Annotated in this window: 48 protein-coding genes (2 of these 48 only partly in view); 33 read left to right on the forward strand and 15 right to left on the reverse strand. The window is 73.2% G+C overall.

Annotated features, from left to right (window positions below; all coding sequences use genetic code 11):
- From ACZ5DC_RS05010 to ACZ5DC_RS05020, 3 genes are all read right to left on the reverse strand, one after another.
- On the reverse strand, positions 1-263 hold the 5' end (the start) of the coding sequence (locus ACZ5DC_RS05010; protein WP_468649443.1) for a type 1 glutamine amidotransferase domain-containing protein. The gene continues 304 nt to the left of window position 1, outside the view; the window shows 263 of its 567 coding nt (coding positions 1-263); it begins with the start codon at positions 261-263; its stop codon lies beyond the left edge, outside the window.
- 117 nt (positions 264-380) lie between these two features.
- Positions 381-830 carry a DUF1931 family protein gene (locus tag ACZ5DC_RS05015; protein ID WP_468649445.1) on the reverse strand — a complete coding sequence of 150 codons (450 nt, stop codon included), beginning with the start codon at positions 828-830 and terminating at the stop codon, positions 381-383.
- Between the two features lie 574 nt (positions 831-1404).
- The gene (locus tag ACZ5DC_RS05020) at positions 1405-2724 is read right to left on the reverse strand and encodes an MFS transporter (RefSeq protein ID WP_468649447.1); all 1320 of its coding nucleotides are present in this window, start codon (positions 2722-2724) and stop codon (positions 1405-1407) included.
- Positions 2725-2859: 135 nt separating this feature from the next.
- On the opposite strand from ACZ5DC_RS05020, the gene ACZ5DC_RS05025 reads away from it, so the two are divergent.
- On the forward strand, positions 2860-3750 hold the full coding sequence (locus ACZ5DC_RS05025; protein WP_468649449.1) for a LysR family transcriptional regulator: 891 nt from the start codon (positions 2860-2862) through the stop codon (positions 3748-3750).
- A 32-nt stretch (positions 3751-3782) separates the two neighbouring features.
- Here the strand turns inward: ACZ5DC_RS05025 and ACZ5DC_RS05030 are convergent, their stop codons facing one another.
- Positions 3783-5564, reverse strand: a complete 1782-nt coding sequence (locus tag ACZ5DC_RS05030) for a PucR family transcriptional regulator (RefSeq protein WP_468649451.1) — start codon at positions 5562-5564, stop codon at positions 3783-3785.
- 278 nt (positions 5565-5842) lie between these two features.
- Here ACZ5DC_RS05030 and dnaK point away from each other — a divergent pair, with 278 nt between their 5' ends.
- The 10 genes from dnaK to ACZ5DC_RS05080 all read left to right on the forward strand — a co-directional run bounded on the left by dnaK (position 5843) and on the right by ACZ5DC_RS05080 (position 15818).
- Positions 5843-7741, forward strand: a complete 1899-nt coding sequence (gene dnaK, locus ACZ5DC_RS05035) for a molecular chaperone DnaK (RefSeq protein ID WP_468649453.1) — start codon at positions 5843-5845, stop codon at positions 7739-7741.
- 8 nt (positions 7742-7749) lie between these two features.
- Positions 7750-8358, forward strand: coding sequence for a nucleotide exchange factor GrpE (locus tag ACZ5DC_RS05040; protein ID WP_468649455.1), 609 nt, complete (start codon positions 7750-7752; stop codon positions 8356-8358).
- Between the two features lie 6 nt (positions 8359-8364).
- On the forward strand, positions 8365-9318 hold the full coding sequence (locus ACZ5DC_RS05045) for a DnaJ C-terminal domain-containing protein (RefSeq protein ID WP_468649457.1): 954 nt from the start codon (positions 8365-8367) through the stop codon (positions 9316-9318).
- Positions 9315-9722 (forward strand): chaperone modulator CbpM, encoded by a 408-nt coding sequence (locus tag ACZ5DC_RS05050; protein WP_468649459.1) that lies wholly within the window; start codon positions 9315-9317, stop codon positions 9720-9722. The genes ACZ5DC_RS05045 and ACZ5DC_RS05050 overlap by 4 nt, the downstream gene beginning before the upstream one ends.
- On the forward strand, positions 9713-12352 hold the full coding sequence (gene clpB / locus ACZ5DC_RS05055; protein WP_468649461.1) for an ATP-dependent chaperone ClpB: 2640 nt from the start codon (positions 9713-9715) through the stop codon (positions 12350-12352). The genes ACZ5DC_RS05050 and clpB overlap by 10 nt, the downstream gene beginning before the upstream one ends.
- Entirely contained in the window at positions 12349-12795 is a 447-nt protein-coding gene (gene trxA / locus ACZ5DC_RS05060) for a thioredoxin (RefSeq protein ID WP_468649463.1), read from the forward strand. The genes clpB and trxA overlap by 4 nt, the downstream gene beginning before the upstream one ends.
- A 5-nt stretch (positions 12796-12800) precedes the next feature.
- Positions 12801-13064, forward strand: coding sequence for a UBP-type zinc finger domain-containing protein (locus ACZ5DC_RS05065; RefSeq protein ID WP_468649465.1), 264 nt, complete (start codon positions 12801-12803; stop codon positions 13062-13064).
- Positions 13064-14863 (forward strand): FAD-dependent oxidoreductase, encoded by a 1800-nt coding sequence (locus ACZ5DC_RS05070; protein WP_468649467.1) that lies wholly within the window; start codon positions 13064-13066, stop codon positions 14861-14863. Before ACZ5DC_RS05065 ends, ACZ5DC_RS05070 begins: the two co-directional genes overlap by 1 nt.
- Positions 14864-15023: 160 nt before the next feature.
- Positions 15024-15443, forward strand: coding sequence for an aspartate 1-decarboxylase (gene panD, locus ACZ5DC_RS05075; protein ID WP_468649469.1), 420 nt, complete (start codon positions 15024-15026; stop codon positions 15441-15443).
- A 30-nt stretch (positions 15444-15473) separates the two neighbouring features.
- A complete protein-coding gene (locus tag ACZ5DC_RS05080) occupies positions 15474-15818 on the forward strand; it encodes a GNAT family N-acetyltransferase (protein WP_468649471.1) in 345 nt (114 codons plus the stop codon).
- A 629-nt stretch (positions 15819-16447) separates the two neighbouring features.
- Here the strand turns inward: ACZ5DC_RS05080 and gndA are convergent.
- Positions 16448-17887 carry an NADP-dependent phosphogluconate dehydrogenase gene (gndA, locus tag ACZ5DC_RS05085; protein WP_468649473.1) on the reverse strand — a complete coding sequence of 480 codons (1440 nt, stop codon included), beginning with the start codon at positions 17885-17887 and terminating at the stop codon, positions 16448-16450.
- A 271-nt stretch (positions 17888-18158) separates the two neighbouring features.
- Between gndA and ACZ5DC_RS05090 the strand changes: the two genes are divergently transcribed.
- On the forward strand, positions 18159-19328 hold the full coding sequence (locus ACZ5DC_RS05090) for a transglycosylase family protein (RefSeq protein ID WP_468649475.1): 1170 nt from the start codon (positions 18159-18161) through the stop codon (positions 19326-19328).
- On the opposite strand, the gene ACZ5DC_RS05095 is transcribed toward ACZ5DC_RS05090, so the two are convergent.
- On the reverse strand, positions 19318-20835 hold the full coding sequence (locus ACZ5DC_RS05095; RefSeq protein WP_468649477.1) for a DMT family transporter: 1518 nt from the start codon (positions 20833-20835) through the stop codon (positions 19318-19320). The two genes, ACZ5DC_RS05090 and ACZ5DC_RS05095, sit on opposite strands and share 11 nt — an antisense overlap.
- A 228-nt stretch (positions 20836-21063) precedes the next feature.
- Here ACZ5DC_RS05095 and ACZ5DC_RS05100 point away from each other — a divergent pair, with 228 nt between their 5' ends.
- From ACZ5DC_RS05100 to ACZ5DC_RS05125, 6 genes are all read left to right on the forward strand, one after another.
- Positions 21064-21831 carry a (2Fe-2S)-binding protein gene (locus tag ACZ5DC_RS05100; RefSeq protein ID WP_468649938.1) on the forward strand — a complete coding sequence of 256 codons (768 nt, stop codon included), beginning with the start codon at positions 21064-21066 and terminating at the stop codon, positions 21829-21831.
- 40 nt (positions 21832-21871) lie between these two features.
- Positions 21872-23023, forward strand: a complete 1152-nt coding sequence (gene glgA / locus ACZ5DC_RS05105) for a glycogen synthase (RefSeq protein ID WP_468649479.1) — start codon at positions 21872-21874, stop codon at positions 23021-23023.
- Between the two features lie 50 nt (positions 23024-23073).
- Positions 23074-24294 (forward strand): glucose-1-phosphate adenylyltransferase, encoded by a 1221-nt coding sequence (gene glgC, locus ACZ5DC_RS05110; protein WP_468649481.1) that lies wholly within the window; start codon positions 23074-23076, stop codon positions 24292-24294.
- A 126-nt stretch (positions 24295-24420) separates the two neighbouring features.
- Complete coding sequence (locus ACZ5DC_RS05115; protein ID WP_468649483.1) at positions 24421-26742, forward strand: GH92 family glycosyl hydrolase; 2322 nt, start codon at positions 24421-24423, stop codon at positions 26740-26742.
- A gap of 146 nt (positions 26743-26888) precedes the next feature.
- Positions 26889-28220, forward strand: a complete 1332-nt coding sequence (locus ACZ5DC_RS05120; protein WP_468649485.1) for a wax ester/triacylglycerol synthase family O-acyltransferase — start codon at positions 26889-26891, stop codon at positions 28218-28220.
- Positions 28221-28443: 223 nt separating this feature from the next.
- The gene (locus ACZ5DC_RS05125) at positions 28444-29961 is read left to right on the forward strand and encodes an SDR family NAD(P)-dependent oxidoreductase (RefSeq protein ID WP_468649487.1); all 1518 of its coding nucleotides are present in this window, start codon (positions 28444-28446) and stop codon (positions 29959-29961) included.
- Between the two features lie 82 nt (positions 29962-30043).
- Here ACZ5DC_RS05125 and ACZ5DC_RS05130 read toward each other — a convergent pair whose 3' ends face one another.
- Positions 30044-30439, reverse strand: a complete 396-nt coding sequence (locus ACZ5DC_RS05130) for a hypothetical protein (RefSeq protein ID WP_468649489.1) — start codon at positions 30437-30439, stop codon at positions 30044-30046.
- A gap of 453 nt (positions 30440-30892) precedes the next feature.
- Here ACZ5DC_RS05130 and ACZ5DC_RS05135 point away from each other — a divergent pair, with 453 nt between their 5' ends.
- Positions 30893-31066 carry a hypothetical protein gene (locus tag ACZ5DC_RS05135; RefSeq protein WP_319148262.1) on the forward strand — a complete coding sequence of 58 codons (174 nt, stop codon included), beginning with the start codon at positions 30893-30895 and terminating at the stop codon, positions 31064-31066.
- Positions 31067-31299: 233 nt separating this feature from the next.
- On the opposite strand, the gene ACZ5DC_RS05140 is transcribed toward ACZ5DC_RS05135, so the two are convergent.
- Positions 31300-32673 carry an amidase gene (locus tag ACZ5DC_RS05140; protein ID WP_468649491.1) on the reverse strand — a complete coding sequence of 458 codons (1374 nt, stop codon included), beginning with the start codon at positions 32671-32673 and terminating at the stop codon, positions 31300-31302.
- 177 nt (positions 32674-32850) lie between these two features.
- Between ACZ5DC_RS05140 and ACZ5DC_RS05145 the strand changes: the two genes are divergently transcribed.
- Positions 32851-34887, forward strand: a complete 2037-nt coding sequence (locus ACZ5DC_RS05145; protein WP_468649493.1) for an endo-beta-N-acetylglucosaminidase — start codon at positions 32851-32853, stop codon at positions 34885-34887.
- Between the two features lie 94 nt (positions 34888-34981).
- Here the strand turns inward: ACZ5DC_RS05145 and ACZ5DC_RS05150 are convergent, their stop codons facing one another.
- On the reverse strand, positions 34982-35683 hold the full coding sequence (locus ACZ5DC_RS05150; protein ID WP_468649495.1) for a FadR/GntR family transcriptional regulator: 702 nt from the start codon (positions 35681-35683) through the stop codon (positions 34982-34984).
- 163 nt (positions 35684-35846) lie between these two features.
- Here ACZ5DC_RS05150 and ACZ5DC_RS05155 point away from each other — a divergent pair, with 163 nt between their 5' ends.
- Genes ACZ5DC_RS05155 through ACZ5DC_RS05190 form a run of 8 tightly spaced genes read left to right on the forward strand, consistent with a single transcriptional unit; the run spans position 35847 to position 43722 of the window.
- Positions 35847-36911: a sugar ABC transporter substrate-binding protein gene (locus ACZ5DC_RS05155; RefSeq protein WP_468649497.1), complete on the forward strand. Its 1065-nt coding sequence runs from the start codon at positions 35847-35849 to the stop codon at positions 36909-36911.
- Positions 36908-38446, forward strand: coding sequence for a sugar ABC transporter ATP-binding protein (locus ACZ5DC_RS05160; protein ID WP_468649499.1), 1539 nt, complete (start codon positions 36908-36910; stop codon positions 38444-38446). Before ACZ5DC_RS05155 ends, ACZ5DC_RS05160 begins: the two co-directional genes overlap by 4 nt.
- A complete protein-coding gene (locus ACZ5DC_RS05165; RefSeq protein ID WP_468649501.1) occupies positions 38439-39464 on the forward strand; it encodes an ABC transporter permease in 1026 nt (341 codons plus the stop codon). The genes ACZ5DC_RS05160 and ACZ5DC_RS05165 overlap by 8 nt, the downstream gene beginning before the upstream one ends.
- Positions 39464-40840 (forward strand): L-fuconate dehydratase, encoded by a 1377-nt coding sequence (locus ACZ5DC_RS05170; protein ID WP_468649503.1) that lies wholly within the window; start codon positions 39464-39466, stop codon positions 40838-40840. The genes ACZ5DC_RS05165 and ACZ5DC_RS05170 overlap by 1 nt, the downstream gene beginning before the upstream one ends.
- The gene (locus ACZ5DC_RS05175; RefSeq protein WP_468649505.1) at positions 40837-41610 is read left to right on the forward strand and encodes an SDR family NAD(P)-dependent oxidoreductase; all 774 of its coding nucleotides are present in this window, start codon (positions 40837-40839) and stop codon (positions 41608-41610) included. Before ACZ5DC_RS05170 ends, ACZ5DC_RS05175 begins: the two co-directional genes overlap by 4 nt.
- A complete protein-coding gene (locus ACZ5DC_RS05180) occupies positions 41607-42575 on the forward strand; it encodes an aldo/keto reductase (protein ID WP_468649507.1) in 969 nt (322 codons plus the stop codon). Before ACZ5DC_RS05175 ends, ACZ5DC_RS05180 begins: the two co-directional genes overlap by 4 nt.
- Positions 42572-42886, forward strand: coding sequence for an L-rhamnose mutarotase (locus ACZ5DC_RS05185; RefSeq protein ID WP_468649509.1), 315 nt, complete (start codon positions 42572-42574; stop codon positions 42884-42886). Before ACZ5DC_RS05180 ends, ACZ5DC_RS05185 begins: the two co-directional genes overlap by 4 nt.
- Positions 42883-43722 carry an amidohydrolase family protein gene (locus tag ACZ5DC_RS05190; RefSeq protein WP_468649511.1) on the forward strand — a complete coding sequence of 280 codons (840 nt, stop codon included), beginning with the start codon at positions 42883-42885 and terminating at the stop codon, positions 43720-43722. The genes ACZ5DC_RS05185 and ACZ5DC_RS05190 overlap by 4 nt, the downstream gene beginning before the upstream one ends.
- On the opposite strand, the gene ACZ5DC_RS05195 is transcribed toward ACZ5DC_RS05190, so the two are convergent.
- Positions 43710-45131 (reverse strand): lipase maturation factor family protein, encoded by a 1422-nt coding sequence (locus ACZ5DC_RS05195; RefSeq protein ID WP_468649940.1) that lies wholly within the window; start codon positions 45129-45131, stop codon positions 43710-43712. The two genes, ACZ5DC_RS05190 and ACZ5DC_RS05195, sit on opposite strands and share 13 nt — an antisense overlap.
- A gap of 127 nt (positions 45132-45258) precedes the next feature.
- On the opposite strand from ACZ5DC_RS05195, the gene ACZ5DC_RS05200 reads away from it, so the two are divergent.
- The 3 genes from ACZ5DC_RS05200 (at position 45259) to ACZ5DC_RS05210 (ending at position 50251) form a co-directional block, all read left to right on the forward strand.
- On the forward strand, positions 45259-46560 hold the full coding sequence (locus tag ACZ5DC_RS05200; RefSeq protein ID WP_468649513.1) for a DUF6777 domain-containing protein: 1302 nt from the start codon (positions 45259-45261) through the stop codon (positions 46558-46560).
- A 702-nt stretch (positions 46561-47262) separates the two neighbouring features.
- The gene (locus tag ACZ5DC_RS05205; RefSeq protein WP_468649515.1) at positions 47263-49329 is read left to right on the forward strand and encodes a SpoIIE family protein phosphatase; all 2067 of its coding nucleotides are present in this window, start codon (positions 47263-47265) and stop codon (positions 49327-49329) included.
- A gap of 58 nt (positions 49330-49387) precedes the next feature.
- Positions 49388-50251, forward strand: coding sequence for an Fpg/Nei family DNA glycosylase (locus tag ACZ5DC_RS05210; protein ID WP_468649517.1), 864 nt, complete (start codon positions 49388-49390; stop codon positions 50249-50251).
- A gap of 76 nt (positions 50252-50327) precedes the next feature.
- Here the strand turns inward: ACZ5DC_RS05210 and ACZ5DC_RS05215 are convergent, their stop codons facing one another.
- The 3 genes from ACZ5DC_RS05215 to ACZ5DC_RS05225 all read right to left on the reverse strand — a co-directional run bounded on the left by ACZ5DC_RS05215 (position 50328) and on the right by ACZ5DC_RS05225 (position 52346).
- A complete protein-coding gene (locus ACZ5DC_RS05215; RefSeq protein WP_468649519.1) occupies positions 50328-50981 on the reverse strand; it encodes a zf-HC2 domain-containing protein in 654 nt (217 codons plus the stop codon).
- 150 nt (positions 50982-51131) lie between these two features.
- On the reverse strand, positions 51132-51647 hold the full coding sequence (locus ACZ5DC_RS05220; protein WP_468649521.1) for a hypothetical protein: 516 nt from the start codon (positions 51645-51647) through the stop codon (positions 51132-51134).
- A gap of 150 nt (positions 51648-51797) precedes the next feature.
- Positions 51798-52346 carry a sigma-70 family RNA polymerase sigma factor gene (locus tag ACZ5DC_RS05225; RefSeq protein ID WP_468649523.1) on the reverse strand — a complete coding sequence of 183 codons (549 nt, stop codon included), beginning with the start codon at positions 52344-52346 and terminating at the stop codon, positions 51798-51800.
- A gap of 239 nt (positions 52347-52585) precedes the next feature.
- Between ACZ5DC_RS05225 and ACZ5DC_RS05230 the strand changes: the two genes are divergently transcribed.
- Positions 52586-53734, forward strand: coding sequence for a CapA family protein (locus tag ACZ5DC_RS05230; RefSeq protein WP_468649525.1), 1149 nt, complete (start codon positions 52586-52588; stop codon positions 53732-53734).
- Here the strand turns inward: ACZ5DC_RS05230 and ACZ5DC_RS05235 are convergent, their stop codons facing one another.
- Together ACZ5DC_RS05235 and ACZ5DC_RS05240 are read right to left on the reverse strand one after the other, a co-directional pair.
- Entirely contained in the window at positions 53735-55156 is a 1422-nt protein-coding gene (locus ACZ5DC_RS05235; protein WP_468649527.1) for an amino acid permease, read from the reverse strand.
- A gap of 201 nt (positions 55157-55357) precedes the next feature.
- Positions 55358-55837 (reverse strand): universal stress protein, encoded by a 480-nt coding sequence (locus ACZ5DC_RS05240; RefSeq protein ID WP_366748996.1) that lies wholly within the window; start codon positions 55835-55837, stop codon positions 55358-55360.
- A gap of 98 nt (positions 55838-55935) precedes the next feature.
- Between ACZ5DC_RS05240 and lysX the strand changes: the two genes are divergently transcribed.
- Positions 55936-57671, forward strand: the 5' portion of a protein-coding gene (gene lysX, locus ACZ5DC_RS05245) for a bifunctional lysylphosphatidylglycerol synthetase/lysine--tRNA ligase LysX (protein WP_468649529.1). 1543 nt of this gene lie beyond the right edge of the window; the window shows 1736 of its 3279 coding nt (coding positions 1-1736); its start codon is at positions 55936-55938; its stop codon lies off the right edge, out of view.

A 57671-nucleotide genomic window follows, 5' to 3' on the forward strand; every position in this document is an offset into this window, starting at 1 on the left:
TGGTCCGGGTTCATGGTGCCACCGGGCAGGAGCAGGGCGTGGTAGTCGTCGACGGAGGCGTCGGCGACCAGGCGGTCGACGGGGAAGGTTCCGGCCGCGTCGAGGTCGAACTGGCGGGCCTGGATCTCGCCGTGGTGGAGCGAGACGATCTCGGTCTTCGCCCCTGCGCCCTGCAGCGCTCCGCGCGGCTGGTCGAGTTCCACGCGCTCGACGCCGTCGGTGGCCAGAATCCCCACCCGCATCCCCCGGAGTTCCCGTGTCATGGTACGGCTCCCTTCACGAGTCGCTGTTTCCAGGGACGCGAGCGGTCGGAACACCCGGCGATGCCGTCCGAGTGAGGACGACCTTCGTCGCGGGCGCCGTGCACCGGGGAGCGACTGCTACAGCAGCCGGTCGAACACCGCTGTCACGCCTTCCCAGTGACTGGTCTGCGGGTTCTTGACATCCGGATACATGATTTTGAACGTCTCGGCGAGAGCGACGCTGAGACCGCCGATGATCTCGGGGTAGCGCTCTTCGGCCTCCTGGGTGGGTGTCCTGTCGAGGGGAGGGTGTGCGGCAAGCTGTTCCAGGATCGGCTGCAGCTCGACCTCCTCGTCGAGCCGCCGGAACCGGTGGATGCTCTCCTGGAGGCCCTTGGTGATCGGTAGATCCCACGGTTCGACGGTGTCCCTGCCGTTGGCCTTGGCCGACGCCTCGCCGACGACCAGGAGGTCGTAGAGCTTGGCGTCGACGAAATCGCCGTACCGCTTCAGGTCGTTCCTGTCCACGTCGAGGCTCGCGGCGGCGCGGAAGAACCTCTCGAACTTCGACACACCCATCACGGTCATGCCTCTCGCCTCCTCACCGGGAACGGACGGCGCCGTTCGCTCCCGCCCCGCGCCGCTGTCGGCTGTTACCCGGTCGAGATTCGCAGAGCCCCCCTGCTGAGCGCCTCCGCACTCCAGGCCGAAAAAGGGCGCCCCCTCTTCCCCTGGCAGAGCAGCACGAAGCGCGCAGGCATCCCTCGGCCGGGCACCCAGCCGGACACCCGGGACCCGGGGCGCACAGGGCGCCAGGCGCTCATGTCCGCGGAGGCCGTGGCCCTCGCTGTTGGGGAGGGTGGTCAGTCCGGCCATGTCGGTGACGTCCAGATTGCTCACGCCCCAGTGACGGATCTTCTCCGCCTCCGTCAGGTCGGTGAATCCCGCTTCCCTACGGAGCCGCCGCAGGCTGCCCTCGCAGGCGGCGACGGTGCCTTTCCGGTCGGCGTGGCCGGGCAGCACCTTGCTGACGAGGAAGAGCTGGCCAGTGGCGCGCCGGGGTCGAGACCCCGGAACCGCGGATCCGCGTCACGCGCGCCCGCACCGGGTGCCCAGGTCCGCGCCTCCCGGACGACAGGTGTCGATGCGCCGGAGTGCGAGGTCAGGAGAGGCGCGCGGACTTCGCCGAGAGCTTGCCGGGACCGGGTGCGCGGTCGCGCAACGCGACGACCACTGACACGACGGCGCCGCAGGAGAGGACCGCCGCGAAGCCGATCATCGCGGTCTGCACGGCGACGTGCCGCAGGGCGATGCCGAACAGGACGGAGGGCAGGCCCATTCCCAGGTACGCGATGACGAAGAACACCGCGAGGACCCCTGCGCGTGAGGCGGGCTCGGCCACTGAGACGGCACGTTCGACGCCTCCCTTGAACAGCAGCCCGGAGCCGGCTCCCGACACGGACACGGCGACCAGGTAGAGCCAGAGTGCCGGACGGTGGAGGGCGACGGCGCACAGGACCAACCCGACCGGAAAGACCACTGCCCCCACGGTCAGGACCCGGGGCAGTGGGAGGCGGCCCAGCACCAGCTGGGCGGCCGCTGCGGAACCGAACATGAGGAAGGCCGCGAGGCCGACCATGACGTGCGAGTCGGTGTGCAGCTTGCCGTGGAGCACGCTCGCCCCCAGGGAGGAGATCAGGCCGAGGATCGCGAAGGCGAAGGCGCCCAGCGCGCCGGCCGCCCCGAACGCCCGCCGGCCGCCGGGGCGCAGGACGAACCTGCTGGGCGGTTGGGCCGCGGGCAACTCCAGGTCCACGGTCTCCGGGGTGCACAGCACCAGCGCCAGGCACATGGCCAGGGCGAGCGTGAAGATCGCCTGGGTGGTGATCAGGGGTGCGGGAAGCCACTCGGCGGCGGCTCCGGCGACCAGGGGCCCTGAGGCCAGGCCGCCGAGGTTGGCGGCGGTGGCCACGATGCCGGGCAGCACGGAACCGGTCCGTTCCGGACGCGCCTCGTGGTGGAGGTCGTGCAGGTACGTCGTCGCGGTCGAGGCCATCAGCCCCAGTCCGACACCGTTCAGGATCCTGCCCGCTATCAGCCCCGGCAGATCCCGCCACGCCATCAGTACGACCGACGCGACGATGCCGACCAGCAGCGCCGGGACGATGATGCGCCGCCGGCCGAGCCGGTCCGACAGGTGTCCCAGCCCGAGGAAGGCGGCTGCCGCGCCCACGACCATCGAGGCGTACGCCACCGTGACCGTGGTCGCACCGAAGTGGTCCCGGGCCTCGTACAGCGGCCACAGCGGAGTCGGCACGGTACCGAAGGCCATCAGCACCGTGTAGGCCACCGCCACGATCCAGAAGCCGGTCGCGTGCGAGGCGCGGCGCCGGGCGGGGGCGCGGGGCGGCAGGTCGCCGGGAGGGGGCGCGGGGATTCGGTGGGTCGCGTGGTCGGGAGCGTCGGCCGTGGCACGGCTCAACGGCGTCGGTACGGCAGGCAGGAGTACCCCTCCTCGGGCGGAAGCGGATGGCGTTTCTCCATCCTCCTCACCAGCGAGAATCAGCGCCAACGACTGTCTTTGCTCGGCTCCAGCAAGGCGAGTGATACTTCTGGTGTGGAGCTACGTCAGCTGGAGCACTTCATCGCGGTCGCCGAGGAGCTGAGCTTCACGCGTGCCGCCCGTCGGCTGCACGTGGTGCAGTCCGGGGTGTCCGCCGCGATCCGCTCCCTGGAGCGGGAACTCGGCTGCGCGCTGTTCGAGCGCACTTCGCAGCAGGTCCGGCTCACCGGGGCGGGCGCCGCGTTGCTGCCGGAGGCCCGGGCCACCTTGAACGCCGCCCAGGCCGCTCAGGACGCGGTGCGCGCCGCACAGGACACGCTGCGCGGCACGGTGAACGTGGGCGCCATGGCCTCGGTGGAGGTGGTGGACCTGCCCGCGCTCCTCGGGCAGCTGCACGCGCGGCATCCGGCGATCGACGTCCGGCTGCGGCTGGCCACGGCCGGCTCGGCGGGACTGGCACACGCGCTGCTCAGCGGGGACCTGGACGCGGCCTTCCTGTCGCTGCCCGAACGCAAGCCCGCCGGGATCGACGCACGGGAGCTGGCCACCGTGCCGCTCGTCCTGGCGGTGAACGCCGCCCATCCGCTCGCGCAGCGGGGAAAAGTGGCACTTGCGGACCTCGCGGGGGAGCCCTTCGTGGACTTTCCGCCGGGCTACGGCAACCGCGAGGTGGTGGACCGGGCGTTCGCGGCGGAGGGCGTCGTACGCCGGGTGGCACTGGAAGTGCCCGACATCGACATGGGGGCGGCACTGGTCCGGCACGGACTGGGCATCGCCTTCCTGCCCGCGTTCGCCGTTGCCCGCACCCCCGGCCTGCACGTCCTGGACGTCCACGACGCCACGCTCCGCTGGAGCATGCATCTCGGCACGTCGTCGACCCGGCGGCCCAGCTCGGCTCTGCGAGCGCTGCTCGAGCTGGTCGACCTCCACGTCATCGCCCTGTGACCCCCGGGCCGCGGCCCGGATCCAGTGAGGCATCAGCCGGGTCCGCCCAGCACGATCTTCCACACTCGGGTCGCCACCTGGAGGTTCAGCCGGTCCTCGACGTTCGCGAGGTCGTGGCCGCTGATGTCGCGGATGCGCTGGAGCCGATAGCGCAGCGTGCTGCGGTGGATCGCGAGGGAGTCGGCGGTCTCGTCGTAGTTGCCGCCGCAGTCGAAGTACCGGGAGAGGGTCTCCACCATGGTCGCGTGGTGCCGGGAGTCGTAGTCGATGAGCTGTCCGAGCCACTCCTGGACGAACGTCTCCAGTTCCCGGTGACCGCTGCCGGGTCCCAGGATGCGATAGAGACCGAGCTCGTCGAAGAACGACGTGCCGTAGCGCTCGCGGGAGTGGCGGCGCACGTCCAGGGCGCGCTGCGCCTCCTGGTAGTGGTGGGGGATGTCGTCCACGTAGTCGCACGGAGCGCTCACCCCGATCGTCCCGGACCGTGTCCCGTTCTCTCGGGCGAGCGCCTCGTACAACGCGCGAGCGTGCGGCCTGTCGCCAGTGATGAGGACGACGTGGTCGGAGCGGCGGGTCAGCAGCGAGCGCATGCCCACCGCAGCGGCCGCCCGGCCCACGGTCCGCGCGAAGGAATCGTCCGCAGCCCGGTTCGACCACTGCACCACGACGATGTAGTGGCTGCCGTGCAGGTCGTGCCCGACCGCCTCGGACCGGGCGTAGGCGCTCGGCTCGTCCGTCCCCGCCAGGAGGTCGTCGGCCAGCTCGCGGTGCAGCCTCAGCTCCACTTCGGCCAGATTGCGCAGGTGCGTCAGCTCCAGGGCGAGCGACGCGGCGGCGTGTCCAAGCGCGAGGACGGTGTGCTCGTCGGCCTCGTCCCGGGTGTCGACCAGGGCCAGCACACCCAGGATCTCGCCGTGCGGGCGGATCAGGGTGATCAACCGGTCCCTTATCCGCACCGGTCCGGCCTGACGGGCGACGGCGTGCAGCATGTCGTCCTGGCGCACGGGGTCCGGTTCGGGATAGGGGACGGGGCGGCCGGGGCCGGTCCAGCACCGCAGCCGGCCGAAGCGGTCCTCGACCAGCGCGGGAAGTCCTGTGAGCCCGTGCAGTGCGCGGGTGACAGCTTCCTCGCCGCCACCCGAGGCAACGACGTCGGCCATGAGAGCGTGAACGGCTCGCTCGTAGCCCAGCTCAGCCATCACGGAGATCAGCTTCCGCTGGAGGGCCGTGCGTTCCTCCCTCAGCCGGTGCAGCTCCAGCGCGTCCTCGCGTTGGCGGCGGTGTGCGCAGGCGACCGACAGCGCAGCGGCGGTGTGCCGGACGAGCATGGAGAGCAGGGACCGCTCGGCCTTGGTGGGCAGGGAGCGGGACGTGACCACGAGGTAGCCGTGGAGTACCCGAGGGCCGCGCAGCCCCAGAGCCCGGCCCCAGGGCCTGCCGGCTACGGTCACCTTGCCGTCCTGCCCGGCCAGCTCCCGCACCCTGCGGCCCACGGCCGAGGCATGCGTTCGCCCGTTCCACGGGCTGGCGACCAGATCGCCGCCCACCTTGAGGTATCCGGCCTCGGCGCTGAAGGGCCCCGCGGCGACCATGTGATCCCTGGCAAGGCGCAGGATCTCGCCTTCGTCCGGGGCGTCGAACTGGGCGCGGGAGAGCGCGACCAGTTCGAGGAGGGCATGGGCGGCTGGGGTGCGAGCGGGCGGGCGGGGCCGCCTGGGCGTCGCCGTGGGGCGCCGCCCGGCGCTGCCCCGCGCAAGGCTGCCCTTCCGGTCGGGGTAGCGGTGGTACGGGCTGTACGCCCGACTGCCGACCATGGGAGATCGCTCCGTCCTTCGGAGGTGAGCGGCTTTCGCGTACCCGGTCCCGGGCCGGCTACCCGAGGCGTACGGGTTCTTTCTCTCGTACTCGTGGGGCGACCGGACCCGTGCATTCCTGACTCGTCAGGCGCAGGCGTGGAGCCACCCGGTTCGTCACCCTGGGGGTGCTCGAGACCCTCCGTGCGCACCGGCGGGAAACCGGCGGAGTCCCACCTCTGTCTGAACGAACGTGATCCGGAGAGTCGACGCAGGCGCTGCACCGGGAGGAGTTCCTCATGGCCAAGGCAGTGGGCATCGACCTGGGCACCACCAACTCGGTGATCGCCGTGTGGGAGGGCGGCGAGCCGTCCGTCGTGCCCAACAGCGAGGGCAACCGCACGACACCGTCCGTGGTGGCCTTCACCGACACCGGGGAACGTCTGGTGGGCCAGCTGGCCCGGCGCCAGGCGATCCTCAACCCCAAGGGCACCATCTACTCGGCCAAGCGGTTCATCGGCCGGCACTTCGACGAGATCTCCGACGAGGCCAGGGCGGTGGCGTACGACGTCGTCGAGGGCGACGGCGGGGCGGCCCGCTTCAAGGTGCGCGACAAGCTGTACGCGCCTGAGGAGATCAGTGCACAGGTGCTGCGCAAACTCGCCGACGACGCGTCCAGGCAGCTGGGGGAGCGGGTCACGGAGGCGGTCATCACGGTGCCCGCCTACTTCAACGACGCCCAGCGTACCGCCACCAAAGACGCCGGACGGATCGCCGGTCTTGAGGTGCTGCGGATCATCAACGAACCGACGGCGGCCGCCCTCGCGTACGGCATGGACAAGAAGGAGCACGAGACCGTTCTCGTCTTCGACCTGGGCGGCGGCACCTTCGACGTGAGCATCCTCGACGTCGGCGACGGCGTGGTGGAGGTGCGCTCCACCGCCGGTGACAGCCACCTGGGCGGCGACGACTTCGACCGGCGTCTGGTGGACTACCTCGCGGACGACTTCCAGAAGGAGAACGGCATCGACCTGCGCAAGGACCCGCAGGCGCTGCAACGACTTTTCGAGGCGGCGGAGAAGGCCAAGACCGAGCTCAGCTCGGTGACGCAGACGCAGGTCAGCCTGCCGTTCATCACCGCCGACGCCTCGGGCCCCAAGCACCTCACCGACTCGATCATGCGGTCCACCTTCGAGCAGATCACCGGCGACCTGGTGGAGCGTTGTCTGGGACCGGTGCAGCAGGCGATGGCCGACGCGAAGGTCGGCGAGAGCGACATCGACGAGGTCATCCTCGTCGGCGGTTCCACCCGCATTCCCGCCGTCCAGACCCTGGTCCGCCGGCTGACCGGCGGCAAGGAACCCAACATGAGCGTCAACCCCGACGAGGTCGTGGCCCTGGGCGCCGCGATCCAGGCCGGGGTGCTCAAGGGCGAGGTCAAGGACGTCCTCCTGCTCGACGTCACACCCCTGTCGCTGGGCGTGGAGACACGCGGCGGAGTGATGACGAAGATCATCGAGCGGAACACCACCATCCCGGTGCGCCGCAGCGAGACCTTCTCCACCGCCGAGGACAACCAGCCGGCCGTCGATGTGGTGGTCCTCCAGGGCGAACGCGAGCGGGCCGCCGACAACCGGGTGCTGGGCCGGTTCCAGCTCACCGACATCCGGCCGGCGCCGCGGGGCGAACCACAGATCGAGGTCACCTTCGACATCGACGCCAACGGCATCCTCAACGTCAAGGCCCGCGACCGGGACACCGGCAAGGAACAGGGCATCACCATCAGCGAGAGCTCCAACCTGGACCGCGGTGAGGTCGAACGCATGGTCCAGGAGGCCGAGCGCAACCGAGGCCAGGACCAGACACTCCGCGAGGCCGTTGACGCCCGCAACGAACTCGACGCCGTCGCGTACCAGGTCGAGAAGCGCCTCGCCGAACTGGGCGACGCGGCGCCCGCGCACGAGAAGGCACGCGCCGAGATGCTCGTCTCCGACGCCCGGGCGGCGGTCAAGGAAGAGGCAGGCGTGGAGCGCGTGCGGCCTCTGACCTCCGAACTCCAGCAGGTGCTCGCCGGACTGGCGGCACATCAGGGCACCGCCACAGGCGGCGGTCCCGGCCAGGACGCCGCCACCGGCGGTCCCACGAGTGACGGTGGCGGTGACGATGATGTCATCGACGCCGATTTCGACAAGGGCTGAGGCGCGCCATGCCCATCCACCCCCAGGAACCCGACCGGGCCGCGTCGGATCCGGGCGCACCGGTCCCGGAAGGCGCCGGACCTGGCCCTCGCGGGGATCTGCCCCAACCGGGCCCGCCCCGGCCCGAAGCGGCGAACAGCGAACCGGGACCCGATGCCGCCGGCCCCGCGCCTGCCGAGGACGAGTACACGACCGCGATCAGGGAACTGGAGGACCGCTGGCGGCGCGCGCTCGCCGACCTCGACAACCTTCGCAAGCGTCACGCCAGGGAACTGGAGCGCGAACGGGCGGCGGAGCGGTCCCGCACGGCGGCCGCCTTCCTGCCTGTCCTCGACAACCTCGAACTCGCCCTGACCCATGCCGGCGCCGATCCGGGTGCGATCGTGGAGGGCGTCCGGGCCGTACGCGACCAGGCGGTGAACGTCCTCGAACTGCTCGGCTACCCGCGGCACGCGGAGAGCGGCGTCCCCTTCGACCCGGCCCGGCACGAGGTGGTCGGTGTCGTCCAGGACCCCGACACCCCGCCGGGCACCGTCGCCGAGGTGCTGCGCCCCGGCTACGGGGACGGCGAACGGCAGCTCAGGCCCGCCGCCGTGACGGTCGCGAAGCGGGAGTGACCGGTCATGGCACGGGACTTCTACGAGGTGCTGGGCGTGTCGCGGACCGCGGGCCAGGACGAGATCCAGCAGGCATACCGCAAACTCGCCCGCACGTATCACCCCGACGTCAACAAGGACCCCGGGGCGGAGGAGCGCTTCAAAGACCTCAACGAGGCATACAGCGTCCTGTCCGATCCCAGGACCCGGGCCCGCTACGACCGCTTCGGCGAGGACTTCCGCAAGATCCCCGAGGACTTCGACGAACGGGTCGCCGCCGGAGCGGGCGGCGGCTTCCGCGCTCGGAGGACCGCGGGCGCGGGCGGCCCTCGTGTCCGGTACTCCACCGGCTTCGGCGACGACTTCGGAGCGGAGGGCATCGACATCGAGGATCTGCTCGGCTCCATGTTCGGAGCCGGCGCCGCCCGAGGCGGCGTCCCCGGGGCGGACCAGGAGGCGGAACTGCCGTTCACCGTCGAGGAGGCGTACCGAGGCGGCCGTCGCACCGTCACACTCGCCGGCCCCAGCGGGCAGCCGAGGCGGTACGAGGTCGACGTGCCGCCGGGCGTCACCGACGGGCAGCGCATCCGGCTGGCGGGCGAGGGTGGCCGGGGCAGTGGTGACGCCGGCGCGGGCGACCTGTACCTGCGGGTGCGCGTCCAGCCCCACCCCCGGTTCCGGCTGGACGGCCGTGACGTGCACGTCCAGCTCCCGGTCGCCCCGTGGGAGGCGGCCCTGGGTGCGACCGTGCCGGTGCCCACGCCCGGCGGCGGCACGGCGAAGGTCACGGTGCCCGCGGGCTCGTCCAGCGGCCGTCGGCTGCGGCTGCGCGGCGAGGGCATGCCGAACCCGCGGGGCGCGAACGGCGACCTGTACGCCGAACTTCGCGTCATGGTGCCTCCCGCCCTCGGCGACCGGGAGCGCGAACTGTTCGAGGAACTCGCCGCCACTTCCTCGTTCGACCCCAGGAGGACGCGATGAACGACCGACCCGCGGGAGCGGGAGGCATCGGCCGGGCCGGCGTGGGCGCCCGTCCGGTACGAACGGGCGCCGACATCACCGCCTCGACGGCTGTCCGGTACGCGCTCGTACCCGTCCCCAGGCTCTCCCTGGCCGCCGTGGCCCTTCGTTCGGGCCTCCACCCCGATCTGATCCGCCGGTTCGTCGCCCTCGGTCTGGTCGACGCGGAACGCGACTCTGCGGGGCGACTGGTGTTCAGTCCCACGGCCCCGGCGGTTCTCGCCCGTATCCAGCGGCTGCGCACCGGACTCTGCCTCAACTACGCATCCATCGGGCTGGTGCTCGACCTGCTCGACCGCATCAGCCTGCTCGAAGCCGCCCTGCGCGGCCGCGGCACGAGGAGTGAAACACCCCCATGGACATGAACCGTCTCACCCAGAAGTCCCAGGAAGCCCTTCACGAGGCCCAGAGCGCGGCCGTCGGCATGGGGCAGACCGAGGTCGACGGGGAACACCTGCTGCTCGCGCTTCTCGATCAGGAGGACGGTCTGATCCCGCGGTTGCTGCAACAGGCCGGCACCGAGCCGAAGGAGCTGCGCGCGGCCGTGCGCGAGGAGCTCTCCCGCCGCCCGAAGGTCACCGGTCCCGGCGCGGCACCCGGCCAGGTCTTCGTCACTCAGCGCCTCTCTCGCCTGCTCGATGCCGCCGAGCGGGAGGCCGGGCGCCTCAAGGACGAGTACGTGTCCGTGGAGCACCTCCTGCTCGCCCTGGCCGAGGAGGGCTCGGCGACCGCCGCCGGACGCCTGCTCAAGGAGCACGGCGTGACCCGGGAATCGTTCCTGAGCGCGCTCACCCAGGTCCGCGGCAACCAGCGCGTCACCTCCGCCAACCCCGAAGTGGCCTACGAGGCTCTGGAGAAATACGGCCGCGACCTGGTCCTCGAGGCTCGGTCCGGGCGGCTGGACCCGGTCATCGGCCGTGATGCGGAGATCCGTCGCGTCACCCAGATCCTCAGCCGCAAGACCAAGAACAACCCCGTCCTCATCGGCGATCCCGGTGTCGGCAAGACCGCCATCGTCGAGGGCCTGGCCCAGCGCATCGTTCGCGGCGACGTCCCCGAGGGCCTGCGCGACAAGACGGTGTTCGCTCTCGACATGGGCTCCCTGGTCGCCGGCGCCAAGTACCGCGGCGAGTTCGAGGAACGCCTCAAGGCCGTACTGGCCGAGGTGAAGGCCGCCCAGGGACGCATCCTGCTCTTCGTCGACGAACTCCACACCGTCGTCGGCGCGGGCGCCGCCGAAGGCGCCATGGACGCGGGCAACATGCTCAAGCCGATGCTCGCCCGCGGCGAACTCCACATGATCGGCGCCACCACCCTCGACGAGTACCGCAAGCACATCGAGAAGGACGCCGCCCTCGAACGCCGCTTCCAGCAGGTCCTGGTCGACGAGCCGAGCGTGGAGGACACCATCTCCATCCTGCGCGGACTGCGCGAACGCCTCGAGGTCTTCCACGGCGTGAAGATCCAGGACACCGCACTGGTCTCCGCGGCCACCCTCAGCCACCGCTACATCACCGACCGGTTCCTGCCCGACAAGGCCATCGACCTCGTCGACGAGGCGTGCGCCCGGCTGCGTACCGAGATCGACTCGATGCCCGCCGAACTCGACGAGATCACCCGCCGCGTCACCCGCCTGGAGATCGAGGAGGCGGCCCTGTCCAAGGAGACCGACGCCGCCAGCAGAACTCGTCTGGAGGAACTGCGCAAGGAACTGGCCGACCTGCGCGGCGAGGCAGACGCCAAACACGCCCAGTGGGAGGCAGAACGGCAGGCCATCCGCCGCGTGCAGGAACTACGCCAGGAACTGGAGCAGGTCCGCCACGAGGCGGAGGAGGCCGAACGCGCCTACGACCTCAACCGCGCCGCCGAACTCCGCTACGGCCGCCTCCGGGACCTGGAGCGCCGGCTGAAGGCCGAGGAGGAGCAACTCGCCGCCAAACAAGGGCAGAACCGGCTGCTGCGCGAGGTCGTCACCGAGGAGGAGATCGCCGAGATCGTCGCCGCCTGGACCGGCATCCCCGTCGCCCGTCTCCAGGAGGGCGAACGCGAGAAGCTGCTGCGCCTCGACGAGATCCTGCGCGAGCGCGTCATCGGCCAGGACGAGGCCGTCAGACTCGTCGCCGACGCCATCATCCGCGCCCGCTCCGGCATCCGCGACCCGCGCCGCCCCATCGGCTCGTTCATCTTCCTCGGCCCCACCGGCGTCGGGAAGACCGAGCTGGCCAAGACCCTCGCGGCGGCCCTGTTCGACTCCGAGGAGAACATGGTCCGCCTCGACATGAGTGAGTACCAGGAGCGGCACACCGTCAGCCGGCTCATGGGCGCACCACCCGGATACGTCGGCTACGAGGAAGGCGGCCAGCTCACCGAGGCCGTACGCCGCAAGCCGTACTCGGTCGTGCTGTTCGACGAGATCGAGAAGGCGCACACCGATGTCTTCAACACCCTGCTGCAGGTCCTCGACGACGGCCGCATCACCGACTCCCAGGGCCGCACCGTCGACTTCCGCAACACCGTGATCATCATGACGTCGAACATCGGCTCCGAGCATCTCCTCGACGGCGCCACCGCCGAGGGCGAGATCAAGCCGGACGCCCGCGCCCTGGTGATGGGCGAGCTGCGCGGGCACTTCCGCCCGGAGTTCCTCAATCGCGTCGACGACATCGTGCTGTTCAAGCCGCTCGGCGAACGGCAGATCGAGCGGATCGTGGAGCTGCAGTTCGACGAGCTGCGCCGCCGGCTCGCCGAACGCCGCATCACCGTCGAACTCACCGACGCCGCCCGGGAGTTGATCGCCCACCAGGGCTACGACCCGGTGTACGGTGCCCGGCCGCTGCGCCGCTACATCTCCCACGCGGTCGAGACGATGGTCGGGCGCGCCCTGCTGCGCGGTGACGTCCAGGACGGCGCGACGGTCCGCGTCGACGCCGAACACGGAGAGCTGGTGGTCACCTACGACCGGCCCGAGGACGTGAAAGGAGCGCGGGCGGCATGAGCACGATGCAGGCGACGACCGTCAGTTGCCCCCACTGCGGGCGCACCAACCGGGTGCCCGTGGCCGCGGAGGGCCGCCCCCGGTGCGGCCACTGCAAGCGGCCCCTGCCGTGGATGGTGGACGCGGGCGACGGCGACTTCACCGAGGTCGCCGAGCGGGCCGACGTCCCCGTCGTGGTCGACCTGTGGGCCACCTGGTGCGGCCCCTGCCGCATGGTCAGCCCCGCACTGGAGAAGGTCGCCACCGATCTCGCCGGCCGGATCAAGCTCGTCAAGGTCGACGTCGACAAGAACCCGCTGCTGTCGCGGCGTTTCGAGGTCCAGGCCGTACCGACACTGCTGATCCTCGACCGGGGCGAGACGGTCGCCCGGCAGGCGGGGGCGGCGCCCGCCCCCGCTCTGCGCCAGTGGGTGGAACAGTCGATCACCACCCGGAAAGGGTGATCCGGATGACCCTGCACGCAGACCCCCACCTCGCGCTTGTCCGGCCGGTCCAGCCGCTGACCCCAGAAGGGTGTCAGGAGTGTCTGATGCTCGGCTCCCCGTGGGTCCACCTGAGGCTCTGCCTGACCTGCGGGCACGTGGGCTGCTGCGACTCCTCGCCGAACGAGCACGCGCGCAAGCACGCGGCTGCCGTCGCCCATCCGATCGTGCAGTCCTTCCAGCCCGGCGAGGAATGGCGCTGGTGCTTCGTTCACGAGGCGTTCGTCTGATGTCCGGCGACCAGTCGCTGCCGGGCGCGGAACCGGACGAGGCCGCCTTCCGGGAGACCCCGGACGTCTACGGCGCGTACCCGCGCCTCACGGAGGACCAGATAGCACGTCTGGCGGAGCACGGGCAACGCCGGACCACGGCTGCGAACGACGTGCTGATCCGGGAGGGGGAGCGCTGCGAGACGTTCTTCGTCGTCCTCAGCGGTACCGTCGCCGTCGTCGAGGACCACGGCACTGCCGAGGAGCACGTGCTGCGCGTGCACGGCCCCGGTCGTTTCATCGGCGAACTCGGCCTGCTGTACGGACAAGTGGCCTTCTACACCGCCGTCGCCAGGGAGCCCGGCGAGGTCCTCGTCGTCTCCTTGGACCAGCTGCGCCGCCTGGTGTCCCAGGACTCCGCCATCGGCGACGTCGTGCTGCGCGCCTGTCTGTGCCGCCGCGCGCTGCTCGTCGGACAGGGCGCCGGCTTCCGCATCATCGGCTCGCGCTACTCGCCCGACACCAGACGGCTGCGCGAATTCGCCGTCCGCAACCGGCTGCCGCACCGCTGGATCGACCTGGAGACCGACGAGGAGGCCGAGGAGCTGCTGCGCCGCTTCGGCGTAGGCCCGGCGGAGACACCACTGGTCATCTGGCGGGACACCACCCTGTTGCGCAACCCCAGCAACGCGGAACTGGCCCGGCTCATCGGCCTGCCGTCACTGCCCGCCGGAAACCGTCACGGCGACGTCCTCATCGTGGGCTCCGGACCCGCCGGCCTCGCTGCCGCGGTGTACGCCGCCTCCGAGGGTCTGAGCACCACGGTGGTGGAGGCGATGGCCGCCGGCGGCCAGGCCGGCACGTCGTCCCGCATCGAGAATCTGCTCGGCTTCCCCTCCGGCATCTCCGGCGCCGAACTCACCGAACGCGCTGTGCTCCAGGCCGAGAAGTTCGGCGCCGGGATCAGCCTTCCACTGGAGGCGACCGGTCTCCACCGCAAGGACGACGACCACTATGTCGTGGCGTTCGCCGACGGCAGCGAGATCGCCGCTCGCGCCGTCGTCCTGGCCATGGGTGCCCGCTACCGCCGGCTCCAGGTGCCCGGCATCGAACGCCTGGAGGGAACGAGCGTGCACTACTCGGCGACCGTCTACGAGGCCCAGCGGTGCCGCACCGACCCGGTGGCCGTCGTCGGCGGAGGCAACTCGGCGGGCCAGGCGGTGCTGTTCCTCGCCGGGTACGCGCCGAAGGTGCACCTGCTGGTCCGAGGAGCCAGCCTCGAGGCCAACATGTCCCGCTACCTGGTCGACCAGGTCGAGCGCCATCCACGGGTGGAGGTCATGCTGCACACCGAGGTCACCGAGGTCATCGGCCAGGAAGTGCTCAAGGAACTCGACGTGGTCGACAACCGCACGGGCGGGCACCGCCGGCTCGCGGTACGGAGCCTGTTCGTCTTCACCGGCGCCGAACCTCACACCGAGTGGCTCGCCGGCACCATCGCCCTCGACTCCCGCGGCTTCGTCCTCACCGGGCCGGAGGCCCAGGAAGCCTGCGCCTGCCCCGAGGTGTGGCACGGCCGCGGGCGCTCGTGCATGACGCTGGAGTCCAGCCTGCCCGGGGTCTTCGCGGTAGGGGACGTCCGCGGCGGCTCGGTGAAGCGGGTGGCCTCCGCGGCCGGCGAGGGCGCGATGGCCATCCACTTCGTGCACCGGCACCTGGGGCACTCGGCGGTACCCGGCACCACGGGCACGCCGGCTGTCGCGGGCCACTCGGACGTCTCCCCACGCATACGTCACAAGGAGTCCGCATGGCTCGCGTGACGAAGGGCGGACGACGAGGTGACGAGAAGCCATAAGGAGGCGATGGCGCGGGCCATGTCGGCGTGGTCGCGAACATCGGCTCCGACACGTGCCGGTGTACAGTGAAGACCGCCCTTGACCTGCACAAAGCAGGCAGGGAGCCGTCTTTCAGGAGTTCGACATGCTGCGCACCATGTTCAAGTCCAAGATCCACCGAGCCACCGTCACCCAGGCCGACCTGCACTACGTGGGATCGGTGACCATCGACGCGGATCTTCTCGACGCCGCCGACCTGTTGCCCGGGGAACTGGTGCACATCGTGGACGTCACCAACGGCGCCCGGCTGGAGACGTACGTCATCGAGGGTGAGCGCGGGTCCGGGGTCATCGGGATCAACGGGGCCGCGGCCCACCTCGTGCACCCCGGCGACCTCGTGATCATCATCAGCTACGCCCAGGTCACCGACGCGGAGGCGCGCGCGCTGCGGCCCCGGATCGTGCACGTCGACGCCGGCAACCGGATCGTGTCCCTCGGCGCCGATCCGTCCGAGCCGGTGCCCGGCTCGGACCAGCAGCGCAGCCCGCAGGCCGTAGGAGCCTGACCCGGACGAGGACCAGGAGCGTGCGTGCCCGTGAGCGAGACCGGGATCCGCGACGACCGGGCGGCGGGCCGCCTGGAGGCCGTCGGCGACGGTGAAGTCGTCGGCCGTATCGAGTACTTCGTCCTGGAGACGCCCGAGCGCGCCCTGGTCCCCGTCCACACGATCGTCGAGCCCGCCCACGAGGGCAAGGGCATCGCCGGATCGCTCGCCCGCGCGTTGTACGCCCTCGCCGAGCGCGAGGGCGTCCCGGTGGCCCCGCTCTGCCCGTACGTCGTGACGTGGGCCGAACGCCACCCCGAGGCGGCCCCGCCGGCCGACCCCCGGCTGCTGTCGGCCGCGAAGGACTGGCTGCGCGCCCACCCTGACCGCTTCTGATCGAGCGACGGCCCAGCCGGGCCCACCGACCCGGGCCGGTCCGAGCGCGCGGCGCCCCCGCGTCCGTCTCGCGGCGTGCCGTCGCACTCGGGCCCGTCCCTCCGTGAGCGAGTGCCACCCCGGCCGGCTCCCTGGGAACGCCCCCGCGACCGTACCGACGGCCACCCGCCCGGACCCGTTCGGTGCTGCCGTCGGGTGAGTGGCCGGGCGGTCGCCGGGTAGGCGGGGGAGTAGTCCAGAGGCGACGTCCCGTGACTGCCCGGAGGACAGCATGACGAACCCGCATCCCGACCCGGTACCGCCGGGCCCGACACCGGGTCCGGGCCCGACCCCGCCGGATCCGTACCCGAGCCCGGTGCCGACCCCGGAACCGGTCCCGGAGCCCACGCCACCCCCACCGGGGCCCGCCCCGAGCCCGCCGCCGCCCCACCCCGGCCCACCGGAGCCGTCCCCTTCCCCCATCCCGCCGGGCCCGGAGCCCGTACCGAGCCCGGAGCCGGGGCCTCCGCTCACCTGAGACACGGGAGGGGCCGGGCGCCCGCACCATGAGGGGCGCCGGGCTCCTCCCGGGCGCGGGGCGGTACCGGGACGTACGGCCGAGACGAACGTGCCCGTCGAACCGCGCCGCGCTACGCGGTCACCTCGGTGCGGTCCCCGCCCCACAGCGTGTGGAACGTGCCCTCCCGGTCCACCCTCCGGTACGTGTGCGCACCGAAGAAGTCCCGCTGCCCCTGCGTCAGCGCCGCCGGCAGCCGTTCCGCCCGCAGTGCGTCGTAGTACGCCAGCGCCGCCGCGAAGCCCGGCGTCGGCACGCCCTGCCGGGTCGCCGCGACCAGGACCTCCCGCCAGTCGTCCTGCGCCTCGGCGATCTCGCGGGCGAACGTCTCGTCCGACAACAGGCTCGGCAGGTCGGCCCGGGCGTCGTACGCCGCGCGGATGCGGTCGAGGAACGCGGCCCGGATGATGCAGCCGCCCCGCCAGATCGAGGCCACCGCCCCCAGGTCGATGTCCCAGCCGTACTCCTCGCTGCCCGCGGCGATCTCGTGGAAGCCCTGCGTGTACGACACGATCTTGGACGCGTACAGCGCCTGCTCCACCCGGTCGGCGAAGGCGGCCGCCTCCGACTCGCCCAGCGGCGACGGCTTCGGGCCGGCCAGGTCCCGCGAAGCGGCCCGCAGCGGCGCGTGGCCGGACAGCGAGCGGGCGAAGACCGCCTCGGCGATGCCGGACACCGGAACACCGAGGTCCAGCGCGATCTGCACCGTCCAGCGGCCGGTGCCCTTCTGCTCGGCCTGGTCCACCACGACGTCCACGAACGGTTTGCCGGTGGCCGCGTCCACGTGGGACAGCACCTCGGCGGTGATCTCGATCAGGTACGAGTCCAGCCGGCCGGTGTTCCAGGTGCGGAAGATGTCCGCGATCTGCGCGGGGGAGTACCCGGCGACGTCGCGCAGCAGCTGGTACGCCTCGCCGATCAGCTGCATGTCGGCGTACTCGATGCCGTTGTGGACCATCTTCACGAAGTGCCCGGCGCCGTCGGGGCCCACGTGCGTCACGCACGGCGCGCCGTCCTCCGCCTTCGCGGAGATCTTCTCCAGCATCGGGCCCAGCGACCCGTACGACTCCTTCGAACCGCCCGGCATGATGCTCGGGCCGTGCAGCGCGCCCTCCTCGCCGCCGGAGATGCCCGCGCCGACGAAGTGGATGCCCCGCTCGCGCAGCTCACGCTCCCGGCGCCGGGTGTCGGCGAAGTGCGCGTTGCCGCCGTCGATGATCATGTCGCCGGGCTCCAGCAGCGGGGCGAACTCCTCGATCACCGCGTCCGTCGGCTGCCCCGCCTTGACCATGATGACCAGCCGGCGCGGACGTTCCAGGGCCGCCACGAACTCCTCGGCGGTCTCGGCCGCGACGAAGTCGCCCTCGTTCCCGAACTCCTCCACCAGCGCCTTCGTGCGCGACACCGTACGGTTGTGCACGGCGACCGTGTAGCCGTTGCGCGCGAAGTTCCGCGCGAGGTTGCGGCCCATGACCGCGAGGCCCGTGACGCCGATCTGCGCTGAAGTGCTCATACCGCCTGCTCCCTGTTACCTCGTGTACTACGGCTCCGTCAGTACGGGTCCCTGCCCATCCTGACGTGCCGCTACGGCGAGCGCACATCCGACCCGCCAGGCATGGGTACGCAGCGGGACCGCCGTCCGCCTCACTGACCGGCCCGGCGGATCAAGCAGGGGCCGTTCCCGGCCACTTGGGTCGCACGGGAGGCCGAATTCCTGTCTTGTCATGGCCAGTTCGTGGCGCTTACTTTTGCCGCTCCTGACGCATGCCGAGGGGATTTCGGACATGGCCGTACGCGGCCGGCACCGCCGGTACCAGCCGAACAGGATCAACCGCGCCTCACTCACCGTCACGGCGGGCGGTGCCGGCCTCGCGATCCCGCTGGTCGCCGCCGGCACCGCGAACGCCGCCGACGTGGCGACCTGGAACAAGGTCGCCGCCTGCGAGTCCAGCGGCCACTGGAGCATCAACACGGGCAACGGCTACTTCGGCGGACTGCAGTTCACCCAGTCCACCTGGGAGGCGTACGGCGGCGCCCGGTTCGCGCCGCGCGCCGACCTGGCCACCAGAGCCGAGCAGATAGCCGTCGCCGAGAAGGTCCTCGACGGGCAGGGTCCCGGCGCTTGGCCGGTGTGCTCGGGGCAGGCCGGGCTGACCCGGGGCGGACCCGCCCCCGGCGTGCACACCGAGACCAGCGCCACGCGCCCCGCGAAGACCGGCTCCGCGCACTCCGCCTCCGCCCACTCCGGCTCCGTCAAGGACGTGCGGCCGCAGACGACCCCGCAGTCCCGGGCCGGCCGGGCCGAGATGTACACCGTGGTGCACGGCGACACCCTCTCCGGCATCGCCGGCGACCACCACGTCACGGGCGGCTGGCACACCCTGTACGCGGGCAACCGCACCACGATCGGCGCCGACCCCGACCTGATCATCCCGGGGCAGCGGCTCAGCCTGGACGGCACCGCGACCCGCTCCGCGCCCTCCAAGGCACCGAGGAGGAAGGCGCCTTCGGAGCACCCCGCCACCCACCACACGCCGCCGACGACCCGGCACGCGCTCGTCGCCCCGGTCACCGCGTCCGTCGGCACCGGGTACCACGTGGCGGGCTCCCACTGGTCGAAGGGCTACCACACCGGCGTCGACTTCCTCGTGCCGACCGGCACCTCCGTGAAGGCGGCGGCGACCGGGCGCGTGGTGGCCGCGGGCTGGGGCGGCTCGTACGGCTACCAGGTCGTGATCCGGCACGCCGACGGCCGCTACACCCAGTACGCCCACCTGTCGGCCATCGCCGTGCGCGACGGCCAGAGCGTCAGCGCGGGCCAGCGCATCGGCCGCTCCGGCTCCACCGGGAACGTGACGGGCCCGCACCTGCACTTCGAGGTGCGCACCGGGCCCGGGTTCGGCTCGGACATCGACCCGCTCGCCTACCTCCGGGCCGGAGGCGTCAGGATCTGACGCGGGTACGGTGCAGGGCCGGCAACGGCACCGGCAGCGGTACGGCCACGCCCGCGGGCAGCGGGGCGTACGACACCGGGAGCACACCGTCGGCGACCGTCCCGGCACCGTCGGTGCCCGCCACTCCGCCGCTCCCGGGCGGCCCGGACGCCAACAGCCCGGACACGCCCGGCTCGGCGGCCCCCGCCAGGACGGCCGCGGCGCTCGGCCCGGCGTGCGCCATGGCCTCGGCCGGACCGGTGGGTACGAGTCGTCGGACCGGCTCCGGGCGGCCGACCGGTTCGGCTGCCGTGGCGCGGGCCGCCGGCTCAGGAGCCCTCACGGAGACGACCGCGTCACTCACCCCGGCGCCGGCCACGGCCTCGGCCGCCCCCGCACGGACGCCCGCCTCGACGCCCACCACGGCCCCCTTCGGACCCGCGCGGCCGGCCGGCTCGCCCGGCCCGGCGGGGTACGCCGGTTCGGACGTCCCGGCGCGTGCCCCCGGCCCGGCCGTTCCGGTGCCGGTCTCCGCGCGCCCGTCCCGCTCCGCACCCGCAGCCCCGCCCTCGCGGGGCTGCGGCACGGTGGGGCGCGCGGGGGCGGTGGACCCCGTCGGCTCCGCGGCCACCGGTACTCCCCGCGCGGGGGGCCCGGCCGGTGCCGAAGCGGCGGACGCCGGCCCGTCCGCGGCCGTCTCGCGGGTCAGCCGCTCCGTCGTCAGCATGATCAGGCCGCCGGCCGCCACCACACCGCAGCCCAGGGCCAGCACGGTGCCCGTGGTGCCGTAGCGGAACGTCTCGCCGAACAACAGGATGCCGACCGCGGCGGCCAGCACCGGATTGACCACCGTCAGCGTGGCCAGCGGCGCGGCGAGGCCGCCGCCCCGGTAGGAGGCCTGGGACAGCAGGACGCCGGCGACCGCGAACAGCCCGATCACCGCGAGCGAGGACAGGTCGCCCAGCGCGATGCCGTCGCTCCAGTCGACGGCGACGGTCTTGGTGAACACCGACGACATGCCGAACGCTATGCCGGAGGCGGTGGCGAGGAGCACGCTGCGCACGGCGGGGTGCCGGTGCGCGGCCAGGCCCGCGCACATCAGCGCCACCACCGCCCCGCCGGTGACCAGCGCGACCGCCAGCCGCTGGGCCGGGGCCAGGGAGTGCCCAGAGGAGGAGCCGACCAGGGAGAGCAGACCGGCGAGGCCCACCGTGGCCATGAGCGCGCCGCGCCAGGCGGTCGCGCCGGCCCGGCGGCCGACGCAGAGCGCCGCCAGGGGCAGTGCGAAGACGATGGTCAGCGCGCCGAGCGGCTGCACCAGGCTGAGCGGACCGCAGGCCAGCGCCACGACGTGCAGCACGCCCCCGAGACCGTTGAGCGCCAGCGCACCCCACCAGCCCGGCCGGCGCAGCGGCAGGTACCCGCTGTCGGGGGAGGACACCGCGACCTGCTCCTGCACGATCGCTCCGCCCGCGTAGGCGAGGGCGGAGACGACCGACAGGAGCACGGACAACGCCAGGGCGCTCATCGGTGTCTCCTCTGCGTGCGACGGGCGTCCTGGGCCCGGCGCGGGGTACGGTCGGCTGCCATGGCCAACACTCTGCCCGCCCGGCTGCTTCCCGTCGTCGTACCTGAGCACGCAATGCGTCCTACTGCCGATGGAGTACGGCAGCGGCCTGATCATCCCCTGGGCGGGTGAACGCGGGCGGGCCCCCGCCCCATCACGCCCGCGGCGGGCCTGGTACGAGTGTCTGCCGTGGACCTGGACCCCGATCTCTCCGCCCTGCGCGCGCTCGGCGGCTTCTTCCCCCTGCGCACCCTCCCGGGCACCGCCGACGGCACCGGAGCCCGACGGCTGCCGGCCCTCGCGGAGGGCTACACGGCGACGGCCACGGAGACCGGCCGCCGCGATCCGCTGGCGCTGCGCGTCGCCACCGTCGCGGACCGGCTCGGGACCGGCGAGCCCCGGGTCGCCGCCTCCCTCGCCCAGCAGGGCCTGGCCGCGCGGCTGTGGTCGGCGGCCCTCGGCTGTGCCGTCCTGTACGGCCGGCTGCCCGACCTGGACCCGCGTCTGCTGCGCTGGGACGCCCGTGCCGCCGTCCCCGACGATCTGTGGCTCACCGAGCTGCGCCCGCTGCCGGGGGACGCCGCCACGCTCGCCGGCACCGTGCTGCACGGTCATCTGGAGCCCCTGGCGCGGGTCCTGCGGGCCCGCTACGGCGTCGCGCCGGGCCTGCTGTGGGGCAACGCGGGCTCCGCGCTCGCCGCGACCGCCCGGGAACTGGGCCGCTGGGCCCGCGCCCACGGCCGTACCGACGTCGCGGCCCGCACCCGGACGCTCACCGGTGACCTCTTCGCCCACCCCCTGCTGAGCGCCACCGGCACCCGCACCGGTCCGGCGTTCCGGCGCCGCAGCTGCTGTCTGTACTACCGGGTGCCCGGCGGCGGGCTCTGCGGCGACTGCTGCCTCACCGCGGCGCCGCGCTCCTCCCCGCGCTCTTCCCCGGGCGCCGCATCTGGGTGACCATGAGGGGAACCTGCCACCGAGACCAAGGGGTTGCCGGGTGCGAGTGGGACTGCTGAGCCGGGAGTACCCCCCGGATGTGTACGGCGGCGCCGGTGTCCATGTGGAGTTCCTCGCCCGCGAGTTGGCGGCCCTGGTGGACCTGGAGGTGCACTGCTGGGGCGAGGGCCGCGGCGTCGGCGTCGTACGGCACCGGTCCTGGTCCGTCCTCGACGGCTCCAACGACGCGCTGCGCACCTTCTCCGTGGACCTCGCCATGGCCGCCGCCCTCGAAGGCCGCGAACTCGTCCACTCCCACACCTGGTACGCCAATCTCGCCGGCCATGTCGCCAAGCTGCTGTACGGCATCCCGCACGTGGTCACCGCGCACTCGCTGGAGCCGCTGCGCCCCTGGAAGGCCGAGCAGCTCGGCGGCGGCTACGCCCTCTCGGGCTGGGCCGAGCGCACCGCGATCGAGGCCGCCGACGCGGTGATCGCCGTCTCCGGCGCCATGCGCGACGACATCCTCGCCTGCTACCCGGCCCTCGACCCGGCCCGCGTCCACGTCGTCCACAACGGCATCGACACCCGCCTGTACCGGCCTGACCACGGCACCGACGCGCTCACCCGGCACGGCATAGACCCCGCCCGCCCGTACGTCCTGTTCGTCGGCCGCATCACCCGGCAGAAGGGCGTGCCCCATCTGCTGCGCGCGGTACGGGACATCGACCCCGGCGCCCAGGTCGTGCTGTGCGCGGGCGCGCCCGACACCCCCGAGATCGACCGGGAGTTCCAGGAGCTGTTCGAGGAACTGCGCCGGGTGCGGGCGGGCGTGTTCTGGATCCCGCAGATGCTGCCGCGCACGGAGGTGATCCAGCTCCTCACGCACGCCGCGGTGTTCGCCTGCCCGTCGGTGTACGAGCCGCTGGGCATCGTCAACCTGGAGGCGATGGCCTGCGGCACGCCGGTCGTCGCGTCCCGGGTGGGCGGCATCCCCGAGGTGGTCGACGACGGCCGTACCGGTCTCCTGGTCGACGCGGACGACGACTTCGAGCCCGGGCTCGCCCGTGCCCTGGACACCGTCCTCGGCGATCCGGACGCGGCGCGGCGCATGGGCGAGGCCGGACGGGCCCGCGCGGTGGGGGAGTTCGGCTGGGACGCGGTGGCCCGCCGCACGGCGGGGCTGTACGAGGAGATCCTCAAGCAGGCTTAGTCCGGCCCGCTCGGGGCAATGATGGTTCAACCACGGTGAGGGGAGCGGCCATGCGTCGTGGAGGGCCTTCCGTACTCGGGATCGTGCTGGCCGGCGGCGAGGGCAAACGCCTGATGCCGCTGACCGCGGACCGCGCCAAGCCGGCCGTCACCTTCGGCGGCACCTACCGGCTCGTCGACTTCGTCCTGTCCAACCTCGTCAACGCCGACGTGCTGCGCATCTGTGTGCTCACCCAGTACAAGTCGCACTCGCTGGACCGGCACATCACCACCACCTGGCGGATGTCCAGCCTGCTCGGCAACTACGTCACCCCGGTCCCCGCCCAGCAGCGGCTCGGCCCGCGCTGGTACCTCGGCAGCGCCGACGCCCTCCTGCAGTCGCTGAACCTGGTCCACGACGAACAGCCCGAGTACGTGGCCGTGTTCGGCGCCGACCACGTGTACCGCATGGACCCGCGGCAGATGCTGGCGCAGCACATCGAGGGCGGCGCGGGCGTGACGGTGGCGGGCATCCGGGTGCCGCGCGCGGAGTCCTCCTCCTTCGGGGTGATCACCCCGGGCTCGGACGGCCGTACCGTCGAGCGCTTCCTGGAGAAGCCCGCCGACCCCCCGGGCCTGCCGGACGACCCGGACAGGATCTTCGCGTCGATGGGCAACTACCTCTTCACCACGAAGGTCCTGATCGAGGCACTGCACCGGGACGCCGAGGACAGCCAGTCCGTGCACGACATGGGCGGCTCGATCCTGCCCCAGCTGACCGCGCGCGGCGAGGCGCAGCTGTACGACTTCTGCGACAACCACGTGCCCGGCGAGACCAGCCGCGACCAGGGCTACTGGCGGGACGTGGGCACCCTGGACGCCTACTACGAGGCCCACATGGACCTGATCGCCGAGCGCCCGGCGTTCAACCTCTACAACCGGCAGTGGCCCATCTACACGCACTCCTACCAGCTCTCCCCGGCCCGCTTCAACGCGGGCGGCATCGCGAGCGAGTCCATCATCAGCGCGGGCTGCCTGATCCGCGGCCAGGTCACCCGGTCGGTGCTCTCCCCGGGTGTCCGCGTCGACCCCGGTGCGGTCGTCCAGGGCTCGGTCCTGCACGACAACGTCCGCATCGGCCGGGGCGCGGTGGTCCGCGGCGCCGTGCTGGACAAGAACGTCGAGGTGCCGCCCGGCGCGACGATCGGCGTCAACCCGGAGCGGGACGCCGAGCTGTACACCGTGTCCAAGGGCGGGGTCATCGCGTTGGGGAAGGGGCAGCGGGTGCCCTGACGGACAGGGCGTCAGCCGCCGCGACGGCGCGACGCGTTCGACATCACCCTCTCGGAATGCCCAGGTTTGCACCGTCGGCCGTCCAGGATGCAGGCAACGACGTCCAACCTGCGGAGGTCATCCGACATGAGAGGGACCCGGCGCACACGGCTGTGCCTGGCCGGGGTGATGGCAGCGTCCGCGCTGATCGCCACCCCCGCCGCACGCGCCGCCGAGCGGACCGACGGCCACCTCACCGACCTGGTCAACCCCTTCATCGGGAGCCAGAACGAGGGCAACACCTTCCCCGGCGCGGCCGTGCCCTTCGGCATGGTGCAGCTCTCCCCGGACACCGGGCACAGCACCGGGTACGACTACGCGCAGAACCGTATCCGCGGGTTCTCGCTGGTCCACCTCTCAGGCGTCGGCTGCCGGATCGGCGGCGACCTGCCCGTGCTGCCCACCACCGGCGACGTCACTCGGACGGACGACGCCCGGTACGCGGCGGCCTTCTCGCACGACGACGAGGAGGCGAGCCCCGGCTACTACCGGGTCGGCCTCGCCTCCGGCATCCGCGCCGAACTCACCGCGACCGCCCGCACCGGCGTCCAGCGCTACACCTTCCCGGCCACCGACAAGGCCAACGTCCTGCTGAACGCGGCCCAGTCGCTGCACAAGCCGGTGAGCAGCACGGTGCGGATCGTGGACGACCGCACCGTGCGCACCGAGATCACCGGCCACGGCTTCTGCCGGGACACCGGCCCCTACACGGTGTACACGATCACCCGCTTCAGCCGGCCCTTCACCGCCTACGGCACCTGGGACGGCGAGACCGTCACCCCGGGAGCCCGCAGCGGTTCCGGCGGCGCCTACGTCCGCTTCGACACCACCCGGGACCGCACGGTCGAGGCGACCACCGCGCTGTCGTACGTCGACTCGCGCGGCGCCGCCGGCAACCTGCGCGCCGAGGGCGGACGGGCCTTCGACGCCGTACGCCACCGGGCCCGCGAGGAGTGGGAGCGCCGGCTCGCCGCGGTCCGGGTGCGCGGTGGCACGCCCACGCTCCGCCGGACCTTCTACTCCTCGCTGTACCGCTCCCACCTCGCGCCCAACATCGGCAGCGACGCCGACGGCCGCTACTTCGGCTGGGACCGCCGTACCCACCGCGCCCGCGGCTTCACCTACTACCAGAACTGGTCGCTGTGGGACACCTACCGCACCCAGGCCCAGCTGCTCGCCCTCCTCGCCCCGCGCGAGGCGCGGGACATGGCCCGGTCGGTGGTCGCGGTCGACGAGGACGGCGGGTGGCTGCCCAAGTGGGGCTACGGGCCGGTCGAGACGAACATCATGAGCGGTGACCCGGTCACCCCGTTCCTGACCACCGCGTACCACATGGGGCTGCTCAAGGGGTTCGAGGAGCGGGCCTACCGGGCGCTGAAGAAGAACGCCGACGGCGTGCCGCCCGCCGCGTACCCGGGCATCGGCCGGGAGGCCGACGCCGAGTACATCGCCAGGGGTTTCGCCCCCTACGTCAAGGACCGGCCGTACGCCAAGATGGGCGACTCGGACTACCACCACGGCGCCTCCGTCACCCTGGAGTACGCCCTCGCCGACGCGATGCTCGCCCAGATGGCGCGCGGTCTCGGCCACGGGGACGACGCCGCCCGCTATGCCGCCCGCTCGCGCGACTACCGGAACGTGTTCGACCCCGGCACCGGGTTCTTCCGGGCCCGTGACGCCTCCGGCGCCTTCACCGGCTCGCCCGACCCGGCCCGCGGCACCGGCTTCCACGAGGGCACGGCCTGGCAGTACCAGTGGCTCGTACCGCAGGACGTCCCGGGCATGGTCGGTCTGATCGGCGGCACGCGCGCGGCCAACGCCCGCCTCGACGCCTTCTTCGCCTACGACCGCCTCCTTTCGGACCCGGAGGGGACCGCCCGCGAGGTGTGGGTGCACGGCGACCCGTACGCCTACTACAACGCGGCCGTGTACAACCCGATGAACGAGCCGGACCTGATCGCGCCCTACACCTACCTCTCCACCGGCCAGCCCTGGAAGACCACCGACGTGGTGCACGCCGCGCTGACCCTGTTCACCGACAGCCCCACCGGCATGACCGGCAACGACGACCTCGGCACGATGTCCGCCTGGAACGTCCTGTCGTCCATCGGCCTCTTCCCGGTCCAGCCCGGCTACGACACCTGGGGCCTGACCACGCCAGTCTTCGACCGCGTCGACCTCACCCTGGACCGCCGGCACTGGCCCGCCGGCCGGCTGACGGTGACCGCGCCCGGCACCTCGGCCGCCGACCGCTACGTCCAGGCCGTGCACACGGACGGCAGGCCGCACGGCCGGACCTATCTGACGACCGGCGCGCTGCGCTCCCTGCGCTCCCTCGCCTTCACGGTCGGCCCGCGCCCGTCGGAGTGGGGTACGTCACCCGAAGCGGCGCCGCCCGTCCTGAAATGACCTCAGCCGATGCCTGCGTCCCGCCGCTCCCACGCGCGGCGGGACCGAACCTGACATTAACTGAGCGTAGCTTGATCGTACTTGACCGTAATCGCCAGCAGGGATTGACTGCTGATGCCCCCCTCGTCGATGCGTAAGGCAATCCCTTGACTTCCGACCTGCTCGCTCCACTCGACCTGGCCTTCTGGAACATGGAGTCCGACCGGCATCCCATGCACCTCGGGGCGCTCGGCGTCTTCTCCGCGCACTCGCCCACCGCCGGGGCGCACGCCGCCGACCTGCTCGCCGCCCGGGCCGCCGCCGTACCCGGCCTGCGCATGCGCATCCGCGACCTGTGGCAGCCGCTCGCCTTCGGCGGCGCCATGCGCGAGACCGACCCGGACTTCGACCCCCTGAACCACGTACGGCTGCACGCCCCGACCGACGACTTCTACGCGGTCGCCGGGCGGCTGATGGAGCGCCCGCTGGAACGCGGCCGGCCGCCGTGGGAGGCGCACGTGCTGCCCGGCGAGGACGGGGTGTCCTTCGCCGTGCTGTTCAAGTTCCACCACGCCCTCGCCGACGGGCTGCGCGCGCTGAAGCTCGCCGCCGGCGTCCTGGACCCCGTGGACCTGCCCGAACGGGCGCCCCGCGCGATCGAGCCGCCGCGCGGCCTGCTCTCCGACGTGCGCCGGCTGCCCGCGCGGATGCCCGGACTGCTCCGGGACGCGCTGTCCGACGTGGGCCGGGCCCTGGACATCGGCGCCTCGCTCGCCCGGTCCACCCTCGGCATGCGGCCGTGCGCCGCGCTGACCTCCGCGCCCAGCGGCACCCGCCGCACCGCCGGGGTCGTCCTCGACATCGACGACGTGCACCGGGTCCGCAAGAGCGCCGGCGGCACCGTGAACGACGTCCTCATCGCCGTCGTCGCCGGCGCGCTGCGCCGCTGGCTGGACGAGCGGGGCGACGGCAGCGGTGGCGTGGCGCCGCGCGCCCTGATCCCCGTCTCCCGGCGCCGCCCGCACACCGCCCAGCCGCAGGGCAACCGGCTCTCCGGGTACCTGATACGGCTTCCGGTGAACGAGCCCGACCCGCTCGGCCGTCTGGAGACGGTGCGGACCGCGATGGTCCGCAACAAGGACGCGGGTCCCCACCGGGGCGCCGGCGCGGTCGCGCTGCTCGCCGACCACGTGCCGGCGCTCGGCCACCGGCTCGGCGGGCCGCTGGTCGGCCAGGCGGCCCGGCTGTGGTTCGACATCCTGGTCACCAGCGTGCCGCTGCCCGGGCTCGGGCTGCGGCTCGGCGGCCACGAGCTGACCGAGGTGTACCCCCTGGCCCCGCTCGCGCCCGGCCAGGCGCTGGCGGTCGCGATCTCGACGTATCGCGGGCGCGTGCACTACGGCCTGGTCGCCGACGCGGTGGCCGTGCCGGACCTGGACCGGTTCGCCCACGCGGTGTCGGCGGAGGTGGAGACGCTGCTGACCGTCTGCGACGGCTGAGCACCGGGCACGGCGGCGCGGGCGGGGGTCCGCCCGTCGGCCGGCCCGCTCCGCACCCGGCGCCGAAGGCTGCCCGGCGCCCGGCGGCCCGCTGCCGTGCGTGATCGGTACCCACCCGGCACGGCAGCGGTTTGGTGCGGTGGCCCAGGCTCCGTAAAATTCGCTGTTCGAAAGCGGGCGCGAGTCGGAGCGCTGCGCGGGTGACCAGGGAAGCGGCAGCGCGATGACGGTGACAGACGACGGCTCGGCGGCGATGGACGTGCCCACGGACGCCGCCATGGACGAGGCGGTCCACGGGCCCGGTATCGACCCGGAGCGGCTGGCCGTGTGCCTGAGCGTGCTGGAGGAACTCGACCGGATCGACGTCGACCACCCCGACGCCATCGCGGTCCGCCGTGCCACCTCGCACATCTACCGCACGGTGAAGCAGCGCCGCCGCCAGGAGCGCCGGGCCGCCAAGACCGCGCACGACCGCGCCGTCACCGAGGCCACCGCCACCGGCTCCGCCGAGCGCATCGACGACGAGACCGAGGGCATCCTGCCCTCCTCCAAGGTCGACGCCGGCCGGATCGCGGGCATACTCCAGCGCCCGCGCTCCTGCTACACCTGCAAGCAGCGCTACGTCGAGGTCGACTACTTCTACCACCAGCTGTGCCAGAAGTGCGCCGCCGAGAACCGGGCCAAGCGGGACGCCCGCGCCGACCTCACCGGCAAGCGCGCCCTGCTCACCGGCGGCCGGGCCAAGATCGGCATGTACATCGCGCTGCGCCTGCTCCGTGACGGCGCGCACACCACCATCACCACCCGCTTCCCCAAGGACGCCATCCGCCGCTTCAAGGCGATGGAGGACTCGGCGGACTGGATCCACCGCCTGGAGGTCGTCGGCATCGACCTGCGCGACCCCGGGCAGGTCGTCGCGCTGGCCGATCAGGTCGCCGAGGCCGGCCCGCTGGACATCCTGATCAACAACGCCACGCAGACCGTGCGCCGCCTGCCCTCGGCCTACGCCGCCCTGGTCGAGGGCGAGAGCGCCCCGCTGCCCGCCGGGGAGCTCCCCGCCCACCACGTCATCGGCGCCTTCAACTCCGGCGCGGTCGACGGCCTGGCCGCGCTGCCCGTCGGCACCAGCGGCCTCGACGCGCAGAAGGTCGCCGACCTCGCCCTGGTCGCGGGCAACGCCAGCGTCGCCCGGCACCTCGAAGGCACCGCCATCGACGCGGGCGGCCTGCTCCCCGACGTCGTGGAGTCCAACACCTGGGTGCAGACGATCGAGCAGATCTCCCCGGTGGAGCTGCTGGAGACCCAGCTGTGCAACTACACGGCGCCGTTCATCCTGATCAGCAAGCTCCGGCCGGCCATGGCCGACGCCGCCCGGAAGGCGGTGAGCGGACGGGCGTACATCGTGAACGTCTCGGCCATGGAGGGCGTCTTCAGCCGGGGTTACAAGGGCGCGGGCCACCCGAACACCAACGCCGCCAAGGCCGCCATGAACATGGTGACGCGGACCAGCGGCCAGGAGATGTTCGAGACCGACCGCATCCTCATGACCTCGGTCGACACCGGCTGGATCACCGACGAGCGCCCCCACTACGACAAGCTGCGCCTGGCCGAGGCCGGCTTCCACGCACCGCTCGACCTGGTGGACGGCGCCGCCCGCGTCTACGACCCGGTCGTGCGCGGCGAGGCGGGCGAGGACCTGTACGGCGTCTTCCTGAAGGACTACGCCCCCGGCAAGTGGTAGACGAGGGGCGGAGCCGCCGCCGGGGCCGCGCCCAGGCACGGGTCACGGCCCCGGCGCGCGAGCCACGGCGGCCGCCGCGCCCTCAGTCGACGGCGCCGAGCCGCGTGTAGCGGGCCGCGACCAGTTCCAGCACCGTGCGCCAGTCCTCCAGCACGCCCGCGTCGAAGCCGGCCGTGCGGCTCTCCTCGCCGGCCTGGCGCAGCCGCAGCGCATCGTCGTCCGCCGGGTCCGCGTCACCCCGGACCAGCCGGGACACCCGTTCCCCGAGCAGGGCGCGCACCGCCTCGGCCGCGCCGCGCGCCCCGGCCGCCTCGTCCCCCGGGCAGAGCACCGGCCCGATGCCCCGCACCAGCCCCGCCACCTGCAGTTCCTTGTCGGCGGGACGGCTGCGGCGCAGCAGCGCGGCGGTGCGCAGCGCCTGCCGGGGCCGCCCGGCGTGCAGCAGATCCATCAGCTCCTCGACACTGCGCAGTTCCATGCGCCAGCCCTTCCGCGAGACAGCCGTTGCGGCGTCAGCAGAACATGACGAGCTTGCCGCCGGGCCAACAGCACTTGAAGGGGTGTACGTTCCTGTAGGCCACACGGGTGATTCGGCGTGTCCTCCGCGTAAGCGGAATGTTTCGGAAGGTCACATCTTGGGGGGTATTGAGAAGCGGGAGGAAGTGCATCGGTTACAGGTTGTTTGCACTCCCTATCGAGCGGATGCCCGCTCATTTGGTTAGTCTGGAGCCGACGGACACCAGCACCGGGGTTCCACCCACACCCACCGTCCGTCCTGGGGCGAGCCGGCGGACACCGGCCTGCTCTGACAGAGGAACCGGCGCCACCGCGTCCGAACTGGCCTTCCATCCAGACCTGAGCGGGCGTCGAGCACCGGAGCGCAGACTGTCCGGTACGCCCCGAGGGTGACCCGACACATAAGGAGTGCGCGGTGACACCGGAGAAGACGAATCGCGAGCAGCGCCCCAAGGAACACACGGAGCGCGGGGGCCGCCGGCCCGGAGAACTCGGCAGCCTCGACGTGTGGGCCCGGTCCGCCCCGATCCGCCTCGCGGGTTACGAGGACGACCTCGCCGAGCCCCACATCCTGCCGAGCGTGGACTGACCTCCGGGCCGGTCCCGTCGCGATCGCCGCCCGCGTGGGCGTGACAGACGCACGCCCATGCGGACCGCCGAGGCCGCGGCCCGCACACCGCCGCCGCTCCGGCCGCCCGAGCCACGGGCACAGTTCCTGATCCGGACGCCCGCACACCTCGGCCGCCGCGCACCTCACACACCGCCCGCCGATCCGGCTCCCGCGCGCCTCGGTGGGCCGTCGCCGGTCCGGTTCACCGCGCATCACCCCCCGGATGCCGGTCCCTCGTCCGCCTCCGCCACCGGAGCCGTCCGCCGCCACGGGGCCAGCTCCTCCAACTCCCGCGCCAGGTCCAGCAGGACGGCCTCCGTGCCCGGCCGGCCCACCAGCTGTACGGCGCAGGGGGCGCCCGAGGGCAGGGCGCCGGCCGGCACGGACATCGCGGGCCAGCCCGTCAGGTTCCACGGCGGGGTGAAGGGCGAGTAGGCGGTGTCGGCCAGGACGTTGCGCAGCCAGCCGCGCTCGTGCCACGGCCCGGCCTGCGGAGAGCGGCGGGCGAGGGCCGGGGTGAGCAGCACGTCGTACTCGGTGAGGAACGGCGTCAGCCGGGCGCGCAGCCGCTCGCGCGCCTCGCCGGTGCGCACCGGCCGGACGAACCGGCGGCCCACGGCCGCGTGCACCCGGGTCCGGCGGGCCAGCCGCGCCCGGTCCAGGCCCTGGGCGTCCACCGCCGTGCCCGCCGTCCAGTGCTGGAGCGCGGTCACGCCCAGGGAGAGCGGGTACGGCGGCTCGGCCCGCCGCACCTGGTGCCCCGCCCGGGCCAGCGTCCCGGCCGCCTGCCGGACCGCGGCCGTATACGACCGGTTCACGCTCACCCCGGCGAGCGGACTGCGCAGGCCGACGGCGATCTTCCGGCGCGTTCCCTCCCGCGGCCGGACGAACTCCGTGTCCGCGAGGACCGCCAGCATCAGCCGCAGGTCCTCGACCGTCGTGGCCAGCGGGCCGTTCTCCGACATGCCGAACCAGTCGCCGTCGCCGATCCCCGCCGGCACCACCCCGTGCCCCGGCTTCAGGGTGACCAGACCGCAGTTCGCGGCCGGGATGCGCAGCGAGCCCATCCCGTCGTTGCCCAGCGCGAGCGGCACGAGCCCCGCGGCCACCGCCGCCGCGCTGCCCCCGGAGGAGCCGCCGGCCGTGCGGGCGAGGTCCCAGGGATTGCGGGCGGTGCCGTACGGCCCCTCCGTGGTGCCGAAGACGCACAGTTCGGGCACGTTCGTCAGCCCGACGACCACCGCGCCCGCCGCCCGCAGCCGGGCCACCGTGACATGGTCCTCGGCGGCCGGGCCGTCCGGGGTGGCGGCGGAGCCGTTGCGGCACGACTCACCGCGCACCGCGAGATTGTCCTTCACCGCCAACGGCACGCCGGCGAGCGGCAGTCCGGCCAGACCGGCACGGGACGCCAGCTCGTCGGCCTCGGCGAGCGCCGCCTGGGCCCGGACCTTCCGGAACGCTCCGATCCGGCCGTCGAGCCGCTCGATCCGCGCGAGGTGCCCGGCCACCACCTCCCTCGGCGTCACCCGCTTCTCGCGGACGGCGGCGGCGATCTCGGTGGCACTCCGGCCGGCCCAGCTGCTCACGGGCGCTCCTCGTTACTCCTCGGTACGGAAGACGGGCAGGGAGAACTGTGCCGGTTGCGGGGGCCGCGCGTCGAGAGGCCGTGCACCGTCATTGACTTCCACCGATGGCCCCGACAACGATGTCACGGCGCAGTCGTCGCAGCAGCTACGTCCCGTCCCCCCTGGAGGCCTCCGCTCGTGAACCCCACCCGACGCACGGTCCTGATCGCCGCCGGTGCCGCCGCCCTGACCCCCGCGCTGTCGGTGCCGTCCGCGCAGGCGGCCCCGCGAGCCGCCGCCGCGACCCCGCCGTACGCCTCCTACTGGTACCCGGACACGCTGCCCGCCGGCAGCCCCGGCCCCGGCATCACCTGGCGCAGCCTGAAGAGCTGGCGCGCGGCCGACGACGCCGACCTCGCCTTCAACGCCGCCTCCATACCGCTCGCCGCCCGCTTCACCCCCGTCCCGGCGAACACCACCGCCCGCTCCGGACAGGCCCGCGTCCAGGCCCTGGTCTCCTTCGGACCCACCTCCGCCAACCCCTCCCAGGGCTCGGCCACCGCCGACTACTACGCCCTGACCCACTGGGCGTACATCGACGAGCTGGTGTTCTGGGGCGGCTCGGCCGGCGAGGGCCTGATCCTCGCGCCGAACGCCCCCGTCGTGGACGCGGCCCACCGGCACGGCGTCCCCGTCCTCGGGAACATCTTCCTGCCGCCGGTGGCCTACGGCGGACAGCTCCAGTGGACCCGGGACCTGGTGCAGAAGGACGCCACCGGCCACTACCCGCTCGCCGCGCAACTCGTCGCGGTCGCCGCGGCCTACGGCTTCGACGGCTGGTTCGTCAACGCCGAGACCAGCGGCGGCAACACCGCGCTGGGCACGGCCATGCTGGGTTTCCTCAAGGAGCTGAAGGCGCTCGCGGCGGCCAAGGGGCAGCGCGTGACGTGGTACGACGCGATGACCGTGAACGGCACGGTCAGCTGGCAGGGCGCCCTGAACAGCCAGAACCAGGCGTTCTTCCAGGCCGCCGACGACATGTTCGTGGACTTCCGGTGGAGCGCGGCCACGCTCGCCGCCTCCGGCACGAAGGCGGACCAGCTGGGCCGCAGCCGCTATGACCTGTGGGCGGGCGTCGACGTCGAGTCGAACGGGTCCGGCACGTCGGTGGACTGGGACGCGATCGTGCCGGCCGGCAAGGCGCACGTCACGTCGATCGGCTTCTACCGGCCCGAGTGGACCCGCAACCACCTGCCCGCCGACCAGCGTGCCCCCGAGGACTTCCACGCGGCCGACGACCGCTTCTGGACGGGGCGGTCACTGGATCCGTCGCGGCCCGACCCGAGCGATCCGTGGCGGGCGCCCGCGGTGTCCGTGGCGGACCGGTCGACGGTGACCTCGGTGCCGTTCGCGAGCGTGTTCAACACCGGGCACGGACTGCGGTGGTACGAGGAGGGGGCCGTCACCTCGGAGGCGCCCTGGAACCACCTCGGGCTCCAGGACCGGCTGCCGTCGCGGCGGTGGGCGGTGCGCACGGCGGGGCAGCGGCCGGCCGTCTCCTTCGACTTCGCCGACGCCTGGCGGGGCGGCAGCAGCCTGCTGGTCGCGGGTGAACTGGATCAACCAGCGGTAGTGGACCTGTACGCGACACGGCTGGCGATCGGTGTGAACACGGTTGTCGAGCTGATCTCCCGGAGCGAGGAGGGGGAGGTGACGGTCGAGCTGGCGGTGGCGACGGCCGAGCCGAGCGGGCCCGGGGCGACCCCGCCCTACACCTATCTGCCTGTGAACCCGGTCAACAACGCAGTCCGCGTCCGGTCGGTCAACGGCTGGCAGACCGTGACCGTACCGCTCACAGGACTGTCCGGTACCGTCCGCGCGCTCGGCGTACGGCTCACCGCGACCGGGGGCCCGGTCCGCTGGCGCCTGGGCGGCCTCGCCGTACGCGACACGGTCACGACACCCGCCGCCCCCTCCGGCGCCCGCGTCACCGCGGCGAACGGCGGCGACCTCCGCCTCGCCTGGACCGCCGCCCCCGGCGCCGTCCGCCACTACACCCTCCACCGCCTTCTGTCCGACGGCACCCGCCGCTTCCTCGGCGCCACCGGTCAGCGCGCCTACTTCGTCGCCGGCCAGCGGCCCGAGCAGGGCGAGACGGCCGCACGGTTCGAACTGCGGGCGGTGGGGGAGCTGTACAACGCCTCGGCACCGGTGATCGTGACCCACCCCTGGTAGCCATCCGGAACCGAGGTCGGACCGCGGGGAGCGCGGCCGGCCCGCGGGGGCGGAACCGTTCCGGGTACCGCCTCCGCCACGGCCGTCGTCGCCGCTACCCGCCGAGCTGGGTCCGCAGCCACTCCTCCACCTCGCCCACGTGGGCCGCTGCCGCCGCCCGGGCCGCTTCCGGGTCGTGGGCGGCGAGGGCGCGGTGGATGGCGGCGTGTTCGCGGCGGGTGCGGGCGAAGGCGCCCTCCTCCTCGTAGCCGCGCCAGACGCGGGCGCGGAAGGTGCGTGAGGACAGGCCGTCGAGGATGGCGGCCATGGCCTCGTTGCCGGCGGCGGACGCGATCTCGCGGTGGAAGGCGAGGTCGTGGGCGAGGATCTCCTCGGGGTCGTCGGTGGCGTTCATGGCCGCCAAATGCTTCTCCACGGCGGCCAGTTGGCCGTCCGTGATGCGCGCGGCGGCCAGGGCGGTCGCCGTCGACTCCAGGATCCGGCGCACCTCGAGGAGTTCCACCAGACGCGGGCCCCGGGACAGGTCGGCGACCACCCCGAAGGTCTCCAGCAGGTCCCCGGCCTCCAGCGCGGTGACGTAGATCCCGGACCCGTGCCGCGCCTCCAGGACGCCCATGACCGTCAGCGCGCGGATCGCCTCCCGCATCGAGCTGCGGGAGATGCCGAGCCGGGCGGCGAGTTCCCGCTCGGTGGGCAGCCGCTGGCCCGGCTCCAGCCGGCCCTCGGCGATCATCGCCTTGATCTCCTCGATGGCGCGCTGGGTCACCGTGCCCTTCTGCGGGGCCGCCTCGTCCACGCCACTCCTCCAGTCACCGGGTGCGTCGCAGTCTAGCCAGCCGAGTGGTCCGACCACTATGCGTCCGCAGCGGGGATTTTCGCTGCACGAGGGTGTTCCGGCGCCTGAGTGGTCTGATAAGTATGCGGTCGTCGCTCGAACCCCCTCGACGAGGAGCCGCGAGATGCCCGCCAGCACAGTGAGCAAACGCAGCAGGTCCCGGATCACCGGCGCGGCGGCCCTGGCCGTCGGCGCCTCGCTCGTGCTCGCCGCCTGCGGCAGCACCAAGGACACCGCGAGCGCGGGAAGCGGCGGCACCGGCAAGGTCGGCGTGATCCTGCCGCTGCTGACCTCGCCGTTCTGGCAGTCGTACAACGACTACGTGCCCAAGATGGCCAAGTCCGAGGGCGTCGAGGTGCTGAAGACGGTCAACTCCAACAGCGACCCCTCGCAGCAGATCACCGACATCGACAACGAACTCACCCAGGGCGTCAAGGGGCTGGTCGTCGCCCCGCTGGACAGCGCCGCCGTCCAGGCCGGACTCGACCAGGCCGAACGCAAGGGCGTGCCGGTCGTCGCCGTGGACGTGGCGCCCGACAAGGGCAAGGTCGCCATGGTGGTGCGCGCCGACAACGTCGCCTACGGCAAGAAGGCCTGCGACTACCTCGGGCAGCACGTGAGCAGCGGCAAGGTCGTGCAGATCATGGGCGACCTGGCCTCGGTCAACGGGCGCGACCGCTCCGAGGCGTTCCGCTCCTGTGTGAAGGAGAAGTACCCGAGGCTCAAGGTGCTGGAGATCCCCGCCAAGTGGGAGTCCGACACCGCCGCCGCCAAGCTCGACACCCTCCTCAACGCCAACCCCGACATCAAGGGCATCTACCTCCAGGCGGGCGGTGTCTACCTCGCGCCGACCCTGCAGACCCTGAAGTCGAAGAACATGCTCAAGGCGGCCGGCCAGAAGGGGCACATCGCGATCGTCTCCAACGACGGCATCCCGCAGGAGTACGAGGCCATCCGCAAGGGCCAGATCGACGCCACCGTCTCCCAGCCGGCCGACGCCTACGCCAAGTACGGCCTGTACTACATCAAGGCGGCGATGGAGGGGAAGAAGTTCCGGCCCGGCCCGACCGACCACGACTCCACGATCGTCAAGCTGCCCAGCGGCATCCTGGAGGACCAGCTGCCCGCCCCGCTGGTCACCAAGGACAACGTCGACGACCCCGAGCTGTGGGGCAACACGGTCCGATGAGCCACGGTCCGCACAGCCTCCGCCCGGTGACCACCCCGCCCACCGGCGCCACGCCCCTGGTCGAAGCGGAGGACGTCGTCAAGCGGTACGGCCCCACGGTCGCCCTCGCCGACGGCCGGCTCACCGTGCTGCCCGGCGAGTCCCACGCCCTCGTCGGGCGCAACGGCGCCGGCAAGTCCACCCTGGTGAACATCCTCACCGGTCTCCAGGCCCCGGACGCGGGCACCGTCCGCTTCGACGGCGAGGCAGCGCCCCCGCTCGCCGACCGGGACGCCTGGCGCCGCAAGGTCGCCTGCGTGTACCAGAAGCCCACCGTCGTACCGGAGCTGACGGTCGCGGAGAACCTCTTCCTCAACCGGCAGCCGCGGGCACGGGGGCTGATCAGCTGGCGGCGGCTGCGCGCCGGGGCCGCCGACCTCCTCGCCACCTGGGACGTCCGCGTCGACCCGGAGGCCCGAACCGCCGACCTCAAGGTCGAGGACCGCCAGATGGTGGAGATCGCCCGCGCGCTGAGCTTCGGCGCCCGGTTCATCGTGCTGGACGAACCCACCGCCCAGCTCGACAAGCGGGAGATCGAGCGGCTGTTCGACCGGATGCGGGCGCTCCAGGACTCCGGGGTGACCTTCCTGTTCATCTCGCACCACCTGCAAGAGGTCTACGAGGTCTGCCAGACCGTCACCGTGCTGCGCGACGCCCGCTGGATCACGACGGCCCCCGTCGCCGAGCTGCCCAGGGCGGCCCTGGTGGAGGCCATGGCGGGGGAGTCGGTCACCGAGCGGGCGCGGCCGCGCGCCACGACGACCGGCGCCGCCCCGGTCGTGCTCGACGTGCGCGGCCTGACCTCCACCGCGTACGACGGCATCGACCTCACCGTCCGCCGCGGTGAGGTGCTGGGACTCGCCGGGACCAGCGGCAGCGGCAAGACCGAGCTGGCCGAGACCCTCGCCGGACTGCACACCCCGGCCGCCGGCTCGGCCCTGCTGCAAGGAGAGCCGCTGCCGTTCGGCGACGTGCGGGCGGCGCTGGACGCGGGCGTCGGCTGGGTGCCCCGAGACCGGCACGAGCAGGGCCTGGTCCCCGGCATGACCGTCGGCGACAACACCACCCTGAGCGTCCTGGACCGGCTCGGCCGCTTCGGATTCGTCGGCACCGCCCGCAGGAGCGGCTTCGCCACCGAGCTGATCGACCGCCTCGACATCCGCACCGAGGGCCCCGGACAGCCCGTCTCCGACCTGTCCGGAGGCAACGCGCAGAAGGTCGTCATGGCCCGCGCCCTGGCCTCCGACCCCCGCCTGCTCGTCCTGATCAACCCGACGGCCGGCGTCGACGTGAAGTCCAAGGAGTCCCTGCTGGCCCGCGTGGACAGCGCCCGCGAGGACGGCACGGCCGTGCTCGTCGTCTCCGACGAACTCGACGACCTGCGGCGCTGCGACCGCGTCCTCGTCCTCTTCCACGGCCGCATCGTCGCCGAACACCCGGCCGGCTGGCGCGACCACGAGCTGATCGCCTCCATCGAAGGAGTGGACCATGGCTGACACCAAGGCCCCGCCGCTCACCTCGCCCCGCCTGCCCGACCAGCGGGCCGCCCGGGCCGTGCTGCTCCGCCGCGCCCGGGAGCTCGCCCTCGTGCCGGCCCTGTTGCTGCTCATGGTGCTGGGCGCGGTGGTCAACGACTCGTTCCTCACCGAGCGGAACCTGATCTCGATCCTGGGCGCCTCGGCCGCCCTCGCCATGGTGGTGCTCGCCGAGTCGCTGGTGCTCATCACCGGCAAGTTCGACCTGTCCCTGGAGTCGGTCGTCGGCATCGCGCCCGCCGTCGGGGCGCTCCTCGTCCTGCCCTCGGCGCAGGCCGGCTGGGGCACCGGCTTCCCGGCGCCGGCCGCCCTGCTCGCGATCCTCGTCGCGGGCGCGGCCGTCGGCGCCTTCAACGGCGTCCTGGTCGTGAAGTTCAAGCTCAACGCGTTCATCGTGACCCTGGCGATGCTCATCGTGCTGCGCGGGCTGCTGGTCGGCGCCACCAAGGGCAAGACCCTGTTCGGCATGCCCGACAGCTTCTCCTCGCTGGCCACCACCACCTTCCTCGACGTCCCGATGTCGGTGTGGCTCGCCGCCGTCGCCTTCGCCGTCACCGGAGGCGTGCTGAAGTACCACCGCATCGGCCGCGCCCTGTACGCCATCGGCGGCAACGCGGAGGCCGCCCGCGCCGCGGGCATCCGCGTGGACCGCGTGATGCTCGGGGTGTTCGTCGTCGCCGGGGTCCTCGCCTCCGTCGGCGGCATCATGCAGACCGGCTATGTCGGCGCGATCAGCGCCAACCAGGGCCAGAACATGATCTTCACCGTGTTCGCGGCGGCGGTGATCGGCGGCATCAGCCTGGACGGCGGCAAGGGCACCATGTTCGGCGCCCTGACCGGCGTCCTCCTCCTGGGCGTCGTGCAGAACCTGCTCACCCTCGCCCAGGTGCCGTCGTTCTGGATCCAGGCCATCTACGGCGGCATCATCCTCGTCGCCCTGATGATCGCCCGTGTCACCACGGGCCGCGCCCAGGACTGATGAACCGTCACCTCCCCTCGGCAGAAAGGGCATCCGTGTCCGACGCTCCCGCCCGCGTCATCGCGGTCGACACCCACGACATCCGTTTCCCCACCTCGCGCGAGCTGGACGGCTCCGACGCGATGAACCCGGACCCCGACTACTCGGCGGCCTACGTCGTCCTGCGCACCGACGCCGCCGACGGGCTGGAAGGACACGGATTCACCTTCACCATCGGGCGGGGCAACGACGTCCAGGTCGCCGCGATCGACGCGCTGCGGGGCCATGTGCTGGGCCGCGACGTCGAGGAACTGTGCGCCGACCCCGGCTCGCTCTTCCGGGACCTGATCGCCGACAGCCAGCTGCGCTGGCTCGGCCCCGAGAAGGGCGTCATGCACATGGCGATCGGGGCCGTCGTCAACGCCGCCTGGGACCTCGCCGCCCGGCGGGCCGGCAAGCCCCTGTGGCGGCTGCTCGCCGACGCCGAACCCGAGTGGCTGGTCCGGCAGATCGACTTCCGCTACATCACCGACGCCCTCACCCCCGAGGAGGCCCTCGACCTGCTCAGACGCGGCCGAGCGGGTGCCGAGGAACGCCGGGCCCGGCTCCTGGAGCGCGGCTTCCCCGCCTACACCACCTCCCCGGGCTGGCTCGGCTACGACGACGACAAGCTCGGCCGGCTCGCCGCCCGGGCCGTCGCCGACGGCTTCCGGCAGATCAAGCTGAAGGTCGGCGCCGACCTCGACGACGACATCCGCCGCTGTAGGGCAGCCCGCGCCGTCGTCGGACCGGAGATCCGCCTGGCGATCGACGCCAACCAGCGCTGGAACGTGGACGAGGCGATCCGCTGGACCAACGCCCTGGCCGAGTTCGACCCGTACTGGATCGAGGAGCCCACCAGCCCCGACGACGTCCTCGGCCACGCCGCCATCCGCCGCGCGGTCACCCCCGTGAAGGTCGCCACCGGTGAACACGTGCAGAACCGGATCGTGTTCAAGCAGATGCTCCAGGCCGGCGCCCTCGACATCGTGCAGATCGACGCGGCCCGCGTCGGCGGGGTCAACGAGAACCTCGCCATCCTGCTCCTCGCCGCCAAGTTCGGCGTCCCCGTCTGCCCGCACGCGGGCGGGGTCGGCCTGTGCGAACTCGTCCAGCACCTGTCGATGTTCGACTACCTGGCCGTCTCCGGCAGCACCGAGGACCGCGTCATCGAGTACGTCGACCACCTCCACGAGCACTTCGTCACCCCGGTCGTCATCCGCGACGGCCACTACACGGCACCCACCGCGCCCGGCTTCTCCGCCGCCCTGCGCCCGGAGTCCCTCGCGCGGTACACGTACCCCGGCGGCGCCTACTGGGCCGCCGACCCCGACACCCGGAAGGATGCAGCCGCATGAGCGACTTCGCGGGACTGAGGGCCCTGGTGACCGGCGGCGCGTCCGGCATCGGCCGGGCCACCGCCGACCTCCTCACCGCCCGCGGCGCCCGGGTCGCGGTCCTCGACCTCGACCCGTCCGCGATCGGGAAGCCCCTCCTCGGGGTGCGCGCCGACGTCACCGACGACGCCTCCGTGCGCACCGCCGTCCAGGACGCGGCCGAGGCGCTGGGCGGGCTCGACGTCCTCGTGAACAACGCGGGCATCGGCGCCCAGGGCACCGTCGAGGACAACGACGACGCCGAGTGGCGGCACGTCTTCGACGTCAACGTCCTCGGCATGGTCCGCACCGCCCGCGCCTGCCTGCCGTACCTGCGCCGCGCCGCCACCGCCCGGCCGGGCACCGCGGCCATCGTCAACACCTGCTCCATCGCGGCCACCGCCGGCCTGCCGCAGCGCGCCCTGTACAGCGCGACCAAGGGCGCCGTGTACTCCCTGACCCTCGCCATGGCCGCCGACCACGTCCTCGAGGGCATCCGCGTCAACTGCGTCAACCCCGGCACGGCGGACACCCCGTGGATCGGCCGGCTGCTGGACGCGGCCGAGGACCCGGCCGCCGAACGGGCCGCCCTGGAGGCCCGCCAGCCCACCGGCCGGCTGGTGGCCGCCGCCGAGGTCGCGGGCGCCATCGCCTACCTGGCCAGCCCCCTGTCCGGCGCCACCACCGGCACCGCCCTCGCCGTCGACGGCGGCATGCAGGGCCTCAGGCTGCGCCCGGCGGCGGACCGGTGACCCCCCTCGGCCGCGGCGGCGTCGACGTCACTTCCCTGGGCCTCGGCGCCGCCGCCCTCGGCAACCTCTACACCCCGGTCGGCGACGAGCAGGCCCACGCCACCGTGCGAGCGGCCTGGGAGCGCGGCATCCGCTACTTCGACACCGCCCCCCACTACGGCCTCGGGCTGTCCGAACGCCGCCTGGGCGCCGCCCTGCGGGAGTACGACCGCGCCGACTACACGCTCTCCACCAAGGTCGGCCGCCGCCTGGAACCGGCCGACGGCACCGGCGACGACCTGGCCAACGGCTTCGCCGTACCCGCCGGCCACCGCCGCGTCTGGGACTTCACCGCCGACGGCGTCCGCCGCACCCTGGAGGCGAGCCTGGAGCGCCTCGGCCTCGACCGGGTCGACGTCGTCTACCTCCACGACCCCGACGACCACGCCGAACAGGCCTTCCGCGAGGGCTACCCGGCGCTGGAGAAGCTCCGCGCGGAGGGCGTCGTGGGCGCCATCGGGGCGGGCATGAACCAGGCGGAGATGCTGACCCGGTTCGTCCGTGACACGGACGTGGACGTGGTGCTCTGCGCGGGCCGGTACACCCTGCTGGACCAGAGCGCGGCCGCCGAGCTGCTGCCCGAGGCCGTGCGACGCGGCGTGTCCGTGGTCGTCGGCGGCGCCTTCAACTCCGGCCTGCTGGCGGACCCGTCCCGTCACCCGACGTACGACTACACCCGGGCGCCCCGGGAGTTGCTGGACCGGGCCCTGCGGATCCAGGCGGTCGCCGAGCGCCACGGCACCACCCTGCGCGCCGCCGCCCTCGCCTTCTGCTCCGCCCACCCGGCCGTGGTGAGCGTCCTGGCCGGCGCCCGCTCGGCCGCCGAGGTCCACGACTGCGCCGACCAGTTCGCGACGCCGGTGCCGGACGCCTTCTGGCGGGAACTGCGCGCGACCGGCCTGCTGCCCCCGGAGGAACCGTCATGAGGGTCGCCCTGCACACCAGGGTCCGCGCGGACCGGATCGAGGAGTACGAGGCCGCCCACCGCGCGGTCCCGCAGGACCTCACCGACGCCATCCGCGCCGCGGGGGCCACCTCCTGGACCATCTGGCGATCGGGAACCGACCTCTTCCACGTCCTGGAGTGCGCGGACTACGCCCGTCTCCTCGCCGAGCTGGAACGGCTCCCGGTCAACGCGGCCTGGCAGACCCGGATGGCGGACCTGCTGGACGTGACGCACGACTACTCCGCCGACGGCGCGGCCGCGACCCTGCCCGTCGTGTGGGAGCTGCCGTGAGCGTCGACGCCCACCACCACGTCTGGGACCTCACCGTCCGCGACCAGGACTGGATCCGGGGACCCGCACTCCGGCCGCTGCGCCGGAACTTCACCGTCGCCGACCTCGAACCCCAGGCACGCGCCGTGGGGGTCGACCGCACCGTCCTCGTCCAGACCGTCACCGTGCCCGAGGAGACCCCCGAGTTCCTCGCCCTCGCCGCGGCCCACGACCTGATCGCCGGGGTCGTCGGCTGGACCGACCTCACCCGCCCCGGCATCGCCGACGAACTGGCCCGGCTGCGCGAGCTACCCGGCGGCTCCCATCTGAAGGGCATCCGGCACCAGGTGCAGGGCGAACCCGACCCCGAGTGGCTGCTGCGGCCCGACGTCCTGCGCGGCCTGGCCGCCGTGGCCGACGCCGGCCTGGTCTACGACCTCGTGGTCCAGCCCCACCAGCTCCCGGCCTGCGCGGCGGCGGCCCGGGCCCTGCCCCAGCTCACCTTCGTCCTCGACCACCTCGGCAAGCCGCCCATCGCCTCCGGGGAGCGCGCGTCCTGGGCCGCCGCCCTGCGCCGCCTCGCCGCCCTGCCCAACACCGTCGCCAAACTCTCCGGCCTGGTCACCGAGGCCGGCCCGGACACCCGGAACGCCGCGGGACTGCGCCCGTACGTCGACACCGCCCTGGACGCCTTCGGCCCCGCCCGGCTGATGGCCGGCTCCGACTGGCCGGTGTGCACCCTGGCCATGACGTACGCCGAGGTCCACGCGCTCACCCGGGAGGTGACGGCGGAGCTCGGCGAGGCGGAGCGCACGGCGCTGTTCGAGACCACCGCGAGCCGTGTCTACGACCTGTGAACCGCGCCCGCGAGCCGTGTCGGCGGCAGGTACTCCCGCACGAACGTCCGCTCCCAGCACGCCCCCGTCGCGCGCAGCTCCCGCCAGGTCGTGTACCGGTACCGGAACAGCCGGGCCCGGACATGGCGGGGCGGGGTGCCGGGCGGGAAGGGGGAGCGGCGCAGCAGCCGCAGCGTGTCCCGGTCGTTCTCCAGCAGGCGTTCCACCAGACCGCCGAACCACTCCCCGGCGTAGGCCGGTGACAGCGCCGCGAACCACATCAGCCAGTCCAGGCGCAGATGGTAGGGGGCGAACTGGCGCGGCCAGCGGCGCGGATCGCCGGGCTTGCCCTTGAAGACGTACTCCCGCCAGTCCGAGTCCGGGCGCGGGGTGTCGTCCAGCGTGCCCTCGACCACCACCTCGTAGCGGACCCGGCTGACGCTGCCGAACGCCCCGTAGGTGTTCACCAGGTGCAGCGGGTCGAAGGAGCGGTTCATCACCTGCCGGCGGGAGACCATGTTGACCACCGGGCGGTGGCTCAGGAAGAGCAGCAGCGCACCGACCGCCAGCACCAGCACCTCGTACCACAGCGGCGCCGGCGGCACCGGCGGCGCGGTCGCCGGCAGCCGGAGCGCGGACAGCGCCAGCACGATGGTGATCCAGTTCAGCCAGGAGAAGTTGCCGGAGAGCACCAGCCACAGCTGGGTGACGATCATCAGCGCGGCGGCGGCCGAGGCGATCGGCTGCGGGGTGAACAGCAGGACCGGTACGACCAGCTGGGTGACGTGGTTGGCGGCCACCTCCACCCGGTGCAGCGGCTTGGGCAGGTGGTGGAAGAACCAGCTCAGCGGGCCCGGCATCGGCTGGGTCTCGTGGTGGTAGTCCAGACAGGTCAGCCGCCGCCAGCAGGCGTCGCCCCGCACCTTGATCAGCCCGGCACCGAACTCCACCCGGAACAGGATCCAGCGCAGCAGGAACAGCACGACGACCGGCGGCGCCACCTCGCCGTTGCCGAGGAACGCGGCCAGGAAGCCCGTCTCCAGCAGCAGCGACTCCCAGCCGAAGGCGTACCACGTCTGGCCCACGTTGACGATCGACAGGTACAGCGCCCACGGCACCAGCCACAGCAGGATCCCGGCCCACAGCGGCAGCAGCGAGTCCGCCCCGGCCAGCAGGGCCGCCGACACCGCGCAGCCCGTCCAGGCGCAGGCCGCGAAGAAGCGGTCGGAGTAGTGCAGGTGGAACACGCTCGGGGCGTGCCGGAACCTCGCCCGCGCCAGGTACCGGGGGATCGGCAGCATCCCGCGCTCGCCCAGCAGGGCCCGGAACTGCAGGGCCGCCGTCAGGAACGCGACCAGGTACACGGCGGCCAGGGCCCGCTGGAAGACCAGCCGGCTCAGCCAGTAGCCGGGTGCGGTGAACCAGTCCACGGCCTGCACGCCCTCCTGTACGGCGACCCCGGCCGCCGGTGTCGTCACGGCGTTCCCCGAGTTGCCAGCCGAAGCCGGGCGATGCCAACAATAGGGCGTAATCACCCACAGTGATGCGGAGTGTGCGGTGCGGATACCCACCCGATCCATCGTCGCGGCCTGGGCGCTCTCGGTGGCGCTCCTCGCCGGGGGCTGCGCGGGCGCCGGTGTCAAGCAGACCAAGGCGGGCGAACTGGTCCTCCTCGAGGCCGCCACCGACCGGGGACCGGACCCGTTCACCGACTCCGCGGACACCGCCACCCGGCCGGAGTCACCCCGGGGCACCGCACGCGTCCAGCCCGGCGAGGCCGAGGCACCCCTGCGCGCGGCTCGTACCGTGTCCGGCGCCACCCCCGGCCTGTACCGGGGCACCCCGCGCGTCGCCGCCTGCGACGTCGAGCGGCACATCGAGAGCCTGGCGGCGGACGGGGCCAGGGCCGACGCCTTCGCCCAGGCGGCCGACGTCACCCGGTCGGCGCTCCCCGGCTACCTGCGCGGCCTGACCCCGGTCGTCCTGGGCGCCGACACCCGCGTCACCAACCACGCCTACCGCGACCGTGCGGCCGCCCGCTATCAGGCCGTGCTCCAGGCCGGCACCGCCGTCCTCGTCGACGAACGGGGCGTGCCCCGGGTGCGCTGCGCCTGCGGCAACCCGCTCACACCGCCCGCCCCGACGCGCGGCGGTGCCGGGGCCCGGGGCACCCCCTGGGCCGGCTACGAGCCGGACGAGGTGATCGTCGTGGCCCCGGCGCCCCGGGCCGTCACCAGCATCACCATCGTGGACCCCGCGACCCGCACCTGGACCGAGCGCCGGGTCGGCCCCGATGTCCGCCGGGACCGGGTCGTGTCCCCGCCCGCGCCGGCCGCGGCCAGCCCGGTGCCGTCCGGCTCCGCGGACGCCGGACCGTCCGTCACCAGCCGGCCCAGCCCGCGCGCCAGCGGCCCGGCCGCGCCGCAGTCCCCGTCCGGCTCCGCCGTGCCGGACGGCCGGGGCGATCGCCCGGACAGTGCCAGCGGGCTCGCGGACCGCGACACCGGGACGACGGCGCAGCAGCCGCCGCCCGCCGTGGACGCCCCCGATCCCGACCCCGTTCCCGATCCGGCCCGCGATCTCTCCCTCGACCTCACCGTGGACCCCTCGGACCGGGGTCCCTCCGATCCGGGCTCCTCCCGCCCGGACGGGTCCGCTCAGAAAGCCCCGGAGCGCGGTGCCTCCGACCCGGGCACCCCCGGCCCGGACACCTCCGCCGGCACCGGCCCGTCCCCCGTGCCCGGCCTGTCCGGCAGGGGTGGCCTGGTCCCGGGTGCCCCACCCACCGCCCGGTCCGGCATCGCCCCCGGCGCGCCCGGCACCGTGGACGCCCGTCCCGCGGCCGGGCCCGGCGGCTGAGCGCGGGCCGGTGCCCGTCGAGGCCCACCACCCACCGGCCGAGCGCGCGTGCCGGGCGCCCTGGCGGGGGTGGCCTGGTCCCGGATGCTCCGCCCGTCGTCCGGTCCGGCATCGCCCCCGGCGCGACCGGCGCCGTGGACGCCCGTCCCGTGGCCGGGCCCGGCGGCTGAGCGCGGGCCGGTGCCCGTCGAGGCCCGCCACCCACCGGCCCTTTCGCCGAGTGCACGTGCCGGGCCTCCCCGGCGGCGGCCTGGTCCCGGGTGCCCACCTACCGCCCGGTCCGGCATCGCCCCCGGCGCGCCCGGCACCATGGCCGTCCGCGGCCCGGCCGGACCCGGCGGCTGAGCGCGGGCCGGTGTCCGCCGAGGCCCGCCACCCACCGGCCGAGCGCGCGTGCCGGGCCCCCTGGCGGGGGCGGCCTGGTCCCGGATGCTCCGCCCGTCGTCCGGTCCGGCATCGCCCCCGGCGCGCCCGGCACCGTCGACGCCCGTCCCGCGGCCGGGCCCGGCGGCTGAGCGTGGGCCGGTGTTCGCCGAGGACCCCCACCGGCCCGTCCCGCGTGCCCAAGGTCCCCGGCCTCCACGACGGGGGCGGCCAAGGCCGGTGTCCGTCGAGGCCCACCACCCCCGGCCCCTCGCCCAGCGCACGTGTCCGGCCGCCGATCAAGTCGAAGAATCGGCCGGTTCCTGGCATGGTGGCCCCATGGCCGATCGGGGAGCGAGCGCCCCGTCACTCCCGGAGGACTGGCCCGCACACCCGGACCCGATCCTCGCGCTCAACCGCATGGGCAGTTTCGACTGGGACCTGGACGCCGGTCTGTTCCACATGGACGCCCAGGCCTTCGAGGTGTTCGACCTGCTGCCCGAGGAGTACGACGGGCGCCCGGAGACCCTGGCCGTGCGGGTGCCGCCGCCGGAGGCCGCCCGGCTCGACGCGGCGGTCGCCCGGGCGATCAAGGACGGCAGCGAGAACTACGGCGTCTACTTCCGCATCCGCTGCCGTGACGGCGCCATGCGCTGGACGCACACCCAGGGCTACATCCGGCGCGACGGCACCGGCCGCCCGCGCCGGGTCGTCGGCATCGTGCGCGACGCCACCGAGGAACTCGCCGACAGCGCGGCCCGCAGCCTCCGGGCCGCCCAGGACGAGGCGTTCAGGCAGCAGACCAGTGTCGTCCAGGTCATCTCCGCCGCGCTCGCCCACGCCCGCAGTGTCCAGGACGTCATCGACGTCCTGAAGGACGCGCACGGCATCCGCCACCTCGGCGCGGCCAGCCTGGTGATGGGGCTGGTGGAGGCGGGCCGGATCCGGCTGGTGGCCGAGGGACCGGTGGGCGCGTCCGTCCCCGGGACCCGGATCACCCGGATCGACGAGCCGTACCCGATGAGCGAGGTCGTCCGCACGCTAGGCCCCCGGTTCATCGAGTCGCCCGAGGAGTTCGCCGAGGGCTACCCGATCCTCTGGCCGCACCTCACCGGCCTGCACATCACCTCGGCCGCCTATCTGCCCCTGATCGCCCAGGCCCGCCCGATCGGCGCGATGGGCCTGCTCTACGACGACCGGCGCGGCTTCTCCGCCGAGGAGCGCGCCGTCCTCGTCGCGCTGGGCAGCAGCATCGCCCAGAGCCTCATGCGGGCCATGCTCTACGAACAGGAGAAGGACCTCGCCCAGGGCCTCCAGCAGGCCATGCTGCCCCGCACCATCCCCAGCGTCCCCGGCGCCGACGTCGCGGTCCGCTACCGCTCCGCGGCACTGGGCCGGGACATCGGCGGCGACTGGTACGACCTCATCCCGCTGCCCGGAGGCCGGGTCGGCGCGGTCATCGGGGACGTCCAGGGCCACGACACGCACGCGGCGGCCGTCATGGGCCAGTTGCGCATCGTGCTGCGCGCCTACGCCGCCGAGGGCCACCCCCCGGCCACCGTGATGGCCCGCGCCTCCGTCTTCCTGCACGAACTCGACACCGACCGCTTCGCCACCTGCCTGTACGCCGAGGCCGACCTGTCCACCGGTGTCGTCCAGGTGGTCCGCGCCGGCCACATCGACCCGCTGGTGCGGCACGGCGACGGCAGCTGCGCCCGGGTCGGCGTCGAGGGCGGACTGCCGCTCGGGCTGTCCGCCGAGTTCGGGCGGCTGGAGTACCCCGTCGCCACCCTCGAACTCGACCCGGGCCACACCCTGCTGCTGTGCACCGACGGGCTGGTCGAACAGCCCGGCGCCGACCTGGACGACGGCATGCGCGGCCTGGTGGCCCTCGTCCGCGACGGTCCCCGCGGGGTGCGCGACCTCGCCGACCGGCTGATCCAGCTGGCCGAGGAGCGGGGCGGCGACGACGACGTGGCCCTGCTCCTGCTGCACCGCCGCGGCCGGGAGACGACGCGGCCCGGCGGCCGGCTCCGGCAGCATGTGGCGCCCGGCGACCCGGAGGCCCTCACCCAGGCCCGGCACATGATCCAGGCCGCGGTCCGCGCCTGGGGCGCCCAGGAGCTCGCCGACGAGATCGAGCTGGTCGCCGGCGAGCTGATCACCAACGCGCTGATGCACACCGAGGGCTCCGCCATCGTCACCCTGCGGGCCCTGGACGGCGGCGACCGCAGGCTGCGCATCGAGGTCGAGGACGGCTCCAGCGCCCTGCCCCGGCGGCGCGACGCGGGCGAGATCGGCGTCTCCGGGCGCGGCCTGGTCCTCGTGGAACGGCTCTCCGACAGCTGGGGAGTGGAGGCGCGGGGCGGCGGCAAGGCGGTGTGGTGCGAGTTCCGGGTGCCGTAGCCACCGCGCCGGGCGTGACGGCGGGGGCGTTGCCGGTGCCGGGTGGCACTCTGGAGGTATGCCCGAACTGCCCGAGGTTGCAGCGCTGACGGACTTCCTCACCGAGCACCTGGTCGGACGGCGGGTGGTGCGGGTGCTGCCCGTGGCCGTCAGCGTCCTGAAGACCTACGACCCCCCGGTCACCGCCCTGGAGGGGGCCGGGGTGACGGCCGTGCGCCGGCACGGCAAGTTCCTGGACATCGAGACGGACCGCGGCCTGCACCTCGTGGTCCATCTGGCCCGCGCGGGCTGGTCGCAGTGGAGGGACCGGCTGCCGGACGGCCCGCCGAAGCCCGGCAAGGGCCCGCTGGCGCTGCGCGTGGCGCTGGAGACCGGCGAGGGCTTCGACCTGACCGAGGCCGGCACCCAGAAGCGCCTCGCCGTGTACGTCGTCCGCGACCCGGAGGACGTGCCCGGCATCGCCCGCCTGGGCCCGGATCCGCTCGCCGGCGACTTCGACGAGGACCGCTTCTCCGCCCTGCTGAAGGGCGAACGGCGGCAGCTGAAGGGCGCCCTGCGCGACCAGTCGCTGATCGCGGGGGTCGGCAACGCCTACAGCGACGAGATCCTGCACGCGGCGAAGATGTCCCCGTTCAAGCTGGCCGCCTCGCTCACGCCGGAGGAGACCCACCGGCTGTACGAGGCGCTGCGCGACACGCTCACGGAGGCGGTCGAGCGTTCCCGGGGCGTGGCCGCCGGGCGGCTGAAGGCGGAGAAGAAGAGCGGCCTGCGCGTCCACGGCCGCACCGGCGAGCCCTGCCCGGTGTGCGGCGACACCATCCGCGAGGTCTCCTTCAGCGACTCCTCGCTCCAGTACTGCCCCACCTGCCAGACGGGCGGCAAGCCCCTGGCCGACCGCCGGCTGTCCCGCCTGCTGAAATGAGCCCGGGGCCCGGCACCGGCCGAGGTGCCGGCGTCGTGAGGGCGGCGCCGGGGAGCACGGCAACGTTCCGGTGCGGTCACCGTGCCCGTACCGTGACCAGGTGTTTCCCGTCCGTCGTGCGGACCTCGAACCGGGCGATCTGGTCCGGGCGCAGCGCGGTGGCGCCCATGGCGGTGGTGGGCCGGGTGCCGCCGCCCGCGTTGGTCCAGCCCGCGACGACCTGTTCGGTGCCGTCGAGGCCGACCGCGACCAGCCGGCAGGCGTGTGCCCCGGAGCCGTCCCTGACCTCCAGCCGCAGATCGCTGCCGAAGTCCTCCTCCGCCGAGGTGACCCGTGCCCACACCCCGGTGTCCGGATCGGTCGCCGCTGCGACCTGCGCGGCCGCGTCCGTGTGCCCGGCGAACGCCACGATCCCGGGACCGGCCACGGCCAGCACCACGGAGGCGGCCAGGCCGTACAGCGTCCGGCGGCGCCGCGCCCGCCGCAGGCGCGCCAGCTCGCCGAGCAACCGGTCCAGCAGCCGGGGACCGGGCTGTGCCATGGGGTGCACGAAGCGCGGCGTGGCCCGGCGGTACAGCATCAACTGCCGGGTCGTGGCTCCGAACTCGGTCACGTGCGCCGCGCACCGAGGGCACTCCATGAGGTGGTCCTCGAAGCGGAAGGCCTCCGCCTCGTCCAGCACGCCGAGCGCGTACGCGCCGGCGTCGCGATGCCTTTCCAGGGACCTCATGCCGAATCCTCGTGCCGAAGGGTGGGGGAAGGGTTACTCCTTGCTCCCACCCGTACGCAGCCGGCCGCCGAATCACTCAAGCCACGCGCAGAATCGCGGCAAGGGATTCGGAGCGGCCCGGCCCGTGGATTGGTGTGAATTCCGGCGGGTTCAGAAGAGGTGGATCGCGAGGTGCCCGAGGGGCAGTCCGAGCCGCCAGGCCGGTGTCCACACCTTCGGTCCCTCGTCCTCCCCGGACACCGCTCCGCCGCCGGGCACGGCGTCCAGGTCCGGCGCGAGCAGTTCGGTCTCCTCCAGCCAGCGCCAGGCCTCCACCGCCAGTGCGAGGTCCGGACTGGGCGTGCCGGAGCCGGCCGCCCGCCCGGTCAGCTCGGCCAGGCGCTCGCGCACCCAGTCCTGCCACGGCTGGTCGTAGGCGGTCAGCGACAGCCAGTTCTCCAGCTGGGAGATCACCCGGATGCCGGACAGTTCCCCGTCGGTGTCGGACAGGAAGACGGTCAGCGCCAGCGCGTCCCGGCCGGCCCGGAACTCGAACGACGTCGGTGGCATCAGATCGCCGGTGCGCAGCAGCTCGTCGGCGATGTACTCGGCGTACAACCAGGCCATCGGAACGGCCAGTTCACCGCCGTCGGCGCCGTCCGTGCTCTCGTGCCCTCTGTGCAGCATCCCTTCCTGCCTTCCTCCGGTGCGTGCGCGTCGCCCGGGCCGCGTCGGGACCGCGGCCCCGGTGCCCGCAGGAACGCGGATGAGGACAGCCCATGCCCGAACGGGGGCCGCAGCAAGGCGCTTTACCGAGGTTTGACCCGGCTTCCGGTTTCACCGCAGGTCGGTCGCGTAGCCCGGAAGGCCCCGGCGCAGGGCGCGCAACGCGTAGTACGCGCGGGATTTCACGGTACCGGGTGGAATGCCCAGGGTCTGCGCCGCTTCCGCCACACTGGCCCCGCGGAAGTACACGAGTACCAGTACGTCACGGTGTTCCGGCGTGAGTGTCTTCACAGCCTCCCGGACGTCGAGCATCGCGGCGGCCCTTTCGGCGTGGTCGGCGGTGACCCGCGCGTTCTCGGGGACCGCGTCGCCGCTCTCGGGCGGTCGCGCCCGCCGGGCCCGCCGGGCGTCGATCGCGAGTCGCCGGGCCACGGTGAGCAGCCAGGGCCGTACGGAGTCGTAGCCGTCGGCGTGCAGCGCCTCCGGATGCTGCCAGGCGCGCACCAGTGTCTCCTGGACGAGGTCCTCGGCGCGCTGCCGGTCTCCGTCGCAGAGCCGGTACAGCAGGGCGAACAGGGGGCCGCCGTGCTCGCGCTGGAGCGCGGCCAGCTCGTGCTCGGCGGTCGTCGTCCCGGGGGTGAGTGAGGTTCCGGCCGTCATGGCCGTATGGCAGCGCAGGGCGCGGCCGGCGGACAGGGGGCGGATCCGGTCGTGCGACGGACGGTCGAACGCGTCGGTGAACGGTCGGACGAGCGGTACGGCGGGAACCGGGTGAGCGGTACGTCCGGACCCCGGACGGGCTAAGGACGGCTGTCGGGCTGTTTATCCGACTCATCAGATTCATACCCATATGCCCGTGACGGCTTCGTCTGTATATACGACAAATCTGGGGTGAGTTGATGATCGGACGCAGACAGCAGGTGGCCCTGGCCCTGACCGCCGTCCTCGCGGCCGGAGCCGCCTGCCAGAACCAGAACCGGGAGTCCGGCGCGGAAGGACGCTCCGCGCCCGCCGCCGCGGACGGCTTCACCCTCGTCGCCTCCGGAGACGTGCTGCCGCACACCTCCGTCATCGAGCGGGCCTCCTTCGACGCCGGCGGCAGCGGCCACGACTTCCGCCCGATGCTCGCCGGCGTCAAAGCGGTCGTCTCCGGCGCCGATCTGGCGCTGTGCCACATGGAGACCGTCTACGGCGCCGAGGGCGACTACACCGGCTACCCCGACTTCAAGTCCCCGCCGCAGATCGCCCAGGCCCTCGCCGCCACCGGCTACGACGGCTGCTCCACCGCCTCCAACCACGCCCTGGACGACGGCGCCGCCGGCATCCGGCGCACCCTCGACGCCATGGACCGGGCCGGCCTGCGACACGCCGGGACCGCCCGCAACGAGGCCGAAGCCCGCTCGGTCACGCTCCTGCGGGCGGGCTCGGCCAAGGTCGCCCACCTGTCGTACACCTTCGGCACCAACGGCAACGCGCTGCCGCCCGGACAGCCCTGGGCCGTCGACATGATCGACGCCGACCGGATGATCACCGACGCGCGCGCGGCCCGCCGGGCCGGCGCCGACGTCGTCGTGGTCTCCGTGCACTGGGGCACCGAATGGCAGGACGAGCCCGACCGGCAGCAGCTCACCCTCGCCCAGCGGCTCACCTCCTCGGCCACGGCCGGCCGCCCGGACATCGACCTGATCCTCGGCACGCACGCCCACGTCCCGCAGGCGTACGAGAAGGTGAACGGGACCTGGGTGGTCTACGGCATGGGCGACCAGATCGCCGGCGAGATGTACAACGGCGAGGGCGCCCAGGACCCGCGCGGCAACGAGTCCACCCTCGGCCGCTTCACCTTCGCCCCGCCCGCCCGGCCGGGAGAGGCCTGGCGGGTCACCAAGGCCGAGTTCGTCCCCCAGCTGTACGACCTCGACGCCGGCCGGGTCGTGGACCTCAACAAGGCCATCGCCGAGGGCGCCGAACTGGAGGGGGTGCGCGACCGGATCCGGGACGTGGTGCTCAGCCGGGGCGCCGGACAGGACGGCCTGGTCATGGCCGAGTGACTACGGGACCGGCCGCTGCGCCAGCACCGAGCGGCGGTAGGAGTAGCCGAAGTAGATGCCGCAGCCGATCACGAACCACACCGCGAACCGCACCCAGGTCTGCCACTGCAGGAACGTGATCAGCCAGATCGAGAAGACGACCCCCAGCGCGGGCACGACGGGCATGCCCGGCGTCCGGAAGGTGCGCGGCAGCTCCGGCTGCCGGTAGCGCAGCACGATCACCGCCGTGCACACCACCACGAACGCCAGCAGGATGCCGATGTTGGTCAGCTCGGCCGCCTCGCCGATCGGTACGAAGCCGGCGATGGCGGCCGAGGCCAGCCCCACGATCCAGGTCACCCGGGTCGGCACGTGCCGCGTCGGGTGCGTCTTCGCGAACCACCGCGGCAGCAGTCCGTCCCGGGACATCGAGAACCACACCCGGGTCACGCCCAGCATGAACGTGAACATGACCGTGAGGATGCCGATGATCGCCCCGACGGCGATCACGTCGGCCAGCGCGTCCAGACCCACCGACTTGAACGCCGTGGAGAAGCCGCTCTCCTTGTCGATCTCCTTGTAGTTCTGCATCCCGGTCAGCACCAGACAGGCCGCCGCGTACAGCACCATGGAGATCACCAGCGAGTAGATGATCGCCTTCGGCATGTGCCGCTGGGCGTCCTTCGACTCCTCGGCCGCCGTCGACATCGCGTCGTAGCCGAACACGGCGAAGAACACCGTCGCGGCCCCGGTGAACGCCCCGCCGACGCCGAACGGGAAGAACGGGTGGTAGTTGCGCGTGTCGATGTGGAAGAAGCCCACCCCGATCACCAGCAGCACCACCAGCACCTTCAGCGCGACCACCAACGTCTCGAAGCGGGCCGCGCTGCGGATGCCCTGGTTCAGCAGCCAGGCGATCAGCAGGCAGAGCAGGGCCGCGAACAGGTCGACCCGGTGCCCGGCCCCGGTGCCGGGCGCGCCCAGCATCCACCGCGGCAGGCCGGCGCCCATCTGCTCGACCAGGAAGCTGAAGTAGCCGGAGATGCCGATGGCCACCACGGCCACGATCGCGGTGTACTCCAGCAGCAGGTCCCAGCCGATGAACCAGCCCGCGAACTCGCCGAGCACCGCGTACCCGTAGGTGTAGGCCGACCCCGCCTTCGGGATCAGCCCCGCGAACTCGGCGTACGACAGCGCCGCGCACGCGCTCGCGACACCCGCGATCAGGAAGGACACCAGCACCGCGGGCCCGGCCGTGCCGTTCGCCACCGTCCCGGCCAGCGTGAAGATGCCCGCGCCGATGATGCCGCCCACACCGATCGCGGTCAGCTGCCAGAGCCCCAGCGACTTGTCCAGGCCGGCGCCCTCACCGACCTCCGTCTCCTCGATGTGCTCGATGGGTTTGCGGCGGAGAATCCCCTCACCCGCACGGAGCCTGTCCATGGGCCTCACCTCTTCGCCGACGGCAAACGGCTGACGGCGGATCATGATGGCTCAGCCAGAAGCCCCGGGGAAGACGCCACGCACGGCCCGGGCGGGGCCCGGAACCGGGTCCGCGCCGGGGGAGGGCGGCGAGCCGCCGGCCGGCGACGGCACGCGCGCCACCCGGCCGCCGGGGCCGGACCGCGCCCCCGCCGCGCCGCCCTACGGCACGACGGTGACCGGCCAGCGGCCCGTCTTCACCAGGCGGACCGCCACCGAGCCGATGATCCGGTGGCCGGCCTGTTCCGAGGCGCCCACCACCACCGCGTCCGCCTTCAGCTCGTCCGCCGCCTTCACCAGCCCGTTGTAGGGGTCGCCGCGGAAGGTGTGGAACTCCCAGCGCACCTCGAACGTCCCCTTGAGCCGCTCCGCCGCGTCCCGGATCTGCGCGACCAGGTCCTCCGCGATCTCGTCGGTGGTCTCCGCCACCGGCACCCCGAGCGCCGCCCCGGCCGCGAGCACCGGCTGCACGTACACCACCGCCAGCAGCGCGCGCTGGCGCCGGGCCAGACCGGCCGCGTACGCGGCGGCACGCATCGAGGAGTCGGAGCCGTCGACGCCGACCACGATGACCTTCGGCCCGTCCGTACCCCGTTCGAACCGGTGCGCGTGCGAGTGCTGCTCGTGATGCTGTTCCGTCACGCCACGAGGCTATCGGAACCGACCGTTCCTGGTGAACGGCGGTTCACGGGGGGCCGCTCGACGGGCGGGGCACAGCAGCCCTTCCTAGAGTCGGAACCATGACCGCCACCGCGGAACCGCCCGCACGGGAGGCCGCCACGGCGCCGGCCGGACCGCCCGCCGGCGGACGCCTCGGCCGGGTCCCGCACGCCTTCGCGACCCTCGTCGCCGCCCTCGGCCTGCTGTGCGCCCTGCTCGCGGTCGTCAGCCCGCTGCGCCGGCCGCTCCGCCCGCTCGTCCGCACCCTCGACCAGCTCCTCATCCCCATCAGCGACAACCTCGCCTACGCCGTCTTCCTGTTCCTGCTGGCCGGCGCCCTCGCCGCCCGCAAGAAGATCGCCTGGTGGCTGGTCGCCGTCTGCCTCGCCCTGCTCGTCCTCGCCGACGCGCTCGGCACCGCCGCCGGCCTGTACGCCGAGTCGCTGCCGTCCCTCGTGCTGTGCGCGCTGCTGCTGCTCCTGCTCGTGCTCGCGCGCGGGGAGTTCTACGCCGTCTCCCGCCGCGGCGCCGTATGGCGGGCCCTCGCCGTGCTGCTGGCCGGGCTCGCCGTGGCCATCCTGCTCGGCTGGGGCCTGGTGCTGCTCTTCCCCGGCACGCTCCCGGCCGGCCAGCACCTGGCCTGGGCCGCCGCCCGGGTGTGCGGCGGGCTGGTCCCGGCCAGCGACTTCGACGGCCGCCCGCCACGCCAGGTGACCTTCGTGCTCGGCCTGTTCGGCGCCCTCGCCCTGCTCAACGCGGCGGCCGCGCTGTTCCGCTCCCAGCGCCTCGAAGCCGCCCTGCACGGCGACGAGGAGGCCCGCATCCGCGCCCTGCTGGCCGAGTACGGCGACCGGGACTCCCTCGGCTACTTCGCCACCCGGCGCGACAAGGCCGTCGTCTTCTCGCCCAGCGGCAAGGCGGCCGTCACCTACCGCGTCGAGGCCGGCGTGTGCCTGGCCTCCGGGGACCCCGTCGGCGACCCGGAGGCCTGGCCGCGCGCCATCGACGCCTGGCTCGGCCTGGCCCGCCGGCACGCCTGGACGCCCGCCGTCATGGGCGCCTCCGAAGCCGGCGCCCTCGCCTGTGCCCGCGCCGGCCTCGGCGCCCTCCAGCTCGGCGACGAGGCGGTCCTGCGCGTCTCCGGATTCGACCTGGCCGGCCGCGGGATGCGCGTCACCCGGCAGGCCGTGCACCGGGTCCGCCGCACGGGAGCCGTCTGCCGCATCCGCCGCTACGCGCACCTCGGCGAACGCGAGATGGAGGAGATCGTCCGCAAGGCCGACGCCTGGCGGGACACCGAGACCGAACGCGGCTTCTCCATGGCCCTGGGCCGGCTCGGCGACCCCGCCGACGGCGACTGCCTGCTCGTGGAGGCCCTGGGCGAGGACGGCCGGCTGCTCGCGCTGCTCTCCTTCGTGCCCTGGGGCCGCGACGGCGTCTCCCTGGACCTGATGCGCCGTGACCGCACCGCCCCCAACGGGGTCATGGAGTTCATGGTCGCGGAACTGTGCGCCGCCGCGCCGAAACTGGGCGTGCGCCGCGTCTCCCTGAACTTCGCCGTCTTCCGCTCGGCCTTCGAGGAGGGCGCCCGCATCGGTGCCGGACCGGTCCTGCGGCTGTGGCGCCGGCTGCTGCTGTTCCTCTCCCGGTGGTGGCAGCTGGAGGCCCTGTACCGCTCCAACGCCAAGTACCTCCCCGAGTGGTACCCGCGCTTCATCTGCTACGGCGACACCGCCCACCTCGCCCGCATCGGCCTCGCCTCCGCCATCGCCGAAGGCTTCGTCCCCGTCCCCTCGCTGCGCAGACTCTGGGGAAA

This window comes from Streptomyces sp. NPDC031445, assembly GCF_055581365.1.

What these genes read in the sequence shown, in the direction of transcription:
- ACZ5DC_RS05015 (WP_468649445.1), bottom strand. Translation starts at nt 830, where the DNA reads ATGACCGTGATGGGTGTGTCGAAGTTCGAGAGGTTCTTCCGCGCCGCC.
- ACZ5DC_RS05030 (WP_468649451.1), bottom strand. Translation starts at nt 5,564, where the DNA reads ATGGTCGGCAGTCGGGCGTACAGCCCGTACCACCGCTACCCCGACCGG.
- dnaK (WP_468649453.1), top strand. Translation starts at nt 5,843, where the DNA reads ATGGCCAAGGCAGTGGGCATCGACCTGGGCACCACCAACTCGGTGATC.
- ACZ5DC_RS05040 (WP_468649455.1), top strand. Translation starts at nt 7,750, where the DNA reads ATGCCCATCCACCCCCAGGAACCCGACCGGGCCGCGTCGGATCCGGGC.
- ACZ5DC_RS05045 (WP_468649457.1), top strand. Translation starts at nt 8,365, where the DNA reads ATGGCACGGGACTTCTACGAGGTGCTGGGCGTGTCGCGGACCGCGGGC.
- ACZ5DC_RS05050 (WP_468649459.1), top strand. Translation starts at nt 9,315, where the DNA reads ATGAACGACCGACCCGCGGGAGCGGGAGGCATCGGCCGGGCCGGCGTG.
- clpB (WP_468649461.1), top strand. Translation starts at nt 9,713, where the DNA reads ATGGACATGAACCGTCTCACCCAGAAGTCCCAGGAAGCCCTTCACGAG.
- trxA (WP_468649463.1), top strand. Translation starts at nt 12,349, where the DNA reads ATGAGCACGATGCAGGCGACGACCGTCAGTTGCCCCCACTGCGGGCGC.
- ACZ5DC_RS05065 (WP_468649465.1), top strand. Translation starts at nt 12,801, where the DNA reads ATGACCCTGCACGCAGACCCCCACCTCGCGCTTGTCCGGCCGGTCCAG.
- ACZ5DC_RS05070 (WP_468649467.1), top strand. Translation starts at nt 13,064, where the DNA reads ATGTCCGGCGACCAGTCGCTGCCGGGCGCGGAACCGGACGAGGCCGCC.
- panD (WP_468649469.1), top strand. Translation starts at nt 15,024, where the DNA reads ATGCTGCGCACCATGTTCAAGTCCAAGATCCACCGAGCCACCGTCACC.
- gndA (WP_468649473.1), bottom strand. Translation starts at nt 17,887, where the DNA reads ATGAGCACTTCAGCGCAGATCGGCGTCACGGGCCTCGCGGTCATGGGC.
- ACZ5DC_RS05090 (WP_468649475.1), top strand. Translation starts at nt 18,159, where the DNA reads ATGGCCGTACGCGGCCGGCACCGCCGGTACCAGCCGAACAGGATCAAC.
- ACZ5DC_RS05095 (WP_468649477.1), bottom strand. Translation starts at nt 20,835, where the DNA reads ATGAGCGCCCTGGCGTTGTCCGTGCTCCTGTCGGTCGTCTCCGCCCTC.
- glgC (WP_468649481.1), top strand. Translation starts at nt 23,074, where the DNA reads ATGCGTCGTGGAGGGCCTTCCGTACTCGGGATCGTGCTGGCCGGCGGC.
- ACZ5DC_RS05115 (WP_468649483.1), top strand. Translation starts at nt 24,421, where the DNA reads ATGAGAGGGACCCGGCGCACACGGCTGTGCCTGGCCGGGGTGATGGCA.
- ACZ5DC_RS05125 (WP_468649487.1), top strand. Translation starts at nt 28,444, where the DNA reads ATGACGGTGACAGACGACGGCTCGGCGGCGATGGACGTGCCCACGGAC.
- ACZ5DC_RS05130 (WP_468649489.1), bottom strand. Translation starts at nt 30,439, where the DNA reads ATGGAACTGCGCAGTGTCGAGGAGCTGATGGATCTGCTGCACGCCGGG.
- ACZ5DC_RS05155 (WP_468649497.1), top strand. Translation starts at nt 35,847, where the DNA reads ATGCCCGCCAGCACAGTGAGCAAACGCAGCAGGTCCCGGATCACCGGC.
- ACZ5DC_RS05160 (WP_468649499.1), top strand. Translation starts at nt 36,908, where the DNA reads ATGAGCCACGGTCCGCACAGCCTCCGCCCGGTGACCACCCCGCCCACC.
- ACZ5DC_RS05165 (WP_468649501.1), top strand. Translation starts at nt 38,439, where the DNA reads ATGGCTGACACCAAGGCCCCGCCGCTCACCTCGCCCCGCCTGCCCGAC.
- ACZ5DC_RS05170 (WP_468649503.1), top strand. Translation starts at nt 39,464, where the DNA reads ATGAACCGTCACCTCCCCTCGGCAGAAAGGGCATCCGTGTCCGACGCT.
- ACZ5DC_RS05175 (WP_468649505.1), top strand. Translation starts at nt 40,837, where the DNA reads ATGAGCGACTTCGCGGGACTGAGGGCCCTGGTGACCGGCGGCGCGTCC.
- ACZ5DC_RS05185 (WP_468649509.1), top strand. Translation starts at nt 42,572, where the DNA reads ATGAGGGTCGCCCTGCACACCAGGGTCCGCGCGGACCGGATCGAGGAG.
- ACZ5DC_RS05205 (WP_468649515.1), top strand. Translation starts at nt 47,263, where the DNA reads ATGGCCGATCGGGGAGCGAGCGCCCCGTCACTCCCGGAGGACTGGCCC.
- ACZ5DC_RS05210 (WP_468649517.1), top strand. Translation starts at nt 49,388, where the DNA reads ATGCCCGAACTGCCCGAGGTTGCAGCGCTGACGGACTTCCTCACCGAG.
- ACZ5DC_RS05215 (WP_468649519.1), bottom strand. Translation starts at nt 50,981, where the DNA reads ATGAGGTCCCTGGAAAGGCATCGCGACGCCGGCGCGTACGCGCTCGGC.
- ACZ5DC_RS05220 (WP_468649521.1), bottom strand. Translation starts at nt 51,647, where the DNA reads ATGCTGCACAGAGGGCACGAGAGCACGGACGGCGCCGACGGCGGTGAA.
- ACZ5DC_RS05225 (WP_468649523.1), bottom strand. Translation starts at nt 52,346, where the DNA reads ATGACGGCCGGAACCTCACTCACCCCCGGGACGACGACCGCCGAGCAC.
- ACZ5DC_RS05230 (WP_468649525.1), top strand. Translation starts at nt 52,586, where the DNA reads ATGATCGGACGCAGACAGCAGGTGGCCCTGGCCCTGACCGCCGTCCTC.
- ACZ5DC_RS05235 (WP_468649527.1), bottom strand. Translation starts at nt 55,156, where the DNA reads ATGGACAGGCTCCGTGCGGGTGAGGGGATTCTCCGCCGCAAACCCATC.